Source organism: Mesorhizobium sp. WSM4817 (assembly GCF_055811135.1).
The window spans coordinates 1-57,540 of the sequence record NZ_JBVVQQ010000025.1 but is presented as its reverse complement, the minus strand read 5'-3'; the positions used below and the strand labels follow the sequence as shown (position 1 = coordinate 57,540).

Annotated in this window: 48 protein-coding genes and 2 pseudogenes (1 of these 50 only partly in view); 27 read left to right on the top strand and 23 right to left on the bottom strand. The window is 62.0% G+C overall.

Annotated features, from left to right (window positions below; all coding sequences use genetic code 11):
• The 6 genes from AC0L2K_RS27495 to AC0L2K_RS27470 form a co-directional block, all read left to right on the top strand.
• Positions 1-967: the 3' portion of a Wzz/FepE/Etk N-terminal domain-containing protein gene (locus AC0L2K_RS27495; RefSeq protein WP_287237977.1), read on the top strand. 803 nt of this gene lie to the left of the window's left edge; the window shows 967 of its 1,770 coding nt (coding positions 804-1,770); its start codon lies beyond the left edge, outside the window; the stop codon is at positions 965-967.
• The gene (locus tag AC0L2K_RS27490; RefSeq protein ID WP_287237976.1) at positions 964-2,274 is read left to right on the top strand and encodes an O-antigen ligase family protein; all 1,311 of its coding nucleotides are present in this window, start codon (positions 964-966) and stop codon (positions 2,272-2,274) included. The genes AC0L2K_RS27495 and AC0L2K_RS27490 overlap by 4 nt, the downstream gene beginning before the upstream one ends.
• A gap of 305 nt (positions 2,275-2,579) precedes the next feature.
• Entirely contained in the window at positions 2,580-3,878 is a 1,299-nt protein-coding gene (locus AC0L2K_RS27485) for a polysaccharide biosynthesis/export family protein (protein WP_287237975.1), read from the top strand.
• A 21-nt stretch (positions 3,879-3,899) separates the two neighbouring features.
• Complete coding sequence (locus AC0L2K_RS27480) at positions 3,900-5,081, top strand: glycosyltransferase family 4 protein (RefSeq protein WP_473532878.1); 1,182 nt, start codon at positions 3,900-3,902, stop codon at positions 5,079-5,081.
• Between the two features lie 258 nt (positions 5,082-5,339).
• A complete protein-coding gene (locus AC0L2K_RS27475) occupies positions 5,340-6,533 on the top strand; it encodes a glycosyltransferase family 4 protein (RefSeq protein WP_287363525.1) in 1,194 nt (397 codons plus the stop codon).
• Complete coding sequence (locus tag AC0L2K_RS27470; protein ID WP_287237972.1) at positions 6,530-6,934, top strand: recombinase family protein; 405 nt, start codon at positions 6,530-6,532, stop codon at positions 6,932-6,934. The genes AC0L2K_RS27475 and AC0L2K_RS27470 overlap by 4 nt, the downstream gene beginning before the upstream one ends.
• 34 nt (positions 6,935-6,968) lie before the next feature.
• Here AC0L2K_RS27470 and AC0L2K_RS27465 read toward each other — a convergent pair whose 3' ends face one another.
• Positions 6,969-8,060: a right-handed parallel beta-helix repeat-containing protein gene (locus AC0L2K_RS27465; RefSeq protein WP_287237971.1), complete on the bottom strand. Its 1,092-nt coding sequence runs from the start codon at positions 8,058-8,060 to the stop codon at positions 6,969-6,971.
• A 344-nt stretch (positions 8,061-8,404) separates the two neighbouring features.
• Here AC0L2K_RS27465 and AC0L2K_RS27460 point away from each other — a divergent pair, with 344 nt between their 5' ends.
• The 6 genes and pseudogenes from AC0L2K_RS27460 to AC0L2K_RS27435 all read left to right on the top strand — a co-directional run.
• Positions 8,405-10,063 carry a GMC family oxidoreductase gene (locus AC0L2K_RS27460; protein WP_287237970.1) on the top strand — a complete coding sequence of 553 codons (1,659 nt, stop codon included), beginning with the start codon at positions 8,405-8,407 and terminating at the stop codon, positions 10,061-10,063.
• A gap of 34 nt (positions 10,064-10,097) precedes the next feature.
• On the top strand, positions 10,098-11,258 hold the full coding sequence (locus AC0L2K_RS27455; RefSeq protein ID WP_473532877.1) for a glycosyltransferase: 1,161 nt from the start codon (positions 10,098-10,100) through the stop codon (positions 11,256-11,258).
• A gap of 437 nt (positions 11,259-11,695) precedes the next feature.
• Positions 11,696-13,144 (top strand): exopolysaccharide biosynthesis polyprenyl glycosylphosphotransferase, encoded by a 1,449-nt coding sequence (locus AC0L2K_RS27450; protein WP_287237968.1) that lies wholly within the window; start codon positions 11,696-11,698, stop codon positions 13,142-13,144.
• Between the two features lie 301 nt (positions 13,145-13,445).
• Complete coding sequence (locus AC0L2K_RS27445; protein WP_287237967.1) at positions 13,446-14,606, top strand: PqqD family peptide modification chaperone; 1,161 nt, start codon at positions 13,446-13,448, stop codon at positions 14,604-14,606.
• Positions 14,603-15,604 (top strand): nucleotidyltransferase family protein, encoded by a 1,002-nt coding sequence (locus AC0L2K_RS27440; protein ID WP_287237966.1) that lies wholly within the window; start codon positions 14,603-14,605, stop codon positions 15,602-15,604. The genes AC0L2K_RS27445 and AC0L2K_RS27440 overlap by 4 nt, the downstream gene beginning before the upstream one ends.
• Before the next feature lie 103 nt (positions 15,605-15,707).
• Positions 15,708-15,923: pseudogene (locus AC0L2K_RS27435) on the top strand (hypothetical protein); the annotation flags it as partial.
• A 225-nt stretch (positions 15,924-16,148) separates the two neighbouring features.
• Here AC0L2K_RS27435 and AC0L2K_RS27430 read toward each other — a convergent pair.
• The 3 genes from AC0L2K_RS27430 to AC0L2K_RS27420 form a co-directional block, all read right to left on the bottom strand.
• On the bottom strand, positions 16,149-17,402 hold the full coding sequence (locus AC0L2K_RS27430; RefSeq protein WP_473532899.1) for an HlyD family type I secretion periplasmic adaptor subunit: 1,254 nt from the start codon (positions 17,400-17,402) through the stop codon (positions 16,149-16,151).
• Between the two features lie 265 nt (positions 17,403-17,667).
• Positions 17,668-19,461 (bottom strand): type I secretion system permease/ATPase, encoded by a 1,794-nt coding sequence (locus tag AC0L2K_RS27425; protein WP_287237964.1) that lies wholly within the window; start codon positions 19,459-19,461, stop codon positions 17,668-17,670.
• A gap of 219 nt (positions 19,462-19,680) precedes the next feature.
• A complete protein-coding gene (locus AC0L2K_RS27420) occupies positions 19,681-20,556 on the bottom strand; it encodes a right-handed parallel beta-helix repeat-containing protein (protein WP_287237963.1) in 876 nt (291 codons plus the stop codon).
• Between AC0L2K_RS27420 and AC0L2K_RS27415 the strand changes: the two genes are divergently transcribed.
• A complete protein-coding gene (locus AC0L2K_RS27415) occupies positions 20,537-21,157 on the top strand; it encodes a hypothetical protein (protein ID WP_473532876.1) in 621 nt (206 codons plus the stop codon). The genes AC0L2K_RS27420 and AC0L2K_RS27415 overlap by 20 nt on opposite strands.
• Before the next feature lie 274 nt (positions 21,158-21,431).
• Positions 21,432-21,647: a DegT/DnrJ/EryC1/StrS family aminotransferase gene (locus tag AC0L2K_RS27410; RefSeq protein ID WP_353842957.1), complete on the top strand. Its 216-nt coding sequence runs from the start codon at positions 21,432-21,434 to the stop codon at positions 21,645-21,647.
• A gap of 442 nt (positions 21,648-22,089) precedes the next feature.
• On the opposite strand, the gene AC0L2K_RS27405 is transcribed toward AC0L2K_RS27410, so the two are convergent.
• From AC0L2K_RS27405 to AC0L2K_RS27395, 3 genes are all read right to left on the bottom strand, one after another.
• Positions 22,090-22,284: a hypothetical protein gene (locus tag AC0L2K_RS27405; RefSeq protein ID WP_287237961.1), complete on the bottom strand. Its 195-nt coding sequence runs from the start codon at positions 22,282-22,284 to the stop codon at positions 22,090-22,092.
• A gap of 182 nt (positions 22,285-22,466) precedes the next feature.
• Positions 22,467-23,222: a LuxR C-terminal-related transcriptional regulator gene (locus tag AC0L2K_RS27400; protein WP_287062366.1), complete on the bottom strand. Its 756-nt coding sequence runs from the start codon at positions 23,220-23,222 to the stop codon at positions 22,467-22,469.
• A 679-nt stretch (positions 23,223-23,901) separates the two neighbouring features.
• Positions 23,902-24,042, bottom strand: coding sequence for a helix-turn-helix domain-containing protein (locus tag AC0L2K_RS27395; RefSeq protein ID WP_128246330.1), 141 nt, complete (start codon positions 24,040-24,042; stop codon positions 23,902-23,904).
• Positions 24,043-24,704: 662 nt separating this feature from the next.
• Between AC0L2K_RS27395 and AC0L2K_RS27390 the strand changes: the two genes are divergently transcribed.
• The 3 genes from AC0L2K_RS27390 to AC0L2K_RS27380 are packed head-to-tail and all read left to right on the top strand — an operon-like array spanning position 24,705 to position 28,781.
• Positions 24,705-25,361 carry a (2Fe-2S)-binding protein gene (locus AC0L2K_RS27390; RefSeq protein ID WP_473532875.1) on the top strand — a complete coding sequence of 219 codons (657 nt, stop codon included), beginning with the start codon at positions 24,705-24,707 and terminating at the stop codon, positions 25,359-25,361.
• Positions 25,361-27,769, top strand: a complete 2,409-nt coding sequence (locus AC0L2K_RS27385) for a xanthine dehydrogenase family protein molybdopterin-binding subunit (protein ID WP_473532874.1) — start codon at positions 25,361-25,363, stop codon at positions 27,767-27,769. The genes AC0L2K_RS27390 and AC0L2K_RS27385 overlap by 1 nt, the downstream gene beginning before the upstream one ends.
• A gap of 22 nt (positions 27,770-27,791) precedes the next feature.
• Complete coding sequence (locus AC0L2K_RS27380; RefSeq protein WP_473532873.1) at positions 27,792-28,781, top strand: FAD binding domain-containing protein; 990 nt, start codon at positions 27,792-27,794, stop codon at positions 28,779-28,781.
• A 492-nt stretch (positions 28,782-29,273) separates the two neighbouring features.
• On the opposite strand, the gene AC0L2K_RS27375 is transcribed toward AC0L2K_RS27380, so the two are convergent.
• Positions 29,274-32,456: an efflux RND transporter permease subunit gene (locus AC0L2K_RS27375; protein ID WP_473532872.1), complete on the bottom strand. Its 3,183-nt coding sequence runs from the start codon at positions 32,454-32,456 to the stop codon at positions 29,274-29,276.
• Positions 32,453-33,664: an efflux RND transporter periplasmic adaptor subunit gene (locus AC0L2K_RS27370; RefSeq protein ID WP_473532871.1), complete on the bottom strand. Its 1,212-nt coding sequence runs from the start codon at positions 33,662-33,664 to the stop codon at positions 32,453-32,455. Before AC0L2K_RS27370 ends, AC0L2K_RS27375 begins: the two co-directional genes overlap by 4 nt.
• Before the next feature lie 1,289 nt (positions 33,665-34,953).
• Between AC0L2K_RS27370 and AC0L2K_RS27365 the strand changes: the two genes are divergently transcribed.
• Entirely contained in the window at positions 34,954-35,469 is a 516-nt protein-coding gene (locus AC0L2K_RS27365) for a hypothetical protein (protein WP_473532870.1), read from the top strand.
• Between the two features lie 50 nt (positions 35,470-35,519).
• The gene (locus AC0L2K_RS27360; protein WP_240992696.1) at positions 35,520-35,735 is read left to right on the top strand and encodes a hypothetical protein; all 216 of its coding nucleotides are present in this window, start codon (positions 35,520-35,522) and stop codon (positions 35,733-35,735) included.
• Positions 35,736-35,857: 122 nt separating this feature from the next.
• On the opposite strand, the gene AC0L2K_RS27355 is transcribed toward AC0L2K_RS27360, so the two are convergent.
• The 10 genes from AC0L2K_RS27355 to AC0L2K_RS27310 all read right to left on the bottom strand — a co-directional run bounded on the left by AC0L2K_RS27355 (position 35,858) and on the right by AC0L2K_RS27310 (position 44,994).
• Positions 35,858-36,874: a formate dehydrogenase subunit gamma gene (locus AC0L2K_RS27355; protein ID WP_473532869.1), complete on the bottom strand. Its 1,017-nt coding sequence runs from the start codon at positions 36,872-36,874 to the stop codon at positions 35,858-35,860.
• 54 nt (positions 36,875-36,928) lie between these two features.
• A complete protein-coding gene (gene fdh3B / locus AC0L2K_RS27350) occupies positions 36,929-37,525 on the bottom strand; it encodes a formate dehydrogenase FDH3 subunit beta (protein WP_027151217.1) in 597 nt (198 codons plus the stop codon).
• 15 nt (positions 37,526-37,540) lie between these two features.
• Complete coding sequence (locus AC0L2K_RS27345; RefSeq protein WP_473532868.1) at positions 37,541-40,453, bottom strand: formate dehydrogenase subunit alpha; 2,913 nt, start codon at positions 40,451-40,453, stop codon at positions 37,541-37,543.
• Positions 40,454-40,460: 7 nt separating this feature from the next.
• Positions 40,461-40,679 carry a formate dehydrogenase gene (locus AC0L2K_RS27340; RefSeq protein WP_473532867.1) on the bottom strand — a complete coding sequence of 73 codons (219 nt, stop codon included), beginning with the start codon at positions 40,677-40,679 and terminating at the stop codon, positions 40,461-40,463.
• 33 nt (positions 40,680-40,712) lie between these two features.
• Positions 40,713-41,384: a TorD/DmsD family molecular chaperone gene (locus tag AC0L2K_RS27335; protein ID WP_473532866.1), complete on the bottom strand. Its 672-nt coding sequence runs from the start codon at positions 41,382-41,384 to the stop codon at positions 40,713-40,715.
• Positions 41,385-41,487: 103 nt separating this feature from the next.
• Positions 41,488-42,189, bottom strand: coding sequence for a DUF3306 domain-containing protein (locus tag AC0L2K_RS27330; RefSeq protein WP_128166282.1), 702 nt, complete (start codon positions 42,187-42,189; stop codon positions 41,488-41,490).
• Positions 42,186-42,698 carry a DUF3305 domain-containing protein gene (locus AC0L2K_RS27325; RefSeq protein ID WP_091597656.1) on the bottom strand — a complete coding sequence of 171 codons (513 nt, stop codon included), beginning with the start codon at positions 42,696-42,698 and terminating at the stop codon, positions 42,186-42,188. The genes AC0L2K_RS27330 and AC0L2K_RS27325 overlap by 4 nt, the downstream gene beginning before the upstream one ends.
• Before the next feature lie 13 nt (positions 42,699-42,711).
• Entirely contained in the window at positions 42,712-43,728 is a 1,017-nt protein-coding gene (locus AC0L2K_RS27320; protein ID WP_473532865.1) for a DUF6352 family protein, read from the bottom strand.
• Positions 43,729-43,747: 19 nt separating this feature from the next.
• Complete coding sequence (locus AC0L2K_RS27315) at positions 43,748-44,266, bottom strand: DUF6505 family protein (RefSeq protein WP_473532864.1); 519 nt, start codon at positions 44,264-44,266, stop codon at positions 43,748-43,750.
• Positions 44,257-44,994, bottom strand: coding sequence for a biotin/lipoate--protein ligase family protein (locus AC0L2K_RS27310; protein ID WP_473532863.1), 738 nt, complete (start codon positions 44,992-44,994; stop codon positions 44,257-44,259). The genes AC0L2K_RS27315 and AC0L2K_RS27310 overlap by 10 nt, the downstream gene beginning before the upstream one ends.
• 100 nt (positions 44,995-45,094) lie before the next feature.
• On the opposite strand from AC0L2K_RS27310, the gene AC0L2K_RS27305 reads away from it, so the two are divergent.
• Positions 45,095-47,134, top strand: coding sequence for a 4Fe-4S binding protein (locus AC0L2K_RS27305; RefSeq protein WP_473532862.1), 2,040 nt, complete (start codon positions 45,095-45,097; stop codon positions 47,132-47,134).
• A 246-nt stretch (positions 47,135-47,380) separates the two neighbouring features.
• The gene (locus tag AC0L2K_RS27300; RefSeq protein WP_287171350.1) at positions 47,381-48,616 is read left to right on the top strand and encodes a GGDEF domain-containing protein; all 1,236 of its coding nucleotides are present in this window, start codon (positions 47,381-47,383) and stop codon (positions 48,614-48,616) included.
• A gap of 9 nt (positions 48,617-48,625) precedes the next feature.
• On the opposite strand, the gene AC0L2K_RS27295 is transcribed toward AC0L2K_RS27300, so the two are convergent.
• Positions 48,626-49,912, bottom strand: a complete 1,287-nt coding sequence (locus tag AC0L2K_RS27295) for a hypothetical protein (RefSeq protein WP_473532861.1) — start codon at positions 49,910-49,912, stop codon at positions 48,626-48,628.
• Positions 49,913-50,021: 109 nt separating this feature from the next.
• Between AC0L2K_RS27295 and AC0L2K_RS27290 the strand changes: the two genes are divergently transcribed.
• Positions 50,022-50,228: a DUF6494 family protein gene (locus AC0L2K_RS27290; protein WP_031254328.1), complete on the top strand. Its 207-nt coding sequence runs from the start codon at positions 50,022-50,024 to the stop codon at positions 50,226-50,228.
• Positions 50,229-50,270: 42 nt separating this feature from the next.
• Here AC0L2K_RS27290 and AC0L2K_RS27285 read toward each other — a convergent pair whose 3' ends face one another.
• On the bottom strand, positions 50,271-51,146 hold the full coding sequence (locus AC0L2K_RS27285) for a substrate-binding domain-containing protein (protein WP_473532860.1): 876 nt from the start codon (positions 51,144-51,146) through the stop codon (positions 50,271-50,273).
• Positions 51,147-51,245: 99 nt separating this feature from the next.
• Here AC0L2K_RS27285 and AC0L2K_RS27280 point away from each other — a divergent pair, with 99 nt between their 5' ends.
• From AC0L2K_RS27280 to AC0L2K_RS27260, 5 genes are read left to right on the top strand one after another with little or no spacing between them, the layout of a single operon-like run.
• On the top strand, positions 51,246-51,938 hold the full coding sequence (locus AC0L2K_RS27280; protein ID WP_473532859.1) for an ABC transporter permease: 693 nt from the start codon (positions 51,246-51,248) through the stop codon (positions 51,936-51,938).
• Between the two features lie 2 nt (positions 51,939-51,940).
• A complete protein-coding gene (locus AC0L2K_RS27275) occupies positions 51,941-52,663 on the top strand; it encodes an ATP-binding cassette domain-containing protein (RefSeq protein ID WP_473532858.1) in 723 nt (240 codons plus the stop codon).
• Between the two features lie 35 nt (positions 52,664-52,698).
• A complete protein-coding gene (locus tag AC0L2K_RS27270) occupies positions 52,699-53,523 on the top strand; it encodes an ABC transporter substrate-binding protein (RefSeq protein ID WP_473532898.1) in 825 nt (274 codons plus the stop codon).
• 50 nt (positions 53,524-53,573) lie between these two features.
• A complete protein-coding gene (locus tag AC0L2K_RS27265; RefSeq protein ID WP_473514916.1) occupies positions 53,574-54,695 on the top strand; it encodes a molybdopterin-binding protein in 1,122 nt (373 codons plus the stop codon).
• 7 nt (positions 54,696-54,702) lie between these two features.
• Complete coding sequence (locus AC0L2K_RS27260) at positions 54,703-56,664, top strand: molybdopterin biosynthesis protein (RefSeq protein ID WP_473532857.1); 1,962 nt, start codon at positions 54,703-54,705, stop codon at positions 56,662-56,664.
• A 10-nt stretch (positions 56,665-56,674) separates the two neighbouring features.
• Here AC0L2K_RS27260 and mobA read toward each other — a convergent pair whose 3' ends face one another.
• Both mobA and AC0L2K_RS27250 read right to left on the bottom strand, forming a co-directional pair.
• Positions 56,675-57,307 carry a molybdenum cofactor guanylyltransferase MobA gene (mobA, locus tag AC0L2K_RS27255; protein WP_473532856.1) on the bottom strand — a complete coding sequence of 211 codons (633 nt, stop codon included), beginning with the start codon at positions 57,305-57,307 and terminating at the stop codon, positions 56,675-56,677.
• Positions 57,297-57,540 (bottom strand): annotated as a pseudogene (locus AC0L2K_RS27250) (hypothetical protein); the annotation flags it as partial. The gene mobA and the pseudogene AC0L2K_RS27250, both read right to left, overlap by 11 nt.

The following is a 57,540-nucleotide window of genomic DNA, read 5'->3' as shown; positions in this document are numbered from 1 at the left end:
CCTTCTGCAGCGGACCCACTCCGATTTTAGCGCCTCGTCGCTGATCCCGAGCGCAAGGGTCATCACCGCGGCCGAACCGCCTCGCCAACGCAGTTGGCCGCCAACGGTCCTGATGGTAGCGCTCTCCGCTATGGCCGGTGGGGTTGCCGGCGTTGGTCATGCATTGATCAGGCAGGCAATGAACCACCGCCTGATGACGGTCGAGGATGTGCACAGGTCGACCGGCCTCGATCGGATTGTAGGGATCCCCAGAATTCCCCGCCGCAGGTGGAATGTCGTGGGGCCATGCGAGCAGTCTTTGCAGCCCGTCTACTCAAAGGACGCTCCCGAGCTTCACAGCTCGCTGAGCAAGATTGCCACCCGGATGCGCGGAGTTCAGGGCCGCCAAGTGAGCAAGATTGCCACCCGGATGCGCGGAGTTCAGGGCCGCCAAGCCGGATTTGTAATCGGCGTTGCTTCACCCCTCGGCAAGTCCGGAAGCTCCACGGTGGCGGTTCATCTCGCAAGGGTCATTGCGGCGACCGGGCAAAAGACACTGCTCGTTGATGCCAATTGGCAAAAGCCATCAATGGACCAGCCAATGCTGAACGCGGAGCCAGGTCGCAAGCTCGCCAGGGCGTTTGCCACCATTCCCGCGGATCAGGAAGGGCTGGAAGTTCTGGTTCTCAGGCCCACGGGGTCAATCTCCGACTTGAATGCCTCGCTCTCCATCTCCGCTGCACTCCAGCATCTGCAGCAAGAATACAGTTGTATAGTGGTTGATTTTCACAGCACCGACCGCACCGCTGATCTGGAAGCGGCTATGGGCGTCATCAGCGAGGTCCTCCTGGTGCTGAAGGCACGCCGCACTTTCGCGGACCACCTCGAGGGAATCCTGCGCATCATCCCTGCAGAGAAACTCTCGGCAGTAATTTTGACCAGGATCAACCGTGCGGCTTTCAGTCCTAACCGGGAATACAGGCCATGACCTCGCCGGCGACATTGTCACGCGGGAAGGGTTCAGAGCCGGTCGACCTCGTTTGCAGCCATTCCCCTGACGTGCTCGACTACACCCTCTTTCTCTCCGGCATTTGGCTGGCCTGCGCCCTCGCAATATCCCTGCGCCTGCTTGGCCCTTTCTTCATAGTGATCCCGGTCGGCGTCTGTCTGGCCTATGCCGTGCTGCGGCAGACGGTGCCGCCTCGTCTGCTGGCGGTCTACACCGCCTTCTGCCTCTTCATTGCCCTGCTGTCCAGATACGGGCTGATGCCGGATTCCTGGCAGGTTCACTTCCTTCAAGACGCAGTCATAAGGCAAATCGTCCCGATTGTAGGATTCTTCGCCGTCGCATGGGCATCCAAGGCTTATTTCCGCCGCAGGCTGATGAGCGGCAATGCTTTTTTTGGTGCACCCGTTTTCCTGTTCCTGTCTCTCGTTGTCGCGCCGGCGGTGATGTTTCAGCAGGACGTGCAATATCAGGGCGCATCTCCGCAAGCCACGATACCGATTCTTTATGGTTCGCTGATCAATAACATGGTCATTGCCATGTTTTTCATTGCAGGCGGTATTTTTCTGACGAACGACTGGCGCCGATACGGCGGCATTTTGCTCTTATTGGGAATAGCCCTCGCCAGCCCCTTGGCTCAGTTCAAGGTGCTCGCGGCCACGATGATCGTCATTCTAATTGGCGTGCCCGGCCGGTTGATGGCCGCAGCTCTGGCGGCCGCACTGACTTCGGCCTGTGCCGTCGGGCTGAACTTCATACCTCAAACCTTTGCTCTGGACCCGAACTCCGGGATCCGACTCGAGTTCATTTCGGACGCACTCGCATCCCTTGCGGATACATACGGATTTGGCATCGGATTTGGGAAGGAATCGGTCCGATGGCGATATGAGTTTCCCGGGTTCGAGGATATTACCTTTCTTCCCGACACCAGGAATATTACGCATGCCAAAATGCTTGAGATACTCTCGACAGGAATTCACAATTCGTTCTTTCAAGCCATATTGCGGACGGGGGTCATTGGTTTCATTTTGATCGTGTCTGCCATTTTGGTGGCCTTCCCGCCAAATCGACTGCCACGCGGTGTTCGCAATCATGCGTCCACAGTCTTCATCACGATTTTCCTCGCCATGTTCGTCAATCCAGTCCTGGAGAGCCCTGTACAGATTGTGGGAGTTGGTTTCTCATACGGCTATTTGATTGCACTTCGCGCCAGCGTTCCGGCCTTGGCTGTGGAACCCCCTCCAGTTGAACCGGGTCGAACGCAGCATTGCGCTTGTTCATACATCTGACGGAACATGGATGCGGCCCACCCGACATCGGCGGGCTATCGGTCTCGGCAGAAGGGGATCGCGTTGTACCGATTTTGGCGCGGCAGGAGCAGGAGAGCCGTCCGCTGATGTGCCCGCTCATGCGGCGGCGCCGTGCCGCTTCCATGAGGAGTGCCTCGAAAGAGCCAGCGAGCCAGCCATTTTGCCTCGGCCTCGGCTATGCCTCCTCTGGTAGCATAGGGCCATCCAATGCGCAGGTTCGCCCGCGCCGGAGAAACCCGTGCTAAGTCGCCCGTAGAGATACGGGGCAACCCGTTGGGGAACCCATGAAGCTGTTGAGATCCTTGTTGTCGGCGCTGTCGATGACCATGGCTTCGACCCGCCTCGCTTCGTTCGCTGGCGCCATCGCTCTGATTCCGACAGCGGCACTTGCCGACTACACTCTACAGCCCGGAGATACGCTGGAAGTATCGGTCCCTGGTATTCCGGATTTCAGGCAGCGATTGCTGATCGGAGTGGACGGCGAAGTGAACTTGGCGCTGGTTGGAGCGGTTCAAGTCAGCGGCCTTTCCATTCAACAAGCGCAGGAAATAATCGCTGGCAGTCTCGCCAGCAAGCAGTATCAGCGGGGGACCGCGGACGGCCGTGAAGTAACGCACCTGATCCAGACCGACCAGGTCTTTGTTTCGCTTGCCGAATACCGGCCCATCTATGTTTATGGTGATGTGGCGAAGCCGGGAGAGTACATCTTCCGGCCGGGTATGACCGTCCGACAGGCTGTGGCGGTTGCGGGTGGCTACAGCGCTGCCCAGGTTCGCATCGCCAATCCGCTCATGGAAGCGGCCGATTTCCGTTCCGAGTACAAAGCCCTATGGGCGCAATTCGCAACGGAACAGGCTCGCATTTGGCGCCTTCGCACCGAACTCGGCGAAGAAGTCGAACATGTCAAGAACGTGCCGGTGCCTGAGGCGCTCGCCGAACGATTGAAGCAAACGGCAACAGCGCATATCGAAGCTCGTCTGTCAGACAGTGAAAAGGACAAGGAGCTTCTGCGACGTGCTGTCGAGGAGACTAACCTGCAACTGGGGCTCCTGTCTGAAAAGAAGAAGAAGGACGAAGAGGGAAGCCAGGCCGACGCCGACGATTACGAGAGCGTCAGGACGCTGTTTCAGAAGGGCCTGGCGCCGACCACGCGCCTATCTGAAGCCCGTCGAGCGGTGCTTATGTCATCAACCCAACTGCTCGATACGATCGTCCAGGCATCGAACATCGAGCGCCAGCGCGGCGAATATGTCAGACAGATGAACAAGATCGACAGTGAACGACAAATCGCGGCCTTGGGAGAGCTACAGGAGGCCTATATGAATCTGGCCCAGATCTCGGCGCGTCTTGAGGGTACCGCGCAGAAGCTGGCGCTTACAGGTCAAGCGCAATCCACCTTACTGATAGCCGCGGGTCGGCCCGAGATAACAGTCCATAGAAAGCGAGAGCAGGGCGCCGAGACGCTCCCCGGCAGCGAAGATCTCGGGCTTGCGCCCGGCGACGTTGTGGAGGTCGTTCTGCCAAAGGTCGACTTTTCCGGAGCCGTCGCGTCGTCGCCACGGGCGTCCGGGATGCCGAATTGAGATTCGGACGGGCGGACTGCGATGCGCGTCTTAATGGTTCATAATTTCTACCAGATAAGGGCCGGAGAGGACAGCGTGGTTCGGGAGGAGCTCGCGTGCCTCAAGCAGAATGGGGTCGAGGTCGAGCTGTTCTCCGCCACGAATGACGATATCGTGCGGGTCGCGCGGAAGATTTCTACCGCCCTGGGGGTTGTCTACAACTCTCATTCACGGCGGGCACTGTCCCGAAAATTGGCGGAATTTTCACCGGATGTCGTCCATATCCACAATTTCTTTCCTCTCCTGAGCCCCTCCATCCTGGATGCGTGCCGCGAGGCCGGCGTGCCATCAGTAATGACCTTGCACAACTTCAGGATCCTCTGTCCCAGTGCCTTGCTTTATCCCGATGAGAGGCTTCGGGAGCGAAGTCTCCGCCACGCCTGCTGGTGGACTGTTCCGAAGAAGGTCTACAGGAATTCCCTGGCGGGCACGCTCGCCCTTGCCGCAATGGTCGAGTTTCACAAGAGAGCCGGCACCTGGTCCCGCAAGGTCGAGCGCTTCATTGCCCTCACCGACTGGGCCAGGCGCAAGCTTGTGGAAGGCGGCCTGCCGGCCGAACGCATCGTCGTCAAGCCCAACGCTGTTGCCAGGCCGCCGATCTTCGGTAACCTTCGTCGCTATGGAGGGCTGTTCGTCGGACGACTGGATGAGCACCACAAGGGAGTGGCCACGCTGCTCGAGGCGTGGAAGGAGATCGACTATCCGCTGCGGATCATCGGCGACGGGCCGTTGGCTCCGCTTGTCGAGCAATCTGCGTGCGAGCGCGTGGAATATCTCGGGCGTCAGTCGCGCGAGACGGTGCTGAAGGAGATGCAGGCTGCAGCATTCCTGCTCTTTCCGTCGAAAGGGTATGAATTGTTTCCCATGACAGTCATCGAGGCCTTCGCAAGCCGGCTGCCGGTCATCTGCTCGGATCTGCCGTGGATCAAAGGGGTCGTGGAGCCAGACGTCACCGGCCTTGTCGTTCCTGTCGGCAATGCCGGCGCGTTGGCCGATCAGGTGCGCTGGGCGCTTTCAAACCGATCTGCCTTGGAGGAAGTGGCAGGCCGGGCCTATGCCGCCTATCAGAAGCAGTACACGCCCGAAGCAAACTTCAATCGGCTGATGGCCATCTATGAGCCCTTGGTCAGGCGCCCGATCCGGGCCTTCGCGGCGCTGTCGTGAGGTGGGCCGGAACATGCGCCGGCAGGAACCGACCAGGGCTGCCCATAGGGCAGACCAAGCTTCACGCGTCAACGAGCGCAGTGCGGGCCGGGGTACTCCCCATTTTTCGTTTATCGATTGCCCCGAGGATCGATCCTGCCGCCCCTCGCATACTTCGGAGAGGTCCTCTTTTGCTTCCATTGCCGAAACACGGTGCAACGGGAGGCTGCGGCCGCCCGCAGGTACCTATTGTGACGGTTTGATCGAATGCGCATTGTCTTGACCCGGCGCGAACCTTTGGATTCACCTGATGGTGTGAGCATCTTCATTGTGGCACTTGCCCAGGCGTTGCTCGAACTGGGGCACCAGGTGCAGATCGTGGTCGGCACCTTCGAAAGCCCCGCAAAATTTCAGCGACTTCTTTCGCCTCGCCTCGAGTTGCCGATAATCGGATTGAGCCGCACGCCTTTGACCGGACCGGCCTCAGTCGCGGCATGGCTGCGGGCGATCGGTATCATCAATCGGTTCCGGCCGGACCTTGTCATCCACAGCGAGACGGTGCCGCTACCGCTGCGTGGCACGATCGTCCAGATCGTTCACGATCTCGAGAGACGGAAAGGGGCGCTTGCGGCAGCATGGCGAGCCATTCGACGCGCGAGCATGCGGCGCTGCCACTACGTCGTCGCCTCCACGACCGAGCTTCAGGAGGAACTGGTGCGAGATCTTGGGCTGCCAAGGGACCAAATCCTGAAAATTCCCAAATGCATCGATCGCCAGTCATATGCGTCTCGTGGGCTGGCAGAGCGCGAGCGGGCAATCCTCCATGCCGGCACCTCGCCCTACAAGGTGCCGGAGGCGACGATCCGGGCATTCGGCGCCCTCAACGACCCTTCCGTACGGCTCTACGTGACGGGTGACATAACAAGACCGGTGCGCGAGGCGGTCGATGCTCTTCCTGAACCGATAAGGCGGCACGTGGTCCTTCTCGGGATGGCAGAGGGAGCACGCGTTCGCGAACTACACAGCCGCGTTCGCGTCGCCGCTTTCCCCACGCGCTATACCGTCCCTGTCGCCTCGGCAACGGTGATGGAGGCGATCGCCACCGGCACGCCCATCGTCGGGTCTTCAAGGCTCAGCCGGGATCTGCTCGCGGATGGCGAGAATGGAGCAGTGGTCGAACCACAGGCCGAGGCGATGGCCGCAGCGCTGAAGGCGGTGCTGGACGATGATGACCTTTGGTCGCGTTTGTCGGCGGGTGCCCGCGAGAGGGTTAGACAGTTCGATGCTCATAGTGTTGCAAAGCAATATTTGGAGCTCGCGAACCCCTCCGGATTGCGGTCCAACATCGGAATTTCCGTGAAGGGGGAGGAAGACAAAGGGAGTGACCAACCGCGGCTCGCAGATCGTCAGCGGCTTGTCGGGCCCCTTGCATCCCATTCCCTGAAAGCTTCTTACGATTGGGCAAGGCGATGATCATCGGCTACTGTCGTATCAACACCTTCGAACCCGCTGCCAGGCTGGAGGCGCAAAAGCTTTATCTTGCCCGCTTGGGAGCCGAGAACTTCTTCTACGAGAAGACTAGCATATTCGGTTCGACGCCGGAGCTGGAGAGGGCGATCGCCTGTGCCAGGAGAGGAGACGTGATTGCGGTCACGAAGCCGTACCGCGTTGCGCGCACAACCCGCGAAGTGCTGGCGCTCATCGAAAGGCTTGGCACCAAGGATGTCGGTCTTCGCATCGTTGACACACCTATCGATACGAGCACGACAACGGGACGCATGATTCTTGCATCAGCGCCTCTCTGGACGCTTGGGATGTCCCCGTCGCGGTCAATGCTGTCAGACCTGCTTCTCTTTTGGCGTCGTCGTCGGTAGGGCCTCGTCGGATTCGACGCACCAGCGCACTCTCTCACTGCCAGTCGAAGGCAAGCCGCAATGGCGGTCTGGGATCAAATACCTTGCGCTCGATGGACCAACCGGCATGCACCGCCGCCCTTTGCCAGATGATGTTGCGGGGATTGGCGAGCGCGTAGACGCAGCAGTCCCTAACGCTGTGCTTTTCAGCGCCTTCTGATATCCGGGTATGGAACGACAGGCCGTTGGATGTCGGGGCGTCCCTGCCGTCCCGTGGCTCATTGTAGGTGTCCCGGCTCCGGCAGCGGTTGAACATGCAACCGCCACTGCCGACCTTACCCTGCGGAACGGCCGAGAAGGCGCCGTTGCCCTGTTGAACGGCATCGACGTCATCGACCCGGCAATTGAAGCTTCCCTCCAGCATGACGCCAGCGCCCGTGGGGCTGTTGTTGTAGAAGACGAGTCCACGTCGAATTGTACAGCGATCCGAGTGAAAGGCGGAAATATTGTCCTCGGTCCAGGAGGTGGGACCGTTCTCGGCCGAGAATTCTTCCAGGCTCGTATCCGGAGAGCCGTTGAACTGCACATTCTGTCCACGGGGGAACGGCCCGCGCGCGTCGTGGAGTTCGAGGAAGCTCATCTGGCTGCCCGGACAGTCAACAACATAGATATTGGAGGAGCCGCGGGACGCCTTGACACGGATGATGATCGCATCGGGGCAGCTTTCCAGCTCTATGTTGTTGCGGTTCTGGCTTGGTCCGGTCCCCGAGGGGGGAACGCCGACATGATCGATCTCGAGATCCTGCAAGCGTATTCCGGCGGCTCCCCGGGCGTATATCCCGCTGCCCATGGCATGACGAATGCGGCAGCTGCGGACGATGACGCCCTGATGGAGTGCCGTGATCCCGTTGTCATGGGGGGCATAAATGTCAAGATTTTCAATGATCTGGCCATCCGCACGCGTGAGCACGGGTCCGCTTGGACGCAGAAAGGAGACGGCATCCCCGAACAATTTACCGCCCGATCCCCCCTGGGCCAGATGCACCGCTGCACCGACGACACCCGGGGCTGGCAGCACCAGCAGCCCGGCAAGGAGACGGCGCCGATTAAGGCGCGGGGGTTCAAGAGACTGCCGGCCGCCCGACATGGAATCTATCAGCCCGCCCAGTTCGGGCGCTAAACGTCGACTCGGCTTGTGCGGAGACGTCGAGGTGGCCAACGAGATGCAGACAAACCCAACCTCTCGGCGCGGCGGCTTCTTCGGCTAGGTTGTCGTCACGCATCCCCATTTCCCCCAGTGCGCCAGCGGCGCGCAGGTTCCCGAAGAATGCACATCGGCGGCAGGCTTATGCCCGCACAGCACTCCGCACACCATCTCTCCATTCCGCCCGCCGCGAAAGCCCTTCATAAGGCTTAATTCCGATGGGCAAAGTGCCATCTGCCGGATTCCCTGCCATTCTCCGAAGCTGGTAATAAGCGGAGCGCGAGGCGATGTCGGTTGAAGCGGACGTCTTTGACTATGTGATCGTCGGAGCCGGGGCGGGAGGCTGCGTTTTGGCCAATCGTCTGGCGGCTGACGGGACCAATAAGGTCTGCCTGCTCGAGGCGGGGCCGGCCGACAGCAGTATCCTTCTGCACATTCCGGCGGGACTCTACAAGACATCCTCGAATCCGAAATATGCCTGGCAGTTCGAAACGGAGCCTAGTCCGGGGACGGCCAACCGTTCTATTCCGATGTCGCAGGGCAAGACACTAGGCGGTTCGACCGCAATTAACGGCATGAACTACAACCGCGGCGCGGCTGCGGACTTCGACGAGTGGGCCCTTCAGGGCAATCGAGGCTGGCGCTATGCCGACGTGCTGCCCTATTTCAAGAGAACCGAGCGGAGGCTTGGGGCATGCGATCCCTTCTACCGCGGGACGGACGGACTGCTTCCAGTTACAGACTGCGATTGGCGACATCCACTATGTGATGCATTCATCGAGGCCGCACTCAATGCCGGTATCCCGCGTAATCCCGACTACAATTCAGCAAGCCAAGCCGGCGTGGGCTACTATCAGCGCTATATCGACAACGGATGGCGCGTGAGCGCAGCGCGAGCTTTCCTGCGGCCGATCGCCAGAAAGAAGAACTTGGACGTCCGCACGAACGCGCAGGCCACTGCCGTCCTGTTCGAGGGAAAGCGTGCCATCGGCGTTCGATATGCACGAGGAGGGCCGGGTCATCCCACGAGCTGTGTGAAGGCCCGTCGGGAGGTGATCCTCTCCGCTGGCGCGGCGAACTCACCAAAGCTGCTGCAGCTGTCAGGCGTCGGCGCTGCGAGTATGCTCTCCGGCCTTGGAATTCCGGTCGTGCACGAATTGCCCGGTGTCGGTGCAAATTTTCAGGACCATTACATAGTCCACCTGATCGCCCGGGTGGAGGGCATCGAAACGGTCAGCGGACACGGCGTCGCCCTCCTGCGCGAGGCAGCGAAATGGATGCTGGGCCGCCCGAACTTTCTCGCCGTCAGCCCGTCGCTCGTCTACGGGTTCGCCAACTCGCGGGATCTTCACTCCACCCCCGATATCCAGCTTGACCTTGCCCTGGGCAATTATAGCGACCACGGCGCGCGGCGGTTTCCGGTCATCAAGCTTGGCTACTATCAGTTGCGGCCGAAGAGCATCGGACATGTTCGGGCGGTCTCGGCAGATCCGTTTCAAGCTCCGCTCATCCAGCCCAACTATCTCGCCGATGATCAGGACCGACAGGTCGTTATCAACGGTATGAAGACTTTGCAGCAGCTGCTTCGGGCCTCCGAGCTCAGGCGCTACAACTGCACGGAAGAGCTTCCCGGCCCGAAAATAACGGACGACGCCGACCGGCTGCAGTTTGCCCGCGAAATCGGGCTGACCGCTTACCATTTGTGCGGATCGTGCCGGATGGGCCTATCCGACAGTGTTGGATCTGTCGTGGACCGCCAGTTGCGCGTCCACGGCCTCAAGGGACTGCGGGTCGTTGATGCTTCCATCATGCCCTCCGTTCCCTCGGCCAACACTTCGGCCGCTGTCTTTATGATCGCGGAAAAGGCAGCAGACATGATCCTGGGTCGGCAACCCCTCCCGGCACTGGAGCACCATGCGCCGGGCCAACCTGCGGCTGCCGAATAGTTGAAAGTCGAACGACAACTGCCGGGAGAATTCCTTGAAGAGACGTACACTGGTTGCCTCCGAATTCAATGCGAAGGACCGGGCTCACTTCGCGCTGGCGTATGAGTTTTGCCGCATCGTCGCCGAATGCGAGGATGCCGATCTGATCGCCCCCGGCATCGACAACTACCTGACGAGATACTTTCACCCCATCTTGCCAAAGCACGACCCTCACAACGTTCAGCGTGACTTCAACAGACTGACGAGCGCGATTCGCAAAGTGCTAGGCTTGAGGAACGCACCAACCATCGAGCATGTTCGGCTCACCCAAGACTATGACCTTTTCTTCTTCGTCGCCTGGAGCCCGCAAAGTCTTGTTGAATTGTCTCGGATCCACGACTGGCGCGGCCGCTGCAAGGTTGCTGTCGCGTATCTTTTCGAACTCTGGTCGAGCACGCTCGAAGAGAACCGCCAATATCTGAAGCTCCTGGACCAGTTCGACCACGTGTTCCTGTTGCACAGCGCGTGCATACCGCGCCTGCCTCAATACACCCGCACGCCCTGTTCCTTTCTTGCCACGGCTGTCGACGGCCTCATTGCAACGCCGTACCTGTCGCCGGTCAAACGCGTGATCGACGTATACTCGATCGGCAACCGAGCCGCGAAGATACACGGACAGCTTCTGAAGCTGGCCGAAGAGCGGGACTACTTCTATCTCTACGACACGCTCGCAAGCACAGATTCCCGGGTCAGGGACTGGCATGAGCATCGGTTGCTGCTCGCCAATATCATCAGGCGCACGCGCCACTTCATGGCTTTCAGTCCAGCGGCGCTTGCAAACTCCAAGTCCGTCACGGTTGCCGGCGAGCAGGTGCTGCCTGCCCGTTTCTTCGAAGGGGCCGCGGGCGGCGCCGTCATGCTTGGGACTGCGCCGCGATGCGCCGAATTCAGCGAGCACTTTGACTGGCCAGACGCGGTGATCGAGGTATCACCAGACTCGAGCAGTATCGCAGACGTAATTGGCGAACTCGACGCAAACCCCCGCCGCACAGAATTGTTGCGCCGGACAAGCGCGGTCCGTTGCCTAGAAAGGCACGATTGGGTTTACCGTTGGGAGCACATCCTTGCCACGATCGGCATGGAGCCGCTCCAGCGACTCCACGTTCGCAAGTTCCAGCTGCGACGGATCGCCGCCGGTGCAATCGCGCTCGCCTAGACGATCAGGCCTGAAGGTGGGAACCGGTTTCGGGTTCGATGCTCAAACGGTGCTCAAATAAAGAGAAAGAGCGGCAGTTCCGAACCGGTTGCTTCCGTCGGAGCGTCCGCCGCTCCAGTTCTGCGCGCGAGCTTTTCATTTCGAGGCACTCCGAAGGGCTAACAGGCGTTGGAAGCGGGCAAGGAAAGGTCGTGTGTCCGCCAGCTCTGCCCTTTGGGGTTAGAGCTTATGCCGAATTGGATTCGCACAGTGTCGCTGCCAATCTCTCAACCAAGAACCGAGTGCTACCGCGGCCAGGGCAATCGAACTTCGCGTGAAGGGGCAATGATCAAGCGGCGGATGCAGTCGCGCTGGGCATTTTCGTGGTTTTCAGCCGTAGGAGGGGCGGTCGTCACGACATTGGTGGATGGATGCAGCTTTGAACGCAGAAGAACGTCATGGCACTTCTTCATGAAGGCCCTCGTGCGGGCGCCACGTCAAACGCACCGCGGTGGAACGTGCCCCTCAAGGCCAATGTTCTTCTGCAGTCGTTTCCGCTTCTAGAGGCAATGTCCGTCGTGCTGCTCAGCATCGTCTCGGGAATGGTATATGATCTTGTGAGCTTCGGACATTTCGGCGACGAGTACGGCCGGAACTTCGGGCTCGGTGTTGCTGTAGCCGCCCTTTTTTCGACTTCCTCATATGCGCGCGGCCTGTATCTGAGTTCCGAGCCGAGGTCGCTGGCCTCTCAGATAAAGGAGGTCGTGCCGATCTGGACGGCGGTCTTTCTTTGCCTGTCGGTCGTGGCGCTTGCACTCAAGGTGGGAGACATTTTCTCGCGCGAAGCCGTCATGCTGTTTTTCGTGACGGGACTTGGCGGCATCATCTTCGTGCGCTTGGGCGCCGTACGACTGATTGCTTCCTTGACCAGCTCGGACATGCTTGCCAAACCGCAAGTAGTGATCGTAACGCAATCGGACGTGCGCGTGCCAAGTGGCGTAGTCCAGGCAATCGAGGCTTCCGGATGCGAGGTCTGCCAAACGATTACATTGCCGGCTGCATCCAGCGAGGGCTCGCTCCTTGAGTGTATGGATAAGCTCATTGAACATGTGCGTCGGCGTTCTGTCGACGAGATAATCCTTGCTGTCAGTTGGGCTGACATATCCCTGATTGAGAAAATCACGGCTCACCTTTGCGTGGTTGCGGTACCCGTAAGGCTCCTTCCGGACCACGTCGTTAGCGCGCTCTTGAAGCGACCTGTGGTCAACCTGGGGGGGACGAGGGCGATAGAACTGCAGCGCGCGCCCCTGACGGCGCCTCAGCTGCTTACGAAGCGGCTCTTGGACCTTGTGCTGACCACTGTCGCCCTTCCATTTCTTCTGCCCCCTTTGGCCGTTGTAGCGGCGCTGATTGCGCTCGAATCCAGGGCGCCGGTGCTCTTCTGTCAGCGTCGGGCCGGGTTCAATGGCCGCACGTTCAAGATCTACAAGTTCCGAACGATGACGATCCTGGAGGACGGGCTCGTTGTCCCTCAAGCCTGCAGGGGCGATCCCCGCGTCACCCGCGTTGGGCGCATATTGAGAAGGTTCAGTATCGACGAGATTCCGCAGCTGTGGAACGTGCTGAAGGGCGACATGTCGTTGGTAGGCCCACGGCCGCACGCGCTGGCGCATGACAGCGAATACAGCCAGATCATCTCTCTCTATCAGGCTCGACACAAGGTGAAGCCGGGGATCACCGGCTGGGCACAAATAAATGGCTGGCGCGGCGCGACGCCTGATGGCTACATGATGATCAAGCGTGTCGAACACGATATGTGGTACGTGAACAACTGGTCGGTCTGGCTCGACGTAAAGATCCTGCTTCTGACCATCCCCCGCATCTGGACGGGGCGAAACGCATTCTAGCCCAACTTTGTACTTTGGGTGAGGCTCGACACCATGAGCTGTGCGGCTCTACTAGCAAAGGCGCTGTTACAGAACAAATGAATGCAAGCGATGATCAGTGCGAAACATAGCGACGGCTCAATGCATAACCTGCGACGTGAAGCAAAAGTGCCCGGACGGCAACGGCCTTGGCAAGTTACCGCTATGGGAGCGGAGAGGAATGCTATGACTCGAGCGATTAACGATGATCGTGTCTCTCTGCTCGTGAGTTCCACTCGAATGGAACGATCTCTACGCGCAGCCAAACGAGGATGACGGCTCTGTGAGTCCGCAACAAATCCGAACCACTGACCGAACTGCGGGGCCTCCCCTTGTCGAGTATGCTACGGCGAGGTTAGTTCCCCAAGGTCGGCTTGCATGCATCAAAGGGCAAAATATCCTGCTCAGTTCAGCGCAGGGGGTAGTTTTTGCGCTCAATGACACTGCGGCGGATATCTGGCGCTCGCTTGAAGAAGGCGTGCCGGTCGAGGCTATCTTGGGCGAGATGGCAGCCCGTGGTGTTGATAGGCAAGAGGCCTATGGCTATGTCGAGGCTGCCCTTCAAAACTGGGAACGGCTCGGCCTAATCCAGCCTGCTCCACCGCCGTGTCCAACCGCGGCTCATCAATATATCTGCCAGGTTGTTGCTGTTCCAGGCGTGTGTGTGCGAATACTGTATCCGGCGGCCGTCGCCTTTCCAGCCGCGACCGTATTTCAGCATCTCGAAGTTCGAAACAGGGCCGTCGACGTTCTATTCCATCTGGTTGAGCGTGGGGAGCGGATCCACCTGTTCCGGGATGGCCACTGGACTGATTCCTGTGGTCGAGACGAGATACCCATTATGGTCAAAGGGCAACTGCTGGCCGAAGTGCTTGGGCACAGTGAATATGAACTCGCCCTCCACGCGGCGGCGCTGTTCAAGAACGGCCGCACGCTCCTCCTTTGTGGTAACCCTGGCTCGGGCAAGACGACGCTGACCTTGGCGCTGATCCACGCGGGGTTTGGCTTCGCGGCAGACGATGTGACACTTCTCGACTCGGCCGGACAGGGTATCGGCCTTGCTTTTGCGCCTGCAGTCAAATCGGGATCATGGTCCATTCTCGGACAATATTTCCCCGAACTCGGCAGGTCTCCGGTTTACCGGCGCCCCGATCGCCGGCGCGTGCGTTTTCTTGTGGTTAAGGATCATGTCCCTCCCGTTCCCCGGCCCGTGGGCTGGGTGGTCTTGCTCTGTCGGACGCAGGATGCCAAACCTTCCCTGCGGGTGATTGGCCCGACCGACATCCTGGGTGGCTTGCTGAACGGCGCCTTTGCGCGGAATAAGGAGCTAAGCAGCACCGCGTTCGACGTTCTTTGCCAAGTCATCCGATCTGCACAGGGCTTTTGCCTGACCTATGCCAAATTGGATGACGCGTTGGAGCTGCTGAAGGCGGCGTGCCGATGAAGCCCACCAGGGATGCGCTCGAGGCCCTGATCGCGGGACTTAGCGGTCGCCTGGTGGTAACGGCCGACTGGCAGGCGGTAATTGCACTCGCCAACCACACTCTGCTTACTCCCGTCTTGTTCGCCACTCTTGCGCACACGGGCCAGCTTGACCGGGTTCCCGAAGACGTGGGTCAGTATCTTCAGTTCATTTACCGCTGCAACCGGGAACGCAATTTGCGATTGCGCAGGCAGCTGAATGAAGCCGTTGCTGCCCTCAATCAGGAGGGTGTCGATCCGGTCCTGCTCAAAGGGGCCGTTCCCTTGTTCCTTTCGTCCAGCGGCAGGGTTCCCGACAGAATCATGAGCGATCTCGACTTGGCTGTGGAAACGGCCAAGGAGGGGGCTGCCCGGGCTTGCCTTGCCAAGCTTGGCTATGCCGAAGTGACGGTCGCTGGTGGCATGGCTCGCCCGCAAGACGTCGGTCTCCTGGAGCTCCGGCCGTACCGGGAGATTGACCGCGAGCTCCCGAGGCTTGCGCGCCGTCACGGCCTTAGGGCGAAAATCCCCGCCCCACAGTCGCGGGCCCTCCACTGGATCATGCATGATCTCATCAAGGAGGCGGACTACTGGCGCGGAAGGACCGACTTTCGCCACCTTTATGATCTGGCACGGCTGGCGGAACAGCATAAGCTGGATTGGGCGGTGCTTCGAACATCCTTGCCCGACCAAAGCGCGCGGAACGCGTTCGATACTCAACTCCTGGCATTGAGTCACTTCTTTGGCGTCAGAGCACCGGCGCAATATGTGCGGCGCCCATTGGTTCGCTTTCAACACTGGCGGCGTGTCTTCCCCTTGTATCATCCCGTCCTCGGCGTTCCATTGCGCCTGGTCGGCAATTCGCTGTGGGGTATGTGGCGACTTCTACATGGCGATGGCTTGGGCCGACGGAGTCCGCTCGACTTTGGACGCCGCGCCACGAGCATCCTCCTTGACGGCGATCTCGGGTCAAAAGTGTAGTAATACTTAATTTCCTGAATTGTATCTGATGGCGCGTTGTCTTTACGAGTCGCATATGACAGATTGTGTGGTTAGAGTTATCGCCCTGGCTGGAGTACGTTTGATGAAGAGCGAGAAATATTCCAAAGGAAAGACAGATAAACTTGTCCCAGAAGAACAGGCACGTCGTGAATTTCTAAAGAATGCCGGGCGTTTTGCTGTTGTAACACCTCCATCCATTGCCCTGTTGCTTGGCACGAGCCTGAACTCGCAAGCTATTGCCAAATCGCATGGCGCACGTCCCGGACATGGATGGGGCAGCAAGAAACGCACTCCTGGCCGCAAGCGTTAGAATGGTTCCTTTGGTCGTTCTGGCCGATCATAGATGACGTGTAGTCCGGAACGCCTAAGTCGGTTGGAGGCGGCCGTGGAAACGGAAGCGCGCTTCGCCCGATCTTTGCCCCAGCGGTCATCCACCCTGCCATATTGCCGCGTCTCTGCGGTCTACCCTGATCCCGTCTAAGGGAAGGGGTTGACCGCAGGATGCCAGCAGCCCGGCAAAGGCTCAGTTTTCGCGCATGCCGAGACGGAACGCGTCCGTCAGCGGTTGCGTCAAGTAGGACAGCACGGTCCGCTCGCCGGTAGCAACGATCACCTCCGCCGGCATGCCGGGCCTAAGTTTCTCGCGGACCTGTTCGGGGAACTGAGAGACCTGCACGGAAACTTTCAACTCGTAGTAGGGCTCACGAGTGACTTCGTCATGGAGCGCGTCCGCGGCAACGGTCTGCACCTCGCCGATCGCGACCGGCGTCGAGCGAGCCTTGAACGAAGGCAGTCGGATCTCGGCAGGAAGGCCCTCGGCAACATTGTTGATGTCGACCGGCGACATCTTCGCTGAGACGATCAGAGTGTCGTCATCAGGGACGATCTCCATCAAGGTTTCGCCGGGGCGAACCACGGCTCCTATCGTGTGTACCTTTAAGCCGACAACGCGCCCGGACCGCGGCGCGCGTATTTCGGTGCGGTTGAGCACGTCATCTGCAACGTGCAGCTTTTCGCCGGCGTCGGCGAGCTTGGCACTGGTCTCGGCAAACTGTGCCGAGACCTCTTCGATGGCCTCGCGCCCGACTTGCTCGATCTGGAGTCGCGCCTCGCCGATAGTGTGGCGCTCGCCCGCTATTCCGGCAAGGAAGGCACCAAGCTGACCTTGGAGATCCGCCTGCTGCCGTTTGAGCGCGGTCAGCCGCGTGCCCAGAATGATGCCTTTATGGGCTAAGGGCGCCAGCATGTCGTGCTCTTCTGTGATACTCTCTATCTGCAAACGGACAGCCTCGCTTTGGGATTGCACGGCCTCGATCTTCCGTTCGGACTGGGCGATGCGCTCCTGCAAGATGGGAATCTCGTTCGTACGGGCCAAGCGGCGCTTGATGAACAGTCGCAACTGGTCTTCCATCGCGCGCTGGGCCAGGGGGGCGTTCCCTAGCGTGAGTTCGCGCGGGAAAGTGACCATTTCGGCTCCGTCCAGTTCCGCCTGCAGCCGTGCCTGCTCGGCAAGCAGCGAGAAGACGGCGGACCTCGCGATTTCGCCCTGCGCCTGCGCCTCGGTGAGATCAAGGCGCACGAGCACCTGACCCTCGGTCACATGTGCGTTGGGCGAGACGAGAATATCACGCACGATACCGCCCGCAAGGTGCTGAACCGCCTTGCGGTCGGTTTCGACCACAACTGTACCCGAAGCGACCACCGCGCTGTCGAGGCTGGCCAGAGAGGCCCACCCGCCGAGGATGCCGAAGGTCAGCACGACGATGCCAAAGCCCATCCGCGCGGGCTTGCGCCAGTCGCCGGAGAGGTTTGCGTGCGCCGGCTTGTGGTCTGAGCCGGCAAAATCTAACGGCGCGAAAATCTGCGGGAAGCTAGCTCGAGTCAACCGTCCTGCACGCAAGAGCGCGGAAAGTGTCGGCCCCACCGCGCTTGTACAAGCGGAGGCAGGGGTCGAGCGGGCCGTCCGCGTCGGGAGCCCGCGAACCCGTGCTATGATTGCAGTCCTTTTCGAGGTGTCAGGCATTATCATTGTTTTCGACTCGTTATGCATCGACGCGTGTCCGGCGGAGGAGAGAGTGCGCTGGATCTGACGCCGGCGATCCGGCGCGCCCTCCATCCCAGACGGGCCGCCGCGGTGCCGGCGCTACGTTCGGGCCGACGAGCGACGGCAGCAACTGGTCACGACTGCCCATCTGCGCTATTCGTCCTTCCTGCATGATGATCATTCGATCCACCGCCGACAGGAGGTTCGGCCTGTGGGTCACGATCACAACGGTCTTTCCGTCTCTCCGCAACCCTTCGATTGCCCGGATCAGTGCGCGATTGCCATCGCTGTCCAAATTGGCATCAGGCTCATCGAGCACGACGAAGCTCGGCTTGCCAAACAGGGCGCGCGCGAGACCGACCCGCTGCCGCTGCCCACCCGACAGTCCGACTCCATCCTCCCCGATGTCGGTCATATACCCGTTGGGGAGGCGCTGGATCATCTCGTGCGCAGAGGCGTGTGTTGCCGCCTCGGTCACCTGCGCATCGGCCGCGTCAGCTCGGAAGCGCGCAATGTTGTCGCGCACGCAACCGGAGAACAGCTCAATATCCTGGGGCAGGTAGCCGAGCGCGGTGCCGAGTTGGTCCGGATCGTAATGGCGCAAATCGTTGCCATCGAGTCGCACGCATCCTTGCGCCGGCGGCCACGCACCCACAAGCGCACGCGCGAGCGAGGATTTGCCCGAGCCCGATGACCCGACGAGGGCGACGACCTCTCCCGCCTTCAGCGTGAACGTCGCGCCCATGACGACCGGCGTGTTCGTACCGGGGGCGAGGACGAAAAGGTTCTCGACGGAAACCGTACCCCTGACGTCAGGCAGACGCACGCGTCCTGCAATGGGCGGGTTCTCCTCGAATATGCGTTCCAGGCGCGCATGGGCGCTGCGCGCGGACACGATACTTTTCCATTGCGCCACCATGATCTCAATCGGGGCAAGTGCCCGACCCATGATAAGCGACGCCGCAAACAGGACGCCCCCGGAGATTTCCTGGTTAATAGCCAGGTACGCACCGATGCCCATCATGGCCGTTTGAATGGCCATGCGCAGAAACTTGGACAACGCAAGAAGTGTGCCGCCGCGCTCGCCCGCGCTGACGGAGTAACCTAGCGCTTCCTCGCGGATTCCGGTGCACCATGACCGGATAGCGGGCCCCATCCCGAGCCCCCGAATTGCCTCTGCATTGCGCAGCGAGGAGCCCAGCCTGTCGATCGCGCGAGTGTTCGTGAGCGAGGCTCGCAAGAGCAAGCCCTTCGTCGCTCGCTCATTTACGAGTGCGATCGTCACTATCGCCAACGCGCCGACGAGGGCCACAAGGCCGATCAACGGGTGAAGTAGGAAGCAGATCACGATGTAGATCGGAGCCCAGGGCGCGTCCATCAGCGCCATGATGACGCCGCCCGAAAGAATGTCGCGCATGAGGTCGAGATCGCGCAGGGTCTGTGCATGATTCGATCCGCGGGCACGCAGCGCCGAGGAAAGCGCCGCCTCGAAGGCGGGACCGGACAAGAGCCGGTCGAACCGTACGCCAGCCTGCTGGAGGATACGAGCCCGATAATGTTCGAGGGCACCATAGGTCATCAGCAACACGCCCACGATCACCGAAATAATGACGAGCGTGACGGCATTACGGCTCGTTAGGACGCGATCATAAATTTGCATCGTGTAGAGCGGAGACACGAACATGAGAAGATTGATGAAGAGCGAGAGCCCGCCGGCCGCGCAGAGGCCCGGACGGATCTTGCGCAAGGCCACCGCCAGCGGCGAGGGCACGTGCAAGGAGAAATTTGTCATCTATTATCCGAATCCAGTGAAGCGGTCGCAGGGCGCTCTAACCTGGCCATCTTCAGGCCTCTGTTCACGAGAGAGGAAGGCGGCAGGGGGCAGGCGAGGTCTCATGCAAAAATCCCCCGACGGAACCACCCGCCGAGTTGGTCCGAGCGCGAGCCCTGCCCCATCACACCGTGCTGAAGTGTGGCGCAACCGTCTGCTGCAGCCGGTTGCGCCGCCTGTTCAGACTGCGTAGTCCCAGGCGAACTGGTTATCGACGTGTGCCACTGGGGTGGCGGTGGGATCCTCGTGCACGTCTGCTACGACCGCCTTTGACTTGTCCCAAATGATGTTGTTGGGATTGCCAGGGTTGGTGTAGCTCGAGTTCAGGACGCTGACCCCGCCGGAGCTTACATTCCAGATCAGTCCATTCGACGAGGGAAGCCCGCGGCCTTGGTCCTCATTGATACCGTCGAACGACCTCGTGTGATCGAAGGTCACATCGTTCGCGTAGGACGAGAACGCGCCATTGCCCTGATGGATGGCGTCAACGTGATCCACCCTGCCGCCGGTCGATCCGTTCTCGAACATGACGGCCACGCCGGTCTGAGAGTTGTTACCGTCGATCACCCCGTTTGAGATCGTCGTATTCGGGCTACCATAGACCGAGACGATGTCCTCAGGATGCGAACTACCGGCGTCGTTGACGGCATAGAAGTCGGTTAGCGAACTATTGCCCGAGTTGTTGAACTGGACGAACTGACCGCGCGGCATCGGGCCATGGAAGTCGTAGCCATCGACGTGCGAAAGATCCGCGCCGGGCGAGTTCAGGAGATAGATACCGGTCGAGCCTTCCCGCACCGTGGTGTTATGAACGGTCAGGTTCGAGGCGTTTTCTGCATTGATGTTGTTGATGTTCGGGCTCGTCTCGGCGTCGATTCCCGCCGGCGGGTCGGCGTTGATGACCTCGGTGTTCTCGATCGTGACGCCGGTTGCGCCCGATACCGACACCCCGTCGCCTTCCACGTGATGAATGCGACAATTGCGCAGGATGACATTGTCGTGCGTAATCGTGACCGCGTCCCCGTTGGTGACGTAGATGTCAAGATTTTCAATCACCTGGCCATCGTACTCCGATTGGATCGGTGTGGTGGTGTGGGTAAGACCCTGCGCCGGCTGCGTGGATGCCGTCGGCGCGGAAGCGGTGGAAGTGGGAACCTCGGTCGTCACGGTCGATGTCGGGCTCGACGCGGCTGTCTCCGTCGGCGCGGAAGCGGTGGAAGTCGGAGCCTCGGCCGTCACGGTCGATGTCGGGCTCGATGCGGCTGTCTCCGTCGGCGCGGAAGCGGTTGAAGTGGGAGCCTCGGTCGTCACGGTCGATGTCGGGCTCGACGCGGCTGTCTCCGTCGGCGCGGAAGCGGTGGAAGTGGGAGCCTCGGTCGTCACGGTCGATGTCGGGCTCGACGCGGCTGTCTCCGTCGGCGCGGAAGCGGCGGAAGTGGGAGCCTCGGCCGTCACGGTCGATGTCGGGCTCGACGCGGCTGTCTCCGTCGGCGCGGAAGCGGCGGAAGTGGGAGCCTCGGTCGTCTCGGTCGATGTCGGACTCGACGCGGCTGTCTCCGCCCTCGCGCGTAAGTTGTTCAACCGTTCCGAGTGTTCCCACTGTATTCCATTTTCAGAATTCATCCATTTCATGTGCTTCATGTGCTTCTCCAGTTAAAATATGAATTCACTATAAGTATCACTAAGGACACCCATCGACGATAAACGATATTTTATCGTCTTAACGAAACTCCGCTTATACAACCAGAAATTTCGTCTGGTAATATAATGCTAACCTTCATGTTCAGAATACGGCGTGGATAGGGCTATACTGAGACTCTCCCGGGTGATCGGCGCTGCGTTCAAGCCTGCGCCTACGTCGGATTGCAAACGTCGCCTAGTACTCGGATCACGCGTGACCCTACCCCCAGCAGCAGGGGACAAGGTCATGCATGCTAGGCGGCCAACGGCACGGCTCGAAACAGGTGATCTACGAGAGCTATCCTGAACTCGGCTACAATTACCGCCTGACGGACCTGCAGGCTGCCATCGGCGTGAGCAACTGCAACGGCTTCTCGCGCTCTTCACGCGGCGGAGGCAGCTTGCGGCGCAATAAGGTGAGCGCCTTCGCGCAGCAACTGGCAAAGCTTGCTACGTGGACGACCTGATGCACGGCTTGACGCGCCAGATGAATTAAGACGCGAACATCGACCAAGCCGTCAATCTTGGCAATCGTATCGAGGTAACCATAATCGGAACTGGCCGCCTCATGTTTTTCTTTCATCGGCCCGCGAAAAGCCCCGGTAACCCTGGCGGCCGCGCATCGGCGCCACGATGGCCGTCGCCCGTAGCGGATGAAAACCAGGGCTCGTGCCCTTCCCCAAGGCCTCAGGTTTGAGAAATCCGGATGGGCCACGACGATGCTGCCCTACGCCTAATGAGGGGTGTTTTGGCGTAGGGTTTTCCTAAAGAATATGCGGTTGGCGTGTGGGCTTGGACTCGGACCAATTGCCTCGGAAGGGTCGCTCAATCTGCAGTGTAAGCAGGCTCGGGGAAGGTGTATCTGCCAACCCATCTTATTGCCTCCTCTATCGTATCGAAATTCTTGTGCTAACCGCTTAGCAGCCCGAAGCCCGTCTCGAGAAACCATTTGCCTTTCGTCGAGTAGGCTTCCTCGTCGATCTGCGTGAGGACCGCCACCAGTTGGTCGCACTTCCACACCAGAACCCCCGATTCTCCGCCCTCGACCGTTCCGATCCGCACTTCGCTAAACGAGAATCCAGAAGTAATTTTTGCTTTGCCCACTTTGATAAAGCCCTCAACTTCAAAATGGCAGTAACACTGGTGGGGTCCCCCTCATGCGCCCCTGCGATGCCGTCTCCACCGCGCTACCATCGCCGGGGGATGATTTGAGCGTATGGTTCTAGATAGCGGAGGCTCATATCAGGGCGAAGCTTTGGCAAAAGCGAATGCACCAGCCCGAATGATTATATATTGTAAGACGGCTGAGTTGCCATGTCGCTCCCCGACGGGGCATTGCCGGATGCGGGAGTAAGCATGCCATGGTTCATCGCCCAAACTGCAGCCTGTGTACGGTTGCGGACCCGGATCTTTCGGAGGATGGCCTTGACGTGTACCTTCACCGTAGCTTCGGCAATGTCGATCTCGCGCGCGATGGCTTTGTTAGACTCCCCTTCGATTAAGCGGCGTAGAATACAGTTTTCCCGATTTGACAAAATTGATAGTTCATGATCCTCATGCTCCACGTTAACAGCCACCTTTGTTAACTCATCAGCTGCGTCAGGTTTCAGATCATGCCTTATTTCTTGAATAGCCGTTGAAGTTTCGGCAGGTAACACCGTCTGCCCTAGCATAACCAATTCCAGAGCTTTGATGAAGGTGTCGTAAGCAGCGACTTTTATCAAATACCCGTCTGCCCCCGCACGAAAAGCTGAAACTATATCGGTCGATCGACAGTGATCGGCTAACGCGACGACATGGCTGGTCGGATAAATCGCTTTGAATTCTGCAATTTGAGCGAAATCAGCATCCGCATCAGTACCGCCGACATCTATGATGAGCAAGATGGACCGGTGCTGGGCTAGCGGCTTCTCCAGAAGATCGTGAACACAAGCCGCAGAGAAAAGGACACGAAACTTTGTCGCATCCAGGATTCGACTAAGGCCTTCTCGGAGTAACTCGCTCGGCCCGACAAGTACTGTTGTAAAGGATTCTCCTGTCATCATTGCCTCCCGCTTCGGCGCGATCGAAGTACACGCGTCGAGTAGAGCACTCCACGCCCCAACTGCACTCGATGCCCTCGGATTGAGTCTCTTGCAGTTCCTCACTCCCTCCTGGCGAGAACAGGTTGGGCAGTGTAAGGACTATTTATAAGTAGTCACTAACATAGGTTGCTTTTTCGTTAAATTTCGCCGCAAACCGACGTAAAGCTAGAACCCCGGGGCGGCAATCTGCCTGAAGACGCAGGGATGGCACGGGTTAGCCATCTCAAGCCGCTGGTAGTCGAACGACGGATCGGGTAGTGCCTGCGGCGATTGCAACGATAGAGGAGGATTCCTGAAGGTGGACGTTGGCGTGGTCAGGTCTGCCGCAGTGTGTCAGGCACCTGCACGTATTCGGCAGCACTCTCTCGTCGCGCGATAGGCCGTGTCGCCGTCATGATGATCGGACCTTTCTGCATATTGCTCAACACGAACGAGGTTGAGTTTCGTTCGGCCCGTCCTTCACCGCAAGCCGGATGCGGATACCGTGTGGTCGAGATAATATCACTGCCCCGCCAGGCCGCGCACGACCAGTCGTCCCGAAAAACTCGGCTGGAACTGTTCCAGCGACGGCCGAGGGGTCGTCTTCCGGCAGAGAATTTGCTAATGGCCCATGCGTTGCCGCGCTAGGAGATAGCCGTTACCTGAGATACTCGTTGTCGAATCCGATTATTTCGACCAGCTTCTTGCGGTTGATCACCTTTACATGGCCGCCCCTGAACGAGACGAGATCGGCCTTTCGGAGTTCCCTCAACGTTCGGTTGACGTGAACGGTGGTCATTCCGAGGATGTCAGCAAGTCGTATTGCGTAAGGGGAGACTCATATCTTCCATAGGCCGACAAGCAAACCAGCAGTAGCGCTCGACAATTGAGCTAGCGAGCCGGCCGCCAGTCCGCGATTTGCCATCTTGGCCTGCTCCGATTTGGATTCCCTGCTAGCTGCTAAACAATTCCCTGTTAGTACGTGTAGGGAATTTGGCGCTAAAGCATTGAATCTGCGCAGCGATTTCTGATTGAAAATTGGGTCAGGCCCTCAAAAACCTCGAAGTTCACTGTTTTTCGGCGCCTATCAGGGAAAATTGGACAGAGACCGGTTCGCCAGAGACTGCGACAACCACCATTTTTTCTTTGTTATCAATGGGTTATAATGGGTGCTGCCAAGCCGATTGGCAGCATTTGGCAGCGCCCCGGCAGCAACGAAAAAGGGCGGCTCGCGCCGCCCCGGTTTCTTTGCTGACGATCCGCAGCGGCGGCGGCGCTGCCGCCGGCGATCATGGTAAGCCTCAAGCCGCTTTGTGCCCTCGACGGCATGCCCAGCGTCGCGATCGCCTCGACGGTCACTTCGTTGTGATGGCGTCTGGCGCGAACCGATCGGTCCCCTAGCTTGGTGCTGATCCGATCACCTAGTTTTGGTAACCGCTGTAACAAATCCGGAGGTACAGCATGGCGGAATTGAGCCGCAGTCAAGTTCCGGGATCCACGAGATCGGGCATCTCTCGTCGGACGTTCCTGAAGCACGGTGGCACCTCGGCCGTAGGGGCGGCGTTGCTGGAAGCAGGGGCGGCGCAGGCAGCCGTTGATAGTTCTATGCAGGACGATGCCAACGAAGTGCTTGGCCCTGGTCTGATCCCGATCGATCTCACGATAAATGGACGACGCGTCCCGGTGCAGGCGGAACCCGCCACCACGCTGGTCGACGTCCTCCGCAATCACCTCGGCCTGACCGGCACCAAAATCGGCTGCGATCGCGGAGCCTGTTCTGCCTGCACGGTCTGGCTCGACGGTCAGCCTGCCAGCAGTTGCATGACGCTGGCACTCGACGCCCGGGGCAGGAACATCACCACGATCGAGGGGCTGGCCGAGGGCGGCAAGCTTCATCCGGTGCAGCAGGCGTTCGTCGAGCACGACGCCCTTCAATGCGGATTCTGCACGCCCGGAATGGTAATGAGTTGCGCAGCGCTCATAGATCGTAAACCGGACGCCGGCATCGACGAAGTGAAGGCCGCGATAAGCGGTCACCTGTGCCGCTGCGGCACCTATCCGAGCATCTTTGCGGCAGTGCTCGCCGTCGCCGGCGAGAATCGGAGGAGGGGCACCTGATGGCTACCGAAAATCAGGCACGGGCCGACCGGCCTTCGTTACGGTCCCAGTCCTTGCTCTACGGTATCGTCGGGCAGGAGATGAGGCAGGTGACTCGGCAGGTGCCGGACGATGAGCCGCCGCAGTTGCCAGTGAACGCCGAACTGCGCTCCATCGGCAAGTCGATCCCGCGGCTCGATGCCGTGCAGAAGGTGACGGGCGCGGCGAAATACACATTCGACGTGCAACTGCCGGGAATGCTCTACGCACGGCAGATCGTCTGCCCATGGCCGCATGCCAGGGTGATCTCGATCGACACCTCGGCGGCTGAGCGTTACCCCGGCGTCCGTGCTGTACATGTGCTCGAGACACTGCTGCAATCCGCCAGGCTTCGCGATCCGGACGCCGGGGCCCGCAACAAATACCCGACGGTCCGCTTCGCCGGCCAGACCGTTGCCGCGGTCGCCGCCGAGACGCAGCGGATCGCCGACCAGGCGGCGAAGCTCGTCAAGGTCGAATACGAGCGCTTGCCGCATGTCACTGACCTCGATGCGGCGATGGACGATGAGGCACCAATCGTCTTTCCAGGACCGGTCGAGCAGCCATCGACGGCCGGCGGCGGCGGCGCACCGGAAGGCTTGCCGCAGAAGGGCAATGTGCGCGGTCCCAACTTCGGCATGCCGGGTATGACGCCCACGGGCGATATCGACCAGGGCCTGGCGGAGGCGGACGTGATCGTCGAGGCCGAATATCGCACGCAGGTTCAGACTCATGTGCCGATGGAAACACATGGCATCGTCGCGGATTGGCAGGATGACGGGCTGACCATTTATGCCTCCACGCAGCACACGCACAGCGTGCGCGACGAGGCCGCCGAATATTTCGATCTGCCCAAGAGCAAGATCCGGGTAATCAGCGACTTCACCGGCGGCGGGTTCGGCGCCAAATATGGGATCAACAATTTCGGCCTCCTCGCCATTCATTTGTCGCAAAAGGCTGGCGCGCCCGTGCGCATGATGCTGGACCGCCGTGAAGAGCATGTTTCGGCGGGCAATCGCCCCAACAGCTTGCAGCGCGTACGGATCGGCGCCAAACAAGATGGCACCCTTACCGCCATCGACGTCATAAGCTGGGGCTCCGGCGGCATCGCTGGGGGCGCCGGCATAGGCTTCTGCTACAATGCGCTATATCCGTGCCCGAACATGCGCACCGAGCAGTATGACGTGTTCACGAATGCCGGCCCGTGCGCGGCTTTCCGCGCACCCGGACAGGTGCAGGGCATCTTCTCGCTCGAGCAGACGATGGACGAACTCGCGGATCGGCTGCAACTCGACCCGCTGATCCTGCGCGATCGCATCGACACAAAGCCCACCGACGACATGCTTGCACGGGCACATGAACGCAAGGTCGCGGCCGAGCGGTTCGGCTGGAGCCGCCGGCGTCCGCCGAACGCCGACGCCGGGCCGATCAAGCGGGGGATTGGCATGGCGCAGGCGCAGTGGGTGTATGTCGTCAGTCCTCCGACGACGGTGGAGGTGCGGGTCGCCGATGACGGGTCGGTCTCCGTCTACAACAGCACGCAGGATGTCGGCACCGGCACGCGGACTGTGCTTGCCCAGGTGGTTGCAGAGGAGTTCGGCCTCAACGCCGAGGACATCGGCGTCTTTATCGGCGACACGCGGTTCCCGTGGGGACCGCCGTCCGGCGGAAGCCGGGTGACTGCGTCGGTGACCGCGCCTGCCCGCAATGCGGCCTATGCGGCGGCACGCGACCTGGCCGCGCGCCTCGCGCCGCTTTTCGACGACGCCGATCCCGATGACATCTTTTTCGCCGACGGCAAGGTGGGCGTCCGCGGCAAGGAGGGAGCCGCAAGGCCGCTCAAGGATGCAGCCAAGGAAGCCAAATTCGGCGAAATCTCGAAACTCGCTAAGCGGCACGACGACTATGAGGGATTTGCGGTGCCGGGAGAGCTCTCCATCAGCCGGCATGGGCTGGGCGGTGTCCAATTCGCCGAGGTGGCGGTCGATGTCGAGACCGGCGTGGTCAAGGTCGAGCGCATCGTCGCTGCCAGCGATTGCGGCAGGCCGATCAACCCCAAACTGGTCGAGAGCCAGGTGATCGGCGGCATCATCCAGGGTATCAGCTACGCGATCTACGAGGACCGCATCATGGACGCGGCGAGCGGCCATCAACTCAACGCCAATGTCGATCAATATAAGATGGTCGGATCACGCGAGACGCCGGCGATCGAGGTGCTGCTCATGGAGCAGATCGGGGCGCAGTCGTCGACCGACGCGCGAGGCATCGCCGAGGCAAGCAATGTGGCGACCAGCGCCGCGATCGCCAATGCATTCTACAACGCCACCGGAAAGCGGATTCGCACTTTGCCGATGAACCCGGCAAATGTGCTGGCGACGCTCAGCGCCTGAGATCGGCCAGAAGGAGTCCATCATGGCCATGAACAGCTTCGAATGGGTGGATGCCACGACGGTCGAGCAGGCAGCAGGTCTGCTTGCCGAAAGCACCGAGCAACGCCCCGTCATCGCGAAAGCGGGCGGGATCGACCTTCTGGACTTGATGAAGGAAGGGATTCTAGCGCCGATGCGACTCGTAAATCTGAAGACCATCCGCGGTCTCGACGAAGTCGACACGGAAAACGGGCTGTCGCTCGGCGCGCTTGTGACGCTGGACCGCATCGACAACGATCCACAGATCCGCGCGCGCTACTTGGCGCTGTCGGATGCTGCCGGACATGCGGCGACGCCGCAGGTCCGCAACGCCGCAACGATCGGGGGCAATCTGCTGCAGCGGCCGCGCTGCTGGTATTTTCGGCACGATCATTTTCATGGCGAAGGTGCAGATGAGATGGGGAGCAGGGGCGCTGACGAGAACCAGCATCACGCGATCTTCGACAACGACAAAAACGCGATGGTCCAAGCCTCGACGCCGGCGACGGCACTGGTCGCCTATGATGCAAGCGCCGAACTTGCCGGCGGCGCCAACGGCTCACGCGTCGTAAAGCTCTCGGATTTCTTCTTGCCACCCGAAATGCAGCGCGCTCACGATGCGAGGATCGAGACTGGCGAGGTTATGACGCGCGTGATCGTTCCGCCGCTGTACGCCGGGGCGAAGGCCGCCTACCGCAAGCAGACCGAGCGCGACAGCTACGACTGGCCAATCTGCGATGTGGCGGTGGTGCTGACGATGCAGGGCCAGACAGTGCAAAATGCTTCGATCGTCATGGGATGGGTCGCACCAACGCCTCGCCGTGCCGTCGAAAGCGAACGTCTCCTAATCGGCAACAGGCTTACCGACGACTTGGCGCGACAGGCGGCCCGTGCCGCGGTGGCCGGCGCTACCCCGCTGGCGAAGAACGGCTACAAGGTGCCAGTGCTGGAGACGGTTGTTCGCCGCACGATCCTGGCCGCTGCCGCGGGCTAGCGTCCTGCGGGCGTCCAAAATGGGTTCGGCAACTTCGCAGCCACACGCGGCGCCGGCAGTCTGCCGACGGTTGCGCTCCAAGGGCGCACCCGGGACAGGTTACGGGAGCGGCGTCGACTTCAACGCAGGCTACAGTTCGACCGCAACATTCTGGTGTACCGCCACGGCCGGCGTCGTCGGGCCTGATGACTCCTACGTCCATCCGCACGTATGCATAAGCGCTCGGATATGCTTCCTGAGTCCTTCAGAGCAGGATCGAGCTTCGTGACATTGGCGGAGAAGGCGACAACCAACTGTTGTGGGTTCGATTAACTCTGGGGTAGCAAGTCGTCTCTCGGCGAGCGCCGTGACGACGGATGCGAAGCGAGCGATACGGCGCGCCGGAACATCTCGATCCGCTCGAGGGATGGATCGCCGATCCATCCCTCCGCGGGATCCAGGAACCCGCCGGTCCGGCTTCAGACTGAACCCGGCGCCTCATCGGCTCGGCGTCTACTCGGCTGCGCCGCTCTCGGAAGCCAGGGTCGGGCCGGCTTCAGGCCGCCTGCGCCGGAATGTCCTGCGCAGAGCAACGTAGAAGACCGGCGTCAGGAAGAGGCCGAACAACGTCACGCCCAGCATGCCGGAGAACACGGCCGTGCCGAGCGATTGGCGCATTTCCGCGCCAGGCCCGCTGGCGATCACTAGTGGCACCACGCCCAGGATGAAGGCGAACGCCGTCATCAGGATCGGCCGCAGCCGCAGCCGGCAGGCCTCGACGGCCGCCTCGACGGCGTCAAGGCCGCGCTCCTCACCTTGGCGCGCGAATTCGACGATCAGGATCGCGTTCTTCGCCGCCAGGCCAATGAGCACGATCAGCCCGATCTGCACTAGGATGTTGTTGTCGAGACCGCGGAAGGCGACGCCCAAGAGGGCGGCCAGTACGCTGAGCGGGACGATAAGCACGATGGCGAAGGGCGTAATCCAGCTTTCGTATAGCGCGGCGAGCACCAGAAAGACGAACAGAACCGACAGGCCGAAGATGAAGACCGCCGTGTTGCCGGTCTGCCGCTCCTGGAAGGCGAGTTCAGTCCATTCGAAGGAAGTGCCCTGCGGCAGCGATTCGGCTGCGATCCCCTCCATCAGGTCGAGCGCCGTACCCGTGGCGACACCAGGCGCTGCATTGCCCTGAAGCGGTACGGAGACATACATGTTGTAGCGTTGCACGAGCGAGGGACCGGTGACGTCGCGGATCTCGACCAGTGTGCCGAGCGGCACCAGGTCGCCGGCCGCCGAGCGCACCTTCAGCTTCAATATGTCGTCGCGATCGATGCGGAAAGCCTGGTCGGCTTGCGCCCGCACCTGGTAGACGCGACCGAAGGCATTGAAATCGTTGACATAGGCGGTGCCCAGATTGATCGACAGCGTCTCGAAGATGTTGGGGATCGGCACGTTCAGCATGCGCGCCTTGTCGCGGTCGATCGCCAGGAAGAATTGCGGGCTGGAGGCCGAGAAGGTGGTGAAGACGCCCATCAACCCGGGCGTCTGGTTGGCCTTGCCGGCGATTTCGTTGGCCAGCGCCAGAATCGGCCGCATGTCGGCGCTGTTGCGCTCCTGGAGCATCATCTTGAAGCCGCCGGAGTTGCCGATGCCCCGCACTGGCGGCGGCGGCAGCGCGATAATGAAGGCCTCCTGGATGCTTTGCAGGCTGCCAAACAGCGTGCCGATGATCTTGTCGGAAGTATCGCCGCTCTCGAGCCGTTCCTCGAAGCTCTTGAATGGCGCGAAGATCACGCCGGAATTGCTGGCGTTGGTGAATGTCGCGCCGTTGAATCCTGCGAAGGCGACGGCGTTGGCGACACCCGGGGTCTCGCGGATGATATCCGACGCCTTCTGGATGATTGCGTCCGTTCGGGCGAGCGAAGAGCCCTCCGGCAATTGCACGACGACGATCGCATAACCCTGGTCCATGTTCGGGATGAAGCCGCGCGGCACCGTCTGCAGCATGTGATAGGTCGCGTAGAGCAGGCCTGCGAAGACGAGCAGCATGGCGGCAAGCGCCAGAGTCGTTCCGACCAGTCTGTGCACCAGCCACGCATAGCCGTCCGCCATCCTGTCGAACCCGTTGTTGAACCCGTTCGCCAGAGCGCGGCCGAACCTTGCCAGGAAGAAGTTCGAATGTTCCTCGCTGTGCGGCTTGAAAAGCACGCCAGCGAGAGCCGGCGAAAGCGTCAGCGAGTTGAATGCGGAGATCGCGGTGGAGACCGCGATGGTGATGGCGAACTGCAGGTAGAACTGGCCGGAAATCCCGGGAATGAAAGCCGCCGGAACGAAGACGGAGATCAGCACCAGCGAGATCGCGAGGACCGCGTTTCCCACTTCATCCATGGTCTTGTGCGCAGCGGCGCGCGGAGCGAGCCCCAGCCGGATGTTCCGCTCGATATTTTCCACAACCACGATGGCGTCGTCGACAACGATGCCGACCGCCAGCACCAGCCCGAACAGAGTGAGCATGTTAAGCGAGAAGCCGAAGGCGAGCAGCACGGCAAGCGTCCCGATCAGCGAGACCGGTATCGCCACGATCGGCACGATCGCCATGCGCCATGACTGCAGGAACACGATGATGACGATCACCACCAGCAGGATCGCCTCGGCGATGGTAACATAGACCTCGTTGATAGATTCGGCGATGAACTCGGTCGGATTGTAGATGATCTCGTAGGCCAGCCCCTCCGGGAAATCCTCCGAAAGCTCCGCGATGGTCTGCTGGATTTCTTCCGCCGAGGCCAAGGCATTGGTGCCCGGCCGCTGGAAGATGCCGAGCGCCACCGCCGCCTTGTTGTTGAGATAGGAATTGGTGACGTAGTCCCTGGCGCCGAGCTCTATGCGCGCCACGTCCTGCAGGGAGATCAAGCGGCCGTCCTCGGTCGACTTGACTATGACGTAGCGGAAGTCGCGTGCGTCTTCGAAGCGCCCTTGCGTGGTGACCGTATACTGGAAGGCCGAGCCGTCGCCAATCGGCGGCGCGCCGATCGAGCCGCCCGACACCTGGACGTTCTGGTCGCGCAGCGCCTGGACTACGTCGCCTGCGGTCATGCCGTAGGCGGACAGCTTTTCCGGGTCGAGCCAGACGCGCAGCGAATATTCGCGCTCGCCGAAGATCTGCACGTCGCCGACGCCGTCCAGTCTCAGCAGGACGTCGCGCACGCGCGAACGCGCATAATTCGAGACGTAGAGCTGATCATACGTGTCGTCGGGCGACAGCATATGGATGACCATCATCAGGTCGGGCGAACTTTTCGCCGTGGTGATGCCGAGCCGGCGCGCCTCTTCCGGCAGGCGCGCTTCGGCGATCGAGACGCGGTTCTGGACCAGCACCTGCGCCGCGTCGAGATCGGTGCCGGGGCGGAAGGTGATGGTGAGCGACATCGAGCCTTCGCCGGAGGAATAGGACGACATGTAGAGCATGTGCTCGACGCCGTTGATTTCCTGTTCGATCGGCGTCGCCACGGTCGCGGCGACCGTCTCGGCGTCGGCGCCCGGATAGGAGGCGCGCACCACGATGGTCGGTGGCGCGATTTCGGGATATTGCGCGACCGGAAGCTGCGTATAGGCGATGCCGCCGACGAGCACGAGCACGATCGACAGCACCACCGCGAAGATCGGGCGGTTGACGAAGAAATGGGCGAAGTTCATTGCGTCTGCCCTTCGGCTTCAACCTTGGGCGGCAATTTGGTCATCTCGGGCTTGACGGTGACGCCCGGCCGCACTCGCACCAGCCCGTTGACTACCACAGTCTCTTCGCCGGTGAGGCCCTCACGGATAACGCGATAGCCGTCGATGCGCGGGCCGGTGCGGACCGGCTTGGCCGAGATCAGGCCTGCCTGGTCGACAACGAAGACGATGCGGCGGTTCTGGTCGGCGCCAATCGCCTCGTCAGGCAGAAGCACGCCCGGATGCGGCAGCGAGCCGGGCACGTTGATGCGGCCGAACATGCCCGGCTGCAGCACGCCGTCCTTGTTGTCGAAGCGCGCCCTGGCCCGCATCGTGCCGGTAGCTTCGTCCAGACGGTTCTCGGCGAAGTCGAGCTTGCCCTTGACCGTCGCTTCATCACGGTCGGCGACACGGACGATAACATCGACGCCGCCGGCGCCCTCCTGCATGACGCCGCCGCGCTCGCGGGCGTCGCGCGCATAAGCGAAGTAGCTCCGCTCATCGATGTCGAAATAGAAGTCGATCGGGTCGATCGAGACGATGGTGGTCAGCACGGTCTGGTCGGCCTGCACCAGATTGCCCGGCGAGATGAGCCGGCGGTCGACCCGGCCGGAAAACGGCGCCTTGATCTCGGTGAATTCGACATCGAGACTTGCGTTTTCAAGTGCCGCCTCCGCGCCGTCCAGTTGCGCTTGGGCGGCGAGATATTCGCGGCGGCGGTCGTCCAGTGTCGAAACCGGTATGTTGCCTTCGCGCGACAGTGTCTCGGCGCGCTCGAACTGCATCTTGCTGAATTCGACCAGGGTCTTGGCCGAGTCGACCTGCGCCTGCGCCTGGTTCAGCGCCGCCTTGAACGGCCGCTGGTCGATGGTGAACAGGAGGTCGCCCTGCTTGACCAGCGTACCGTCCTGGAAATGGACCTGGTCGAGATAGCCGCCGACGCGGGAGCGCAGCGAAACCTGGTCGACGGCTTCGAAACGGCCGACGAACTCATCGTCCTCGACGATATCGCGCACCAGCGGCTTGGCTACCGTGACGACGGGCGCGGGAGGCGCTTCCTGCGCCTGTGCGGCTGGGGCCGCGAGCAAGCCGAGCGCCGCGAAGGCCGCGGCGGCGAGCCATTTTGCAGGGACGTTTCTGCTGGAGGGGGCGGCCAGAGAATCGTGGCGGAGGCGTGCAGTGTGAACCATGGTTACCCCTCGTAATCGGTCCTTCATGCGAAGTCCGTAACATCTAGGCAGCTTGTGTGCCGCACAAATCAATTTTTTGTACTGACCACCACAACCGACAGCTTGCTACTGAACAAACATCGAACATCGTCAATCTTGACAAGGAAGCGGCTAACCGCGGAGCGCGAACGCACATCTCGCGTTTATCCGCTGCGTAGGCATCGCCATGCGCTCGAGCCAAAGCGGATCTGACAAGCCATTGCGCATCCCGACGTGCGGCGGTTGTGTCGGGAGGAACAGGGCCGCTCCCGCATAGAGGTCCGACCTGCTTCTCATTCTGCGGTTATAGGCGGCGATATAGGCTTCGATTAAATCGGCAGATTGGACATTTGCTACACTCCGAAAACGCTATTGCACCACCCGCATAGCATTGGGACGTGACAACCGCACGTCCGCTCGTCTCCTGCAGTTTGGAAAAAAGATCGTCGATAAGCGGCGCATGTATGGCGCGAACCGGTCAAGCACCTTATCGGAAGCGTGCTGCTGTGGTGCGGGCGATTTCAATCAATCTACAAGGTTCCACGCGAATCGAAGTCCGGACGGTCATTTTGCGCGCGTCCTGGAGCTTATCTCTCGACTTGGTCTGGTAAGCGCATGGCATGAATTCCACGACGAAAGGTTCGGCGAGGAAAAGTCACCGACCTACTTCCATCGATGGAAGCAGGATCAGGCCTTCCATATCGACTACATATTTGTGCCTCGGAACGTTCCCATTCCTTTGTCGAACTCGGCACCTATGACGAGATCGCCATAACAAAGCTGAGGGACCACGTACCCCTCTCGGCGGACATTCGAATCCCCGTCCGCAATTGGCCTTCGCTTTAGCCAAGGCGGGCGCATCCAATCGCTCGCCAAGCAGCCCTTGCGACTTCAGCAATCATCGGTGCTCGCCTCGTCGAGGGCGGGCGCATTCGTTGAGCTGAAGAGTCGGGAAGGCCGCGGGATCGCCCGATGGCCGAATTGCGAGGCAGGCGTTGCAATTCCATGGATCGTTCGGGCACCTCTGACGTTATGTTGTCGCGGAGGCGGGTGATTTTCATCACGGAAGGAGCAAGGCGATGAAAAAAATGCTTCTCGCAGGAATCGTTGCCCTGTCGGCGTCAACATCGCTGGCGCAGACGAGCACTGCCCCCGAGCCAGCGGCTCCAGCGGCTCCAGCGGCCCCAGCGGCTCCAGCGGCCCCAGCGGCTGAAACACCTGCCCAGCAGGCAGGCGGGCCTGCAAATCTCTGCCAGGAGCTCCTCGCCTTCATGAAGGCGCCTGCGGAAGCGGTCAGCCCGACCGCTGCTGCCCCGGCTCAGCAGTCTGGCACATCCTCTACCAGCGCAGCCGCGCCGGCCAAGCCGGAGGCAGGGACCGGCTCGGCGCAGAAAATTACCGGGCAGGCTGGGGTTGCCAGCGATGCTCCACAACCGAGCAAGGAGAAGGTGGCCAGCGGATCGGCGACGAACGCGCCCCAGAAGGAAAGCAGAGCCGCGCCGGTGCCCCCCTCCGATACGTCGAGCACTCCCAAGGATTCCGTGATCAACGCCGCGAAAGCGGAGGAACTGGCCGCCGCCAATGACATTGCACAATGCCAGAAGACCGCGCGGGAAATGCGAGTGGCCGGCGTCGCCATGCCGCCGCCGTTGCTTGCACTGGCGGCGCTCGACTTGCAGTATCAGCAAAAGTCCGGTGCGGCCCCTCAGGGATCTGGCAATCCATCTGTGACGGGGCAGGATCCTGCGCCGCAGACTCCAGCGCCGCAGACGCCACCGCCACAATGAGAGCATGACTGCGGACTTTGAGAAGGTGAAAGGGAGAAGGCGGGATGGGTATGATCTTGACCGGAATTGTCGTTTCGATCGCAATCGCGTTCGGGGCCGGCTATTTTCTTCTGAGCGCGCAGCAGCAACAGCCGGCATGGCAGGTTTACAGCAGCGAGAGCACTCGCGTCGGCGATCCGGGGCACAATCTGGTCGGTCAAAACTGGACCGGCGAACCGGGCGACAACTCAACCGCAGCCGCGGGCGGCGAGGAGACGCCTTCGTAGCCTGGATATCCACCTGCGCTCGCTGGCGTGGATTTTGAGGCTGCGCAATGAAAGCCTAGTGGCACTCCCAAAAAAAATGCCCGGACCATTGGCCCGGGCATTCCGATTGTGCGCAGAAGCTTTTATTCGGCCGGTTCGGCCGCCGAGCGCGGCGGTATCGTACCTTTCGCCTCCTGCGTTTCGACCCAAGCGCTATGATGCTCCTTCGCCCAGTTGATATCGACCGTGCCCGAGCCCATTGCTTCGTAGGCGCCTTCCATCCCGAGCGTGCCGATATAGATGTGAGCGATAATAACAGCGATCAGGATTATGCCGACAGTCGCATGAACATACTGGGCCGTCTGCATGCCGTTTATGTCGGTGAATGCGAACGGGAACAGCATGAATATGCCGGACACCGACAGCGCAATCCCACCGAGCACGACGGCCCAGAAGATCAGCTTCTGGCCGGTGTTGAAACGTCCCGCCGGCGGATGCGTCCGGTTGGTCTTGTCGAAGAAGCCGCCGCCGACTCTGAGCCAATGCGCGTCATGGCGATCGGGAAGGTTGTCCCAGACCCATGTCACCAGCATGACCAATATGCCGAGCATGAACGCCCAGGAGACGAAGTCGTGGGCGTATTTCGCCCAGATCGACCAGGTTGAAAATGCATCGGCCCCGATCAGCGGCATCAGCAGACGCTTGCCGAAGATAAAGTTCAAGCCGGTGATGGCCAGGATGATGAACGCCGTGGCGGTCATCCAGTGGGTCAGCCGCTCCAGGGCACCGAAGCGCAAAATCCTTACGCTCGATTCGGGCGCCAATGTACGGATGCGGCCCCGGTAGACATAGAACAGCGCCAGCAGCAGCAAAATGCCTGTTATCGCGATGCCGCCGATCCAAGGCAGCCAGCCCTCGTGGAAGCTGCGGTAATCGCGGCCTTGCGGCTGCTCGAGCAAGCCGGCGGCCGTATTGGGCAGGGTGACGCGTCCCTCGATCTTCCGCAGCTCATCAAGAAGCTGCTGTTCGTTCACCGCCTGAGCGGTCGGGTTGCTCCCGGATGGGGCTTGCGCGTACACGGGCGCGGCGACCAGCAGCGTGAGCGTCATGAACGCCGCGATAGCCTGCGGCATCAGTCGACCAAGCCTGTTGTCCGGCATTTATGCGTCCTCCGTGAAAACTCCGTTTGCGCGCGGGACGAGCCCGACTGCCTCCTACACGTCGATCGTTTCTCGATAGGCCGTCTGCCAGCCCCAGGCTCCCGAACCATAGCCACGCTGCGTCACACGCTCCTTGTAGATCGCCGCGATGATCTCGCCGTCGCCGGCCAGGAGCGACTTGGTTGAACACATTTCGGCGCAAAGCGGCAGCTTGCCTTCAGCCAGCCGGTTGGCCCCGTACTTGGCATATTCGATTTCGGTGGAATCACCTTCCGGGCCTGCGGCGCAGAAGGTGCATTTGTCCATCTTGCCGCGCGAACCGAAGTTGCCCACACGAGGATATTGCGGGGCGCCGAACGGGCAGGCGTAGAAGCAATAACCGCACCCGATGCAGAGGTCCTTGGAGTGGAGCACCACCGCGTCGGCCGTGGTGTAGAAGCAGTCGACCGGGCAGACCGCCGCGCAAGGCGCGTCGGTGCAATGCATGCACGCCATCGAGACGGATCGTTCACCGGGCTTGCCGTCATTGATGGTGACGACGCGGCGCCGGTTGATGCCCCATGGCACGTCGTGCTCGTTCTTGCAGGCGGTGACGCAGGCATTGCACTCGATGCAACGATCAGCGTCGCAAAGGAATTTCATCCTGGCCATTTCTGTTCCTCCCGTTCACGCCGCAACGATCTGGCAGAGCGTGCACTTCGGCTCCTGCATGCCCGTCACCGGGTCGTAGCCGTAGGTGGTGATGCTGTTGACGCTCTCTCCCAGAACATATGGATCGGTGCCCTGCGGATAGTAGGCCCTGAGAGCCTTGCCCTGGAACCAGCCACCGAAGTGGAAGGGCATGAACGCGACGCCGCGGCCGACGCGCTCCGTGACCAGAGCCTTCACCCGCGCCCTCGCGTTGTTCTCGGCACCATTGACCCAAACCCAGGTCCCATCGCCGATGCCGCGTTCGGATGCATCGGCCGGGTTGATCTCGACGAACATCTCCTGCTGCAGCTCGGCCAGCCATCTGTTCGACCGCGTTTCCTCGCCGCCGCCCTCATATTCGACGAGCCGGCCGCTGGTCAGGATCAGCGGGAACGTCTTGGCGATGCCCTTTTCCACCGCCGCCTGCTGCACGCTGAAGCCTATGTTCGGCAACCGGAACTGTGTGGCGTCGGGATAGGTCGGATATTTTGCGACCAGATCCACCCTCGGCGAATAGATCGGCTCGCGATGGGTGGGTACCGGGTCGGGCAGGTTCCACGCTACTGCGCGCGCTTTGCCGTTGCCGTAGGGATGGCAGCCATGGCTGAGCACGACGCGCTGGATCCCGCCTGACAGATCCGTCGACCACGAGACCTTGTTGATGTCGTCGCCGATCTTTTCGATCACGGCGCGTTCTTGCGCCGTCAGATCCTTGTCCCAGCCGAGTTTCTTGAGCACGGCCATGGTGAACTCCGGATAGCCGTCGGTGAGTTCCGAGCCTTGCGTGTAGGAGCCTTCCGCCAATAGGGTCTGGCCGTTTCGTTCGACGCCGAAGCGGGCGCGGAACGGGCTGCCGCCGTCCATGACATGCAGGCCGGTGCTGTAAAGATTGGCCGTACCCGGGTGGCGGATCTCAGGCTTGCCCCAACATGGCCAAGGCAGGCCGTAATAGTCGCCGCCGACCTCGGGATCGTCCTTGGGAGCCCGCATCGTCACCAGGTCGAACTTGTGCTGGTTCTTCATATGCGCCTTGAGCCGCTCCGGCGACTGACCGCAATAGCCCGTCGACCAGCTGCCGCGGTTCATCTCGCGCAGCACGTCCTCCGGCACCGGACGGTCGCCCTCGACGGCTATCTTCTTGAACATCTTGTCGGCAAGCCCGAGCTTCTTCGACAACAGATAGATGACCTGGTAGTCGTCCTTCTGCTCGAAGCTCGGCTTCACGATCTGCTCACCCCACTGGATGGCCCGATTTGAGGCGACGCGCGAGCCTGACGTCTCGAATTGCGTGCAGACCGGCAACAGATAAGTGTTGTCCTTTCGCCCCGCCTCCACCGCCAGCGATGCCCAGGTGGTGGGATGGGGATCGGCGACGACAAGCAGCTCCAGGCCTGTCAGGCCTTTCATCGAATCCGGGATACGGGTGATACTGTTGCTGGCGTGGCCCTGAATGAACATGGCGCGCATGCTGTCGCGCTGCGCTATCTTGTCCTTGGGCAGCGAGACGGAATCGAACCACCTTGTCAGCGGTATGCCCGGGGTTTCCATGGCATCCTTCGAGTCGAACTGGCTCAGCAGGTCCTCGTAGGGGATCTCCCAAACGCGCGACCAGTGCTTCCAGGCGCTTTCCGTCAGCCCGTAATAGAAGGGCAGGGTGACCACATCGAGCCCGATATCCGTCGCGCCCTGGACGTTGTCATGGCCGCGGAAGATGTTCGCGCCCGTCCCCGGCTTGCCGACATTGCCGGTGGCGAGACACAGTATGCAACTTGCGCGTGTATTGGCCGTGCCAACCGTGTGGTGTGTCTGGCCCATGCACCAGATCATCGTCGACGGCTTCTGCGTGGCGAACATCTCGGCGACACGCTTCACCTGATCGCCAGGCACGCCGGTGATCTGTTCAACCTCCTCCGGCGTGTATTTCGCGACTTCCTTGCGGACCTCATCCATCCCGTAGACGCGCTGCGCGATGAATTCCTTGTCCTCCCAGCCGTTCTCGAAGATGTGCCAAAGCATGCCCCACAACAGCGCTATGTCAGTGCCGGACCGGAACCGGACGTACTCGGTCGCATGGGCGGCGGTGCGCGTGAAACGGGGATCGATGACAATCAGATTGGCCTGGTTGAGTTCCTTGCCTTCCAGCAGATGCTGCATCGCTATCGGATGCGCCTCAGCCGGGTTGCCGCCCATGATGATCATGGTCTTCGAATTGCGGATATCGTTGAAGGAGTTCGTCATCGCGCCGTAGCCCCAGGTGTTGGCTACGCCGGCGACGGTCGTCGAATGACAGATGCGGGCTTGGTGGTCCTGATTGTTTGTTCCCCACAGGGCCGCGAGCTTGCGGAAGAGATAGGTTCCTTCGTTGGAAAACTTGGCCGACCCCATCCAGTAGACGGACTCCGGGCCGGACTTTTCACGGATCTCGAGCAGTTTGTCGCCAATCCCATTGATTGCGTCGTCCCAGGAGACACGCTCCCACTGCCCTGCGGTGAGCTTCATCGGGTATTTTAGCCGGCGGTCGCTGTGTACGAGCTCGCGTACGCTTGCGCCCTTGGCGCAATGGGAGCCGCGGTTGATCGGGCTGTCCCACGAAGGCTCCTGACCGGTCCAAACTCCGTTCTGGACTTCGGCGGTAACGGTGCAGCCGACTGCGCAATGGGTGCAGACGCTTTTCTTCAGTTCTATAGGCACGCCCGGCTGCGGCGGACTGATGGCCGCCGCCTTCTGAACGGTGCCGAGCTGGAACGACCCGAGTGCAGCCATTCCGCCGGCCGCGAGACCGGAACGGCGAAGGAAGGTTCGCCGGTCGATGGGAGCGGAGGCGACCGTGCCCATCAGTGTGTGCAATCTTGTGCGGCTCGCCTGACCGCTCTTGCGCTTGGTCAGCATGGCGCCCTCATTTCTTCAACGTCTCATAACCGTTCACACGGTAGAATGCCTTGACGTGCTCGGTCTCGCGGTAGCGAGCCCTCGTCTCCTCCTCACCGGGATCGTAAGCTTGCGCTTCTCCTGGGGTGAGCGTCACGGCGGCGGCGGCCATGGCGGTAGTGGATGCGCCGCCGAAGGCGCGAAGGAAACTGCGGCGGTTCATTGCCGTCTGTTGCTTTTCCTGCATCTGCCTTCCTCCCTATGCGTCGACGCGATCAGGTCACGAGCTTGGTCGCGCCTCCATGGCAAAGCCTTCGGCTTCGATGTCGATGAAAATCCGCCCCAACGCGCCGACTGCCCGGTAAAACCTGGCCGAGGCCGCGTTTTCCAGATCGGCCAAGAAACGGCTCGCCCACGGCGCGATGTGACGTTCAAAGAAGTCCCGCTCCTCGCCGGCGGGAACCACGAAATGGGTGGCGGCAAAGCCGCTCATGATCTCGAACAGCGTGCCGAGATGATCTTCCGGGTCAAAATGACCGTCCGCGCGTTCAAGGCCGAGGCGCCTCATGTCCCCGCGCAGGCGGGCAAGCGGCCGTTCGTTGAGAAAGCCGGTCAGGTAGTAGGAGGCATAGGGAACGAGTTCGCCGCGCCCGACCCCGGTGAAGAGCTCGAAATACTCGCGACTGACGGCAACCGGAGAGGCTGAAGAAGCGGCCTGGCCGAGTGCGGCATGAGCCTTGCCGAGCGGGGTCTCGGCGTCGCCTCGCAGCCCTGAAAGCCGCGCCATGAGGTTTGCATCCGGAGCGGCCAGGAGAAGCGTGGCGAGCAGCGCGTACTCATCCGCGCGTGCGCTGTTCACGTCGTTGACGTCAGCATCTTCTACGCCGGGAACCAGAGCGTCAGCTCCGAACGACGTGCCGATTGCCTCCTCCAGGCGCAAGTCTGGGTTCATCTACTGACCTCGACCGTGCCCCTCAACGAGTGGGTAAAGTGAATACTAGTGCCCCGCCCGGCAATTGCAACAGCGACTGTGCCAAAATGGCAACAAATCCAGATCAGCGCGGCATGGCGCCGCCATGGCGTCGCTGGCGATCGATCGGCGATGATTCCGCGGCGCCGGCGCCGGCGCCTTCGTCGCGGTCGATGGCGGTCCCGGCGCCGTCGGCCGAAGGAGATTCGGGGTTTGCCGGTTCGATCGAACTGTCCGGCGTGACAGAATCCGACCCATCGGCTGAGGCGTTCACGCCCTCGTCCGCCAAAACGGCGCTGGTCGCTGGCGCCTTCTCCGGCGCCTGCGAAGCCATGGCGGCGGGCGCCGGATCGGTCGGGTTGCCGCCGTTCGACAGGAAATCCACGACAGCTTCGCTGGATGCTTTCAAGGGGCCGAATCCCGCCATGGATCCAGGGCTGTTGAAGTCCCAAGCATATTCGGAAGGCCCGATATGATCACGAATTGCCGGATCGAGCGACCACATCTTGCGCAATGCGGCGCGCTTCAACATTTTGGGCACGCCTTTGCGCAGGAAGGCTGAGAGATCGCTTTGAGCGGTCAGATCCTCGAGGCGAGGGAGGGGCTCGGCGGGCTCGGCGGCCTCCGGCTCGACAATTGCTGGTGCAAGCTGCTCACCAGTATCGGCTGGCGCCGCAACTTCGTCAGGCGAAAGCTGATCGTTCTGCGGCCCCGCAGTCGAACTGTAACGCGCCGCCTGTTTCAGGCGCGACCAGCGGGCGAAGACATTGTCGCGTCCCGCGCTCATTCGGCATCATCCGTCGTTCCGGAACGAGGGCCGCGCCTCGCCAGGGCATCAGGGTCCGCCCGATCGCGCTTGCGCTTGATGAAAGGACGCTCGACGTGATGCGTCTCGACAAAGGCGGCCAGCCATTGCTGAAGCTCGATCGGCATCGGCACGGCCTCGATGATGTCGGGGCCAGCCTCGGTCAGCGACTCGCCCTCGAAAGGGTCAGCGGTCACCAGGTGCAGCACAACTCCGGGTGGAGCATCGCTCGACCGGAGCGCGATCCACAGGCTAGGCCGCCCCGAACGGAGGTTGTCCCGGTACATGCCCGTGTCGCACCCGAAGAGCTCAAGCTTGAAAGTTCCGGCATAGAAGCGCGTCACGCCGTCTGATTCGTGCAGCACCGACCATGGCGCCGCGCTCGGCGCGCCCGCCAGCACGGCCACGGGAACCCAGACATGGTCGATCCACGGGTTGTCCAGAGCCCGTCGCTCGACGATCACCCCGACTTCCGCCGTCTCCTGCACCATGGCACCAATCCTCCTAGTTCACCGTCCCTAGGGCGCGAAACGGCAGGCCTGCGACAAGGTTCTGCGGCTTCATGCGGATCGTTCGGTCAGGGGTCATGGCCATTATGAGCCAGACGGGCCTGGCGCCCACCTGCGGCAGTACTTCGCCTGTGTCGGAGAAGGTGAGCCGGAACAGTGCAATCACGCGCTGTGCAGCCTCCGGGTCAAGTTCATCGCCGGCCCAGAGCGTGTTGCCGATGCGGGTCGCTTCGGCGTCGAGGCCGACGAACCAGGCCCAGTCCTCGTCCTCGATCCGCTCCACCGGCTCGATCTCCACGTCCACCGCAAGTAGATGGCGAACCCAGATCTCCATTGCTGTGGCAAGGCCGCGCCGGGTCGGACTGCGCGCGCTGCCCAGCTTGAGCACCATATCGAAAGCGTCGCTCCTGGCGAAGTAACGCTCGGCATTGTTCTCGTCGAGTATCTCCAGTTCGGTGACGGCTGGGCCACCAAGCATGTTCAGGAGTGGCGAGGCATGGCGGTTCTGTTCATGCAGCTCTATGGTTTCGGCATCGGCGAGAAGCACGGCGCCCTCGTTAGACGTCACCCGTTGCGGCCGATAAAACAGCTCCGCGGCTCGCACGACGCAGGCGTCGTGCTGACCATCCAGCGCATTGCGCAGGACGACCTGCGCAAGCTGGTTCATGAACAGCGGCGGGATAGTTTCGGCCGAGCCGCGCGCCAGCGCGAGATATGCGGCCTCGAGTGAGGGAGCGGCCAACACATGGTCGCGAAAGGCGATCATGAACTCCCAGTTCTCGCGCGCATCCGGGTCCTCCAGGGCGGCGATCTCCTGCTTCGCGACCGGCCGGCGCGGATGATGCATCAAAAGCTCGTGATGCAGGCGCAGCTCCGCCGGGCAGGCCGTTTCGGGAGGGAGAAGCTCTGGCCGCGCAAAATATGCCTTCAGAAAGGAGTCGGTCACCAGCAGGCGCCCGGCCTCATCCCTGTCGAGAAGGTGATGACCTGAGGAAACCCAGAAATCCTTCACTTCTGCCTCCCGGCCAATGCTAGGAGATCGAACTTTCCGTCGACTCCTCCTCGCCGTCGATTTCGACAAAGCGGAATGCCGTTGCCGGCTCCAGCCGGCTCGCCTTGCGATGCAGGGTTCGGAAACACTCGCGGGTGCCGGCCTGTTCGCTGGTGCGGCTGACCGCAATCAGCGTGTTTGGCGGGTGGTCGCACAGCGATTGCGCGAATTCTATCTCCTCTTCGGCGGCGGCGCGCGCCGTTTCGGTGTCCGGCGCACCGCATCGCACCACAAGCTGCTCGGCCAGCCGATCGACGGCCGCCGCGCGATCATGCACGGTCGCGTCCGTGACCACGACGAGGGTGGACCAGCCGAAGCTATCAATGCCGAGGAACCCGGCGCGGAACGCCTGCCGTTGCTTGCCGGAAAGCCTGGCCACATCGGCGCCGAAGAACAGGAAGGTGCCGGTCACCGCCCATTCGCCCGGTTCTGCAGCGCGCGAATAAACAAACGTATCCGATGGATCGAGGCGGATCGTTCGCGGCAGCTTCAAAGCCATGGCGTGCCCGTCGTCGGATCGAGCCAGGAGGGCCTGGAAAGCGCCTCGGGCAGGCTTCTTCGCTCGCGAAGCCCGTGAGAGGCCGTGTCGGAAATCAGCAGATCGCCGTTGCCGGCAAGCTCTGCATGCTCATCGCCCTTTCGGGGCAGCCGGTCGAGCCAGCGGCTGGCGACCGAACCGAAGCCGGTATCGCTCCATTCGTGGAATGTGGCCATCAGATGGCGGGAGAAGCTCGCAACGATCTCACCGGCATCGAGCGCCACGAAGCCGAGTTCGTCAAGCGCGCCAAGCAGCGGCCGCAGACCGGGCTCGCCGGCGCGGATGACGGCGGTGCGGATCATGCCGGAGAAGACGATCCAGTCGGGGATTTCGTTCTCCCGTGCCCCTTCCGGCCAGCCCAGGCGGGCGCCGCCGACGAGAACCCCGTCGACGCGAACAGTGTCGGGCCAGTCGAAGGTGATGGGCCGCGACGGCGGAGCATGGACCGCAAGCGCATCGGCAAGTGCGTTCATGCCGGCATAGATCGCGCGACGCGCATCCTCCAGCGGCTCTTCAGGCTCGAGCACCACTGCGAATTCGGCCAGATCGTAGCGGCGCACCCAGGCAAGCGTGCCTGCCCCTTCGTCTGCCGCAATCGCGCAGGCGTGCGCAAAGGCGTCACCGGCCTCTCTCAGCGGCACGAGGCTGTAAGGCGGTGGCAGTTGGATGTCGCTGACAGAGGGCCGCATAGGCCGATCCATATTTTGATGACGGCGACTGTAATTTCTTATAATACTTCCAAGCAAGAGGCGCTACCGCGTGGACAAGGAAGATGCCACGGGAGTCGGAATGAGCCTGGACAAACGACGCACGGTCCTTGTCTGCTCCTGCGAGCGGAGCATGCCACGCTTCGGCGCCAGCGTCGCCCGCGGATGCAAGGGCGCACGGGTCGAGGCGGGGGACCAGTTCTGTGGCGCGGAACTCGACCGGGTGCGCAGCGCCCTGAGCGGCGGCGAAGCAGTCACCATCAGCTGCACGCAACAGGCGCCGCTTTTCGGCGACCTCGCCGAGGAACTCGGTTTCGCAGGCGATCTGGTTTTCGCAAACATTCGCGAGACGGGCGGCTGGTCGCAGGATGCTGCTGCTGCCGGCCCGAAAGCGGCGGCTCTGCTCGCCATGGCGGCCGAACCCGCTTCGTCACCCGCGCTCGTTACCCTTTCGAGCAATGGTGTCGTCCTGGTCTATGGCTGCGACGCGACGGCGATCGATGCGGGCCGGCAACTCGCCGAAAAGCTGGATGTCACTGTGTTGCTTAGCCGTCCGCGCGATATCGCGCCGCACCGGGTCTGGGATTTTCCCGTCATGCAGGGAACGATCCGGCAAGCGCGCGGCCATCTTGGCGCCTTCGAATTGACAGTCGACGATTTCGCGGCGCCCAATCCATCTTCGCGCGATCGGCTTGGCTTCGGGATATCGCGGGATGGAGCGGTCTCGAACGCCGACATCGTCCTTGATCTCTCCGGCGGGGTTCCACTTTTCCCTGCTCATGAATTGCGCGACGGCTACGTGAAGGCCGATCCCGGCGATCGCGCCTCCGTCGCCGTTGCGATCGCAAGGGCAGCCGATTTGGTTGGCGAGTTCGACAAGCCGCGCTTCATCGATTTCTCCGCCGATCTGTGCGCCCATTCGAGATCGCGCATCACCGGCTGCACGCGGTGCCTCGATCTGTGCCCGACAGGGGCGATAGCGCCTGCCGGCGACCACGTCGCAATCGATGCGGAAGTGTGCGCCGGCTGCGGCAGCTGCGCGGCGGCATGTCCCACGGGTGCTGCCGCCTACGCCGTGCCGGATGCCGAGTCGCTGCTTCGGCGGCTGCGGACGCTTCTTGTCACCTATCGTGAGGCGGGCGGCCTGGATGCGATTGTGCTTTTCCATGATCTCGGCCATGGCGAGCCGCTGATCGACGCACTTGCCCGCTTCGGCGCGGGTCTGCCCGCAAATGTCCTGCCGGTCGCGGTGAACGAGATAACCCAGTTAGGGGTCGAGGCGTGGACCGCGCCGGTCGCCTGGGGCGCTTGCGCCGTAAGGGCGCTGTCGTCGGCCAAGCCAAGGCATGAGCTTGCCGGAATTGCGGCAAACGTCGCAATCGCCAATCTTTTGAGCCGGTCTCTCGGTTATGGCGCGGAGGTCTGCGGATTGATCGAAGCGGACGATCCCGACCTCCTCGCCTCGGCGCTCGACCTGATTACTCCAGATGTTGCGTCGCGGCGCCCGGCGGCATTCCTGCCGCTCGGCAAGAAGCGCAGCTTGCTGACGAGCACCATGCTCGAGCTGCATCGAGCCGCGCCGACGCCGGTCGACCGCGTAGCATTGCCTGCTGCAGCTCCGTTCGGCGGCCTGGACGTCAATGTCGAAGGCTGCACGCTCTGCCTCTCTTGTGTATCGGCCTGTCCAACGGGGGCGCTTTCCGATAGCGAACAGCAGCCGGCCTTGTATTTTTCCGAGAGCGCGTGCGTGCAGTGCGGCCTTTGCGCCGCGACCTGCCCGGAGAAGGTCATCACCTTGACGCCGCAGGTGGATTTCCAGGCATGGGGCGCTCGCAGCCGGGTCGTGAAGCAAGAGCAGCCGTACAACTGCATCCGCTGCGCAAAGCCGTTCGGCACAAGTAGCACTGTCGAGCGGATCGTCGCCAAGCTCGAAGGCAAACACTGGATGTTTGCAGGCGAGAACGCACGGCGGCTCGACCTTGTACGGATGTGCGACAATTGCCGCGTCGATGCGGCCATGAATGAGGGCTTCGATCCTTATGCCGGCCCTGGTCGTTCGCCGCCGCGAACCACTGAAGACTATCTGCGGGAGCGCAAGGCCTCGAGCGACAAGGCGGTCTGAGCCCTCGGTCTGAGCCCTCGCTTTGGACTGCCCCTCGACATAGGTCGGGTGCACCGCCTTGCCGGCGTCAAGCGGAGAGCCGGCTTCGAGGGTTGCAATCAACACGCAAATAAACGGTTTTAGCAATCAAATCTTCAGCATAGCGTTACATGCTTGCCGCTCGGCTGACCACCGGGTGGCTCGAATGGATGTATGGGAAAGGGGGGCCTCAGGGCCCGTCGATTGGTAGATCGAACGCACCTCGACATGCAGGACGATCCTGCCGTCACGGCGGAAGTTGAGCGACTTCTGGCGCAGCGCACGCGCGACATCCGGCTCAAAGGCGAGATCAAGCGCCTGTTTCAGGCACGTGTCTGGTCGCAAACGGCCAAGATCATCCGCGCCTGGATGACATGGGTGGCGTTCCTGGATGTCCTGACGCTGGCGCTCAACCTGGTGATGCTTCCAAGGTCGATCGCGCTATCCATGCTCTTGCCTGGCGCCATCATCCCTCCCGTCGCTGCAGCCGTGGTCCTTGTCTGGCGAAAACGGCGCCCGTCCTGGGTCCAGGGGGTTTCCCTGATCACAGGCATGTTCCTCATCCTGTTGTCGATCGTATTGGTCGGCGCAAGCGCCGGCGGCGAGTTCTACGAACGGCACTTGAACATCATGCTGTTTGTAGCGATTACCGCCATCATCATCTTCGGCGTCCCTCAGGCATGGACCGTGACGGTCGCGGCTTTGGCTCTCGGTCTCTATCTCGTCTTCCAGGTGCAGAACCCGGGCCTTGAGATTGGCAATGCGGTGGCTGCCACGTTGTTTTTTGCCAGCGGCATTCTCGCTACGGTCGCCGCGCGGCGTACGATGACAATTCTGGCTCAGAAGACTTTTCTGTTCGAGCTTCGAGACCGACACAGGGTTGCCGAACTGGCAGAAGCGAACGATCGGCTGGAGCTTCTGGCGAGAACCGATCCGCTGACCGGCGTCGACAATCGGCGCCGGATGACGGAAACGCTCGACCACGTCTGGGGCGGTGGCGGCAAATGCCCCGGCGGCGCCGCCATGCTGATGTGCGACATCGACGACTTCAAGAAGCTCAACGATCGTCTCGGTCATGCCGAGGGCGATCGTTGCCTCATCGAGGTCGCCCGCTTGATCCGGGAGAACGTGAGGCGCGATCGCGATCATGTTGCGCGCTACGGCGGTGAGGAATTTCTCGTGCTGCTTCCAAGTGTGAACGAGCAGGAGGCCGCCATTGTAGCCGAGCGAATTCGCGAGTGTGTGGAAGCTGCTCGTCTTCCTAACCCTGGATCCCGCGTGTCCCGCTATATCACCCTCAGCATCGGCGTGGCGGTCCAGGCGCCGGACCAGGCCATTTCGCCGGAGCAGCTCCAGCGCCAGGCCGATGAAGCACTCTATGTTGCCAAGCAGACTGGCCGCAATCGGGCGGTGTTCCACAGGCTGGAGTCATCGAGCCTTTTGGGCGCTCGGTCAATGCGGTGATGTCGAAGTTCAGTCCGTGCGTGTCTCGGCCTGAAGAAAGCGGATCAGGGCTGCCCGATCCTCGGCATTGCTGATCGTCTGTTCAGGCATCTTGGTGCCGGGGGTGTAGGCGTTCGGACCCAGCTCGAACAGCTCTGACACGGTTTCCGGTGTCCAGACGATGTCCATTTTCCGGAAAGCGGGCGAATAATGGTAACCCGGCACGGACGCTATCTTGCGCCCGAAAATGCCATGCAGCGTCGGCCCGGCTCGATGGCCATCGTTCGGGTCGAGCGTATGGCAGGCAACGCAGGCGCGAAATACTTCTGCGTCCGGATTGCCTGCGTATCTGGCCATCGGATCGGTCCTGCCTGCTGTAGCGGCTCCAAGGCGCTCGCCCGTCTCGACGTTCCATTCCCGCACCAGATGGTCGGCGCCGCCAGCCAGAAGCGTCTTGCCGCCAGCCGCGAACGCAAGCGACCATACCGCCACGCCGGAGGTGTCGAGCGTGCGGATGGTGGAGAGGCTGATGGCGTCCAGCAACAGGATTCCATCACCGATGCCGGCGACGGCGAGATAGTTCGCGTCTGGGGTGGCGGCGAGAGCAATCACCGGATTGCCCAAGACCGGAACTTCCAGCTGCACTTTGCCGCGCCGGTCGAGCAGCCGCAGCTGCCCGTCAGCACCTGCGACGAACAGGCGGTCGCCGGACGCTCTTGCTAGCGCGTTGAGCGGCGTCGGCATGATGGCCCGAAGCGGAGCCGCCCCAGCCTGGCTCGGCCAAAAGATGACTGTCGCGTCATAGCCGGCGCTGACGAGGGTTGCGTCCGCCAAGAAGGCGAGCGCATTGACGTTTGCACGATGGCCTTCGAGGACGCGCGCTGGCCCACCGGCAAGCGGCCAGAGCCGGACGGTGGTGTCCCAGGACGCCGAAGCCAGCATCGATCCGTCGGGTGACAGTTCGAGGTCGGCGACAGGCCCGGTGTGGCCCTCCAGGATGCGGGCCGGCTCGCCTCGACCGATTTGCCAGATCGCGATGCGACCATCCGTACCGGCGCTGGCAAAGCGCCCGTTTGGCAATGCAGCGACGGCAGTTACCTCACCTTCATGAAAGAGCAGCACGTCGCGTGCTTCGCCGGTCTCAAGCGACCAGATGATTGCCTTGGTATCAAAACTGCCGGTTGCCACCGTTTTTCCGTTCGGCGCCACGGAAATCGCCCGCACCGGACCGCCATGCCCGCGCAGTTCCGCACCATGTGCCGTCGCGCCGGCGAGGAAAACAGCAGCGAGCAAAGCTGTTGCGAGCGTCTTATGCATTGCGCATCATACGTTTCCGTGTTCCGCTGGCGGGCAGCGTCTTTGCCGGGGAACAGCATGCGATCGCGACCCGACCAGCCGCACAGTCCAAGCTATTAGAGGCAATCCTATGACTCAAAACATGGAAACCGATGCCTTCAACGTGTCGATGCGCAAGTTCCTGAAGCAGGTCGGCGTCACCTCGCAGCAGGCGATCGAAAAGGCCGTGGCGGATGCGGGACTGAAAGGGCAGGGGCGCCTGACCGTGAGGGCCGTGATCACGGCCGAACGCGCGGGTCTGCACCACGTCGTCGAAGGCGACATCGACCTTGGCTGAACAGGTTCGGCGGTGCGCCCGGCGCTCCATCGACACCCCACATCAATGGAAGAATCGGACCTGCCCGGCCGGGTCGGTGTCATAGCCCGTAAGTTCTGCGGCGCGCTGGGTGAAGCTGTCCTCAGCCATGAGGCGGATCAGCGCCTGGATCGAAGGCTGGAAATAGGTTCGCTGCCGCATCAGCAGATCGAAATTCTCCCACGCCAATGACACGAATTCGAGGCCGGCGGCGCGCGCGGCGGCGCGTGTGGCGATGCCGCAATCGGCCCTGCCGGTCCGGATCGCGGCAGCGAGTTCCGGCCCTGTCAGGCATGGCGGCGCGAGCCGGTTCAACCGCCTCTGGCTGGCGCCGGCGCGGGCGACTAGGACATCCAGCAGCATTTGGGCTCCGGCCCCGACCTGGCGCATCGCGATCTTGGCGCCGCTTTCTAGGACATCGGCCAGGCTGTTGAGCGATCGGGGGTTGCCCGGCGGCAGCAGCAGCCCTTGTTCGCGCCGCGTGAAACCGATCAGCACCGCATCGTGCAGCCGCGGCATGGCGCGCGCGGCCTCCACATTGGGGTCGGCGGCATCACCGTGGAAATGGATCGCCGCAGCGGCAATCTCGCCACGCAAAAGACGCGCAACGCCGCCTGCCGTCCCCTCGGTAAGCGAGGCGAGGCCAGAGCCCGCCTGACGAAGGCTCCATTCAAGCAGGTCGTCCTGGCTGCCGCCGACTATGGGCGGCGGCTCGGGCGCAATCATTCCGTCGGGACGCGCCAATCCCGACAGAACCCACCGGTCGAGCTCGTTACGCGGAAACAGCCATTTGCCCGTCACTTTGCTGCACGGGATGCTGTTTTTGGCGACCAGCTCGTAAAGCTTGCGTTCGCCAAGGCGCAAATAGTCTGCGGCTTCTGCAGTCGTCAGCAAATCCATCCTGCAATCTTATGCATATTCTTGCGCAGGTTCAATTGTTTGACGAATGCGGAGTAAATGCAGCAGAAATAGCAGGACGACGCAGCGCAGGTGAAGGGTATGTCAGAAGGCCTAAATGCATGGCAGCTTATCGCGAGTGGCGACGCGACGCTGATCTCGATAGTGCGGCTTTCGCTGACCATTACCCTGGCCGCCGTTGCAGTTGCGGCCGTCGTGGGACTGCCGCTCGGGGCGTTGCTGGCACTGACCCGTTTTCCGGGACGTTCCGCGCTCGTCGTGCTTGTCAACGGCTTCATGGGCCTGCCGCCCGTAGTCGTCGGCCTGACCGTTTACCTGCTGTTGTCGCGATCAGGGCCGCTCGGCGCGTTCGGCCTGCTGTTCACACCGGCCGCCATGGTCATCGCGCAGGCGCTTCTCGTCCTGCCGATTATCGCGGCTCTGACGCGCCAGACCACCGAGGATTTGTGGCGCGAATATCGCGACGAACTGACGGCGATGGGCGTCGGCCCGACAGGCCGGGTGGCGACGCTCTTGTGGGACAGCCGTTTCAGCCTGATTACCGCAATGCTCGCCGGCTTCGGCCGGGCGGCCGCCGAAGTCGGCACGGTCATGATCGTCGGCGGCAATATCGAGGGCTTTACCCGAACCATGACCACCACGATCGCGCTCGAAACATCAAAGGGAGACCTGCCGCTCGCGATCGGGCTCGGCGTCATCCTGATCGGCCTCATTCTTGCCATCAATGCCGCTGCCTGGGGCCTGCGATTGTGGTCGGAGCAACGGGTGGCTTGATGATGCGGGCCGCGCTAACCGACCTTCCTCTCGTTCTGGACCGGGTCTCGCTCAGCGCCGGCGCCACGACCATGCTCGACCGCCTGAACTTGGCGATTACTCCCGGTGCGCCGACACTGGTGCTCGGTCCCAATGGCGCGGGCAAGACGTCACTGCTTCGGGTTTGCATGGGACTTGCCGCGCCTTCCGCAGGAACTGTGAGCTGGGGTGGGCGCACCGATCGCGGCCTCGGGCGCCGGGCAATGCTGCTCCAGAAACCGGTGATGCTGCGCCGCTCCGTCGCCGCCAACGTGGTTTACGCACTGGCGCAAGCTGGCTGTCCGCGCCATCGTCGCGCGGCACGCACCGAGGAACTTCTCGATCGTGTGGGCCTTCTGGGCCTGGCGGCCCGACCTGCGCGGCGCTTGTCCGGCGGCGAGCAACAGCGCGTGGCGCTTGCCCGCGCACTGGCGCGCGAACCCGAGATCCTGCTGCTCGATGAGCCCACCGCCAGCCTTGATCCCGCTGCAACCCGCCATGTCGAGGAGATCATCCTGATGGCCTCCCAATCGGGTACCAAGATCGTCATAGCTTCGCACGATCTCGGCCAGGTGCGACGGCTCGCGGGAGATGTCGTCTTCCTCGTTTGCGGCCGACTGTGCGAGCACGCCAGCGCCGGTGATTTTTTCGATCGCCCCGCATCCGCAGAAGCTGCCGCCTTTACCCATGGGGAACTCGTGCTTTGACCGCGGAAATGGAGCTTCCAGTGCTGAACCGTCGACTGTTTACCGCAATTGCGATCATTTTGACTTTCCTCGCTTCCAGCGGCGCATCGGCCAGCGCACAGGAACAGTCGATCGTGGTGGCCTCGACGACGTCGACACGGGATTCCGGCCTTTTCGACTACATACTGCCTTTGTTCACCACAAGGACCGGAATCGAGGTGAAGGTGGTCGCGCAGGGAACCGGCCAGGCCCTCGACGCCGGCCGCCGGGGAGACGCAGACGTGGTCTTCGTCCATGCCAGGGAGCAGGAGGAGAAATTCGTCGAGCAAGGTTTTGGCGTGAAACGCTTCAATGTGATGTACAATGATTTCGTCCTGATCGGGCCCAGAGGCGACTCGGCCGGCATCAAGGGTTCGCCGGATATCGCAGTCGCCTTGACATCGATCCAGAGCAAAAAAGCTGTTTTTGTTTCCCGCGGCGACAAATCCGGAACCCACTTTGCTGAACTCGGACTCTGGAAGGCGGCAGGTGTCGATATCGCGGCGGTGGGGGACCCCTGGTACAAGGAGATAGGGCAGGGCATGGGCGCTGCGCTCAACACAGCCAGCGCCATGGATGCCTATGTGCTTTCCGATCGCGCCACATGGTTGGCGTTCAAGAACCGCGGCGAACTGGAGATCGTGGTCGAAGGCGATAAAAGGCTGTTCAACCAGTACGGTGTCATGCTGGTGAATCCCGCGAGGCACCCGAGCGTCAAGGCTGAACCCGGCCAACGCTTCATAGATTGGCTGATCTCGCCTGAAGGACAGCAGGCGATCGGCGAATACAATATTGACGGCCAGCAACTGTTCTTCCCGAACGCTGAGCAGAAGCGCTCCTGAAGTCGGTTGCAAAGCGGGTTGCATCTGCCCCATCATCGGACATGATGAGAATGCAGCCTTCCGTCGGCGCGCTGACCGGTCTCGAAGCGGCTCTCGCCGCACTCCTCGACGGAGTGGAGCCGGTTGCGCCCACTCTTTTGCCGCTTGACCAGACGCTTGGGAAGATCGGCGCCGCCATGCCGCCCCGGGCACGCGCGCAGCCCATCCGCGACACGGCAAGGACAGACGGCTGGGCGTGCCGCGCGCTCGATCTTGCCGGTGCGTCGGCCTATTCGCCGCTGCCGCTGACGGCAATGCCGGTCTGGATAGAGGCAGGCGGCGCCATGCCGGAGGGATGCGATTGCGTTCTCGATGCCGATCTCATCGATTGCAGCGGCCCGATGCCCCAGGCGCTCGATGAAGCGGCACCGGGCCAGGGCGTGCGACGCGCCGGCGAGGACATGGCGGCGGGCCGACCGCTCATCATTGCGGGGAACAGGCTGTCGGCCGCTGACCTCCTGACAGTGCGAAGCGCAGGGATTGGTGAAATTGCGGTGCGGATGCCGCAGGTGCGCCTGATCGATGTCGCCGCCCCGACGAGCGATACTTTCACGGCGCATTTTATCGCCGACCTTGCAAGAGCCTCTGGCGCGACCGTATTCGATATCGAAACGGTTGCGCGCGACGCCAGATCCGTCGCCCAGGCGCTTGGCAATGCAGCCGGCGATTTGATCATCCTGATTGGAGGCACTGGTGCGGGGCGCGCCGACGCTACAGCCGACGCGCTTGCCGCGCGTGGGGCGCTCATCGCCCACAACATAGCGCTACAGCCCGGCCGAACCGCGGCGATCGGACGGCTCGATGCGGTCCCGATCATTGCTCTGCCCGGCGCGCCCGATCAGGCTCTTGCCGCCTTTCTGGCGCTGGTTCAGCCGGCTATCGATCGCCTGACGGACAGGAGCGCCCGGCGACAGACGGTCCTGGCGCTGGAGCGGAAAATCTCGTCCACGGTCGGACTGGCCGAGATCGTCCTGCTGAACCAGCAACAAGACAGATGGCGGCCGCTTGCGATAGGCGATTTTTCGCTGGAGGCGATCCGCCTGGCGGATGCATGGCTTGCCATTCCAGGGGGCAGTGAGGGTTGGGCCGCGGGAACACCTGTCGGCGCCTTTGTGTTCGACGATCCCAGATGAGTCGGTGATGACCAGATCCACCCGCCCAGATACGGGCCAGGAACATACCGGCCAGGAGCAGTTCCTGACGGTCCTGTCGCGCGACGAGGCGCTCGCCCGTTTCGAGGCGGTGCTATTTCCCAGGACGACCCCGACCGAAGAACTGATGCTGGCGGATGCGCTTGGGCTGGCGCTTGCCGATGATGTCACGGCTCCGATCGACGTGCCGCCCTTCGACCGTTCGAACGTCGATGGTTTTGCCGTGCGCGCCGCCGACATCGCCACCGCATCGGAGGCGCTTCCTGCCAGGCTCCTGCTCAACCGCGAAACCATCGCCTGCGGTGTCGCCCCGCAAATCCCTGTGCTCGCAGGCACCGCCACCTCGATCGCGACGGGCGGGCCGGTGCCGCGCGGCGCCGATGCCATCGTCATGGTGGAGCACACACACCCAGCCGAAGGCGATGCCATCGAGGTCAGGCGCGGAGCCTCGCCCGGCCAGTTCATCTCGCATGCCGGATCCGACATTGCCCGCGGTGAGGTTCTGCTGCGCGCTGGAACGGTGATCGGCTCGCGTGAAATCGGCATGCTTGCCGCCTGTGGAATTGCGCTGGTGACGGTGGCGCGCAAGCTGCGGGTGGCGGTTTTGTCGACCGGCGACGAACTTGTCCAACCAGGCGACACCCTGCGACCCGCCGGCATTTACGACGCCAATGGCGCAATCGTCAGCGCCGCGATAACCGAAAATGGCGGCCAGGCGAGCTTTCTCGGCGCCTATCCGGATGACGAAGCCACGCTGGAAGCCGCCATGCGCGAGGCGCTGGCGGCGCATGACGTGCTGATACTGTCGGGTGGGACGTCCAAGGGCGCGGGTGATGTCAGCCACCGCATCGTGAACCGTCTCGGCGCGCCCGGCATCGTTGCCCATGGCGTGGCGCTGAAGCCGGGAAAGCCGCTTTGCCTCGCCGTCTGCGACGGCAAGCCGGTCGTCGTGCTGCCGGGATTCCCGACTTCGGCCATGTTCACCTTCCACGACATGATCGTACCCGTGCTGCGCCGCATGGCGGGCCTGCCGCCTCGGACCGAAGCGAAGGTCGCTGCAAAGGTCCCACTGCGCATTCAGTCCGAACTCGGCCGCACGGAGTTCGTGATGGTATCGCTGGTCGAGGGTGAGCAGGGGCTGGTCGCCTATCCCACCGGCAAGGGCTCGGGGGCGATAACGTCCTTTGCCCAGGCCGACGGCTTCATCAGCATCGAAGCTCTAGCCGACAATATGCCTGCCGGAAGCGAGGCGTCGGTGACGCTGTTCACCCCGCACGTCCGTGTTCCCGATCTCGTGGTGATCGGCAGCAACTGCACCGGCCTCGATCTTGTCGTGGGCATTCTGTTTCGCGCCGGCCTGACGGTGCGGTCCATCGCGGTCGGCAGCCTCGGCGGCCTGGCCGCGGCCAGGCGAGGCGAGTGCGATATCGCGCCCATCCACCTCTTCGATGCCAAGACGCAAAGCTACAATGCGCCGTTCCTGAGCGAAGGCCTCGAACTCGTGCAGGGATGGCGACGCATGCAGGGCATCGTCTACCGCCCGGGCGACCTGCGCTTCCAGGGGACCGACCCAGAGGAGGCGGTGCGAGCCGCACTCGCCGATCCCAATTGCATGATGGTCAACCGCAACCAGGGCTCGGGCACGCGTATCCTGATCGACCAACTGCTTGGTGCCGCGCGCACCGACGGATATTGGAACCAGCCCCGCTCGCACAATGCCGTCGCGGCGGCCGTGGCGCAGAACCGAGCCGACTGGGGCGTCACCATTGCGCCGGTGGCGCGCTCAGCCGGGCTCGACTTCATTGCGCTGAAGGAAGAGCATTATGATTTCGCGCTGGTCTCTGCCCGCAAACAGCGACCCGCGGTGCAGGCCTTCCTAACCGCGCTCGCTTCGCCTGAATTCAACGAGGCGGTCGAGCGCATGGGTTTTACCCGACCTGGCCAAGTGTGAGATATCCGGGTTAAGGGTCGGCAAGGTGCCCAACCAGCCGTTCGGCCTCGGCAAAATCTTCGACCGTGTTGACATTGAAGAAGGGATCCATCGGCTTGTCCGGCCAGGACTGGGTTGCAACCTTGTAGCGAGCCGTCCACAGGTCGATCTTGCGAACGCCCTCTTCGACCAGTGCATGGCGTAGCGCATCTCGCATCGCCACTTGCCACAGCCCGATGACAGGATGCGTCCGACCCGCTGACATCGCCACCGCCAGATCCGCAGCTTTCGCCATGCGCGCCCGATGCAGCCGTTCGACGAGGTCGCGCGGCAAGAAAGGACAGTCCGCTGCGACGCTGACGATCCATTCGACATCGGGCCTGTTCGCCGCGGTCCAGTCGAGGCCCGCAAGCACGCCGGCAAGCGGGCCCGGATAATTCTCGACCGGGTCGGCGACGACTGGTAGGCGAAAGCGGTCGAAGCGGGCAGGGTCGCCATTGGCGTTCAGCAACAGCCCGTCGCATTGCGGGCTGAGGCGCTCGAGGACACGCTCGAGGATGGTGAGTCCGTCGAGCCGACGCATCGATTTGTCGCCACCGCCCATGCGCCGGGCGAGCCCGCCGGCGAGAACGACGCCCAGGGTCGGCACCTTCTCATTCGCCATCGTCGGCTCCCTTGCGTCTGTGACGCGGTGCTTCCTCGTCGACGGAAGCGAGGTCCTGGTCGAAGACGATGCGGTCCGCGCCCGATAGCACGGCGAACCGCTTGCCGCGCGCCCGACCGACCAGCGGGGGGGCGGGGGGGGGGGGGGGGGGGGCGCCCGCGGCGGGGGGGCGGGGGGGGGGGGGGGGGGGGGCGGGGCGCCGGGGGGGGGGGGGGGGGCCGGCGCGCCCCGGG

What these genes read in the sequence shown, in the direction of transcription:
- AC0L2K_RS27490 (WP_287237976.1), top strand. Translation starts at nt 964, where the DNA reads ATGACCTCGCCGGCGACATTGTCACGCGGGAAGGGTTCAGAGCCGGTC.
- AC0L2K_RS27485 (WP_287237975.1), top strand. Translation starts at nt 2,580, where the DNA reads ATGAAGCTGTTGAGATCCTTGTTGTCGGCGCTGTCGATGACCATGGCT.
- AC0L2K_RS27480 (WP_473532878.1), top strand. Translation starts at nt 3,900, where the DNA reads ATGCGCGTCTTAATGGTTCATAATTTCTACCAGATAAGGGCCGGAGAG.
- AC0L2K_RS27470 (WP_287237972.1), top strand. Translation starts at nt 6,530, where the DNA reads ATGATCATCGGCTACTGTCGTATCAACACCTTCGAACCCGCTGCCAGG.
- AC0L2K_RS27465 (WP_287237971.1), bottom strand. Translation starts at nt 8,060, where the DNA reads ATGTCGGGCGGCCGGCAGTCTCTTGAACCCCCGCGCCTTAATCGGCGC.
- AC0L2K_RS27460 (WP_287237970.1), top strand. Translation starts at nt 8,405, where the DNA reads ATGTCGGTTGAAGCGGACGTCTTTGACTATGTGATCGTCGGAGCCGGG.
- AC0L2K_RS27450 (WP_287237968.1), top strand. Translation starts at nt 11,696, where the DNA reads ATGGCACTTCTTCATGAAGGCCCTCGTGCGGGCGCCACGTCAAACGCA.
- AC0L2K_RS27440 (WP_287237966.1), top strand. Translation starts at nt 14,603, where the DNA reads ATGAAGCCCACCAGGGATGCGCTCGAGGCCCTGATCGCGGGACTTAGC.
- AC0L2K_RS27430 (WP_473532899.1), bottom strand. Translation starts at nt 17,402, where the DNA reads ATGGGCTTTGGCATCGTCGTGCTGACCTTCGGCATCCTCGGCGGGTGG.
- AC0L2K_RS27425 (WP_287237964.1), bottom strand. Translation starts at nt 19,461, where the DNA reads ATGACAAATTTCTCCTTGCACGTGCCCTCGCCGCTGGCGGTGGCCTTG.
- AC0L2K_RS27415 (WP_473532876.1), top strand. Translation starts at nt 20,537, where the DNA reads ATGTCAAGATTTTCAATCACCTGGCCATCGTACTCCGATTGGATCGGT.
- AC0L2K_RS27410 (WP_353842957.1), top strand. Translation starts at nt 21,432, where the DNA reads ATGCTAGGCGGCCAACGGCACGGCTCGAAACAGGTGATCTACGAGAGC.
- AC0L2K_RS27400 (WP_287062366.1), bottom strand. Translation starts at nt 23,222, where the DNA reads ATGACAGGAGAATCCTTTACAACAGTACTTGTCGGGCCGAGCGAGTTA.
- AC0L2K_RS27395 (WP_128246330.1), bottom strand. Translation starts at nt 24,042, where the DNA reads ATGACCACCGTTCACGTCAACCGAACGTTGAGGGAACTCCGAAAGGCC.
- AC0L2K_RS27390 (WP_473532875.1), top strand. Translation starts at nt 24,705, where the DNA reads ATGGCGGAATTGAGCCGCAGTCAAGTTCCGGGATCCACGAGATCGGGC.
- AC0L2K_RS27385 (WP_473532874.1), top strand. Translation starts at nt 25,361, where the DNA reads ATGGCTACCGAAAATCAGGCACGGGCCGACCGGCCTTCGTTACGGTCC.
- AC0L2K_RS27380 (WP_473532873.1), top strand. Translation starts at nt 27,792, where the DNA reads ATGGCCATGAACAGCTTCGAATGGGTGGATGCCACGACGGTCGAGCAG.
- AC0L2K_RS27375 (WP_473532872.1), bottom strand. Translation starts at nt 32,456, where the DNA reads ATGAACTTCGCCCATTTCTTCGTCAACCGCCCGATCTTCGCGGTGGTG.
- AC0L2K_RS27370 (WP_473532871.1), bottom strand. Translation starts at nt 33,664, where the DNA reads ATGGTTCACACTGCACGCCTCCGCCACGATTCTCTGGCCGCCCCCTCC.
- AC0L2K_RS27365 (WP_473532870.1), top strand. Translation starts at nt 34,954, where the DNA reads ATGAAGGCGCCTGCGGAAGCGGTCAGCCCGACCGCTGCTGCCCCGGCT.
- AC0L2K_RS27360 (WP_240992696.1), top strand. Translation starts at nt 35,520, where the DNA reads ATGATCTTGACCGGAATTGTCGTTTCGATCGCAATCGCGTTCGGGGCC.
- AC0L2K_RS27355 (WP_473532869.1), bottom strand. Translation starts at nt 36,874, where the DNA reads ATGCCGGACAACAGGCTTGGTCGACTGATGCCGCAGGCTATCGCGGCG.
- fdh3B (WP_027151217.1), bottom strand. Translation starts at nt 37,525, where the DNA reads ATGGCCAGGATGAAATTCCTTTGCGACGCTGATCGTTGCATCGAGTGC.
- AC0L2K_RS27345 (WP_473532868.1), bottom strand. Translation starts at nt 40,453, where the DNA reads ATGCTGACCAAGCGCAAGAGCGGTCAGGCGAGCCGCACAAGATTGCAC.
- AC0L2K_RS27340 (WP_473532867.1), bottom strand. Translation starts at nt 40,679, where the DNA reads ATGCAGGAAAAGCAACAGACGGCAATGAACCGCCGCAGTTTCCTTCGC.
- AC0L2K_RS27335 (WP_473532866.1), bottom strand. Translation starts at nt 41,384, where the DNA reads ATGAACCCAGACTTGCGCCTGGAGGAGGCAATCGGCACGTCGTTCGGA.
- AC0L2K_RS27330 (WP_128166282.1), bottom strand. Translation starts at nt 42,189, where the DNA reads ATGAGCGCGGGACGCGACAATGTCTTCGCCCGCTGGTCGCGCCTGAAA.
- AC0L2K_RS27325 (WP_091597656.1), bottom strand. Translation starts at nt 42,698, where the DNA reads ATGGTGCAGGAGACGGCGGAAGTCGGGGTGATCGTCGAGCGACGGGCT.
- AC0L2K_RS27315 (WP_473532864.1), bottom strand. Translation starts at nt 44,266, where the DNA reads ATGGCTTTGAAGCTGCCGCGAACGATCCGCCTCGATCCATCGGATACG.
- AC0L2K_RS27310 (WP_473532863.1), bottom strand. Translation starts at nt 44,994, where the DNA reads ATGCGGCCCTCTGTCAGCGACATCCAACTGCCACCGCCTTACAGCCTC.
- AC0L2K_RS27305 (WP_473532862.1), top strand. Translation starts at nt 45,095, where the DNA reads ATGAGCCTGGACAAACGACGCACGGTCCTTGTCTGCTCCTGCGAGCGG.
- AC0L2K_RS27300 (WP_287171350.1), top strand. Translation starts at nt 47,381, where the DNA reads ATGCAGGACGATCCTGCCGTCACGGCGGAAGTTGAGCGACTTCTGGCG.
- AC0L2K_RS27295 (WP_473532861.1), bottom strand. Translation starts at nt 49,912, where the DNA reads ATGCATAAGACGCTCGCAACAGCTTTGCTCGCTGCTGTTTTCCTCGCC.
- AC0L2K_RS27290 (WP_031254328.1), top strand. Translation starts at nt 50,022, where the DNA reads ATGACTCAAAACATGGAAACCGATGCCTTCAACGTGTCGATGCGCAAG.
- AC0L2K_RS27285 (WP_473532860.1), bottom strand. Translation starts at nt 51,146, where the DNA reads ATGGATTTGCTGACGACTGCAGAAGCCGCAGACTATTTGCGCCTTGGC.
- AC0L2K_RS27280 (WP_473532859.1), top strand. Translation starts at nt 51,246, where the DNA reads ATGTCAGAAGGCCTAAATGCATGGCAGCTTATCGCGAGTGGCGACGCG.
- AC0L2K_RS27275 (WP_473532858.1), top strand. Translation starts at nt 51,941, where the DNA reads ATGCGGGCCGCGCTAACCGACCTTCCTCTCGTTCTGGACCGGGTCTCG.
- AC0L2K_RS27265 (WP_473514916.1), top strand. Translation starts at nt 53,574, where the DNA reads ATGCAGCCTTCCGTCGGCGCGCTGACCGGTCTCGAAGCGGCTCTCGCC.
- AC0L2K_RS27260 (WP_473532857.1), top strand. Translation starts at nt 54,703, where the DNA reads ATGACCAGATCCACCCGCCCAGATACGGGCCAGGAACATACCGGCCAG.
- mobA (WP_473532856.1), bottom strand. Translation starts at nt 57,307, where the DNA reads ATGGCGAATGAGAAGGTGCCGACCCTGGGCGTCGTTCTCGCCGGCGGG.